The 56,911-nt window shown below is 48.2% G+C and carries 50 protein-coding genes, 1 tRNA gene and 1 pseudogene; 29 read left to right on the top strand and 23 right to left on the bottom strand.

The features are described 5' to 3' along the window. Positions 1–483 precede the first annotated feature (483 nt). The 3 genes from PHH59_RS13020 (at position 484) to PHH59_RS13030 (ending at position 2,761) form a co-directional block, all read left to right on the top strand. Positions 484–1,425: a YfdX family protein gene (locus tag PHH59_RS13020; RefSeq protein WP_300016845.1), complete on the top strand. Its 942-nt coding sequence runs from the start codon at positions 484–486 to the stop codon at positions 1,423–1,425. Positions 1,426–1,711: 286 nt separating this feature from the next. Then, positions 1,712–1,981: a hypothetical protein gene (locus tag PHH59_RS13025; RefSeq protein WP_300016848.1), complete on the top strand. Its 270-nt coding sequence runs from the start codon at positions 1,712–1,714 to the stop codon at positions 1,979–1,981. A gap of 453 nt (positions 1,982–2,434) precedes the next feature. Beyond that, positions 2,435–2,761, top strand: coding sequence for a c-type cytochrome (locus PHH59_RS13030; RefSeq protein WP_300016851.1), 327 nt, complete (start codon positions 2,435–2,437; stop codon positions 2,759–2,761). Between the two features lie 465 nt (positions 2,762–3,226). Here the strand turns inward: PHH59_RS13030 and PHH59_RS13035 are convergent, their stop codons facing one another. The 3 genes from PHH59_RS13035 to queA form a co-directional block, all read right to left on the bottom strand. Then, on the bottom strand, positions 3,227–4,261 hold the full coding sequence (locus PHH59_RS13035; protein WP_300016854.1) for a copper resistance protein B: 1,035 nt from the start codon (positions 4,259–4,261) through the stop codon (positions 3,227–3,229). Beyond that, on the bottom strand, positions 4,258–5,892 hold the full coding sequence (locus PHH59_RS13040) for a copper resistance system multicopper oxidase (protein WP_300016857.1): 1,635 nt from the start codon (positions 5,890–5,892) through the stop codon (positions 4,258–4,260). Before PHH59_RS13040 ends, PHH59_RS13035 begins: the two co-directional genes overlap by 4 nt. Positions 5,893–6,236: 344 nt before the next feature. Further along, positions 6,237–7,259, bottom strand: a complete 1,023-nt coding sequence (gene queA, locus PHH59_RS13045; RefSeq protein WP_300016860.1) for a tRNA preQ1(34) S-adenosylmethionine ribosyltransferase-isomerase QueA — start codon at positions 7,257–7,259, stop codon at positions 6,237–6,239. Between the two features lie 195 nt (positions 7,260–7,454). On the opposite strand from queA, the gene PHH59_RS13050 reads away from it, so the two are divergent. Further along, positions 7,455–7,541 (top strand) — tRNA-Leu (locus PHH59_RS13050). A gap of 416 nt (positions 7,542–7,957) precedes the next feature. Here PHH59_RS13050 and PHH59_RS13055 read toward each other — a convergent pair. Both PHH59_RS13055 and PHH59_RS13060 read right to left on the bottom strand, forming a co-directional pair. Next, a complete protein-coding gene (locus PHH59_RS13055) occupies positions 7,958–8,242 on the bottom strand; it encodes a type II toxin-antitoxin system HicA family toxin (RefSeq protein ID WP_300016863.1) in 285 nt (94 codons plus the stop codon). Further along, a complete protein-coding gene (locus PHH59_RS13060) occupies positions 8,239–8,553 on the bottom strand; it encodes a DUF1902 domain-containing protein (protein WP_300016866.1) in 315 nt (104 codons plus the stop codon). Before PHH59_RS13060 ends, PHH59_RS13055 begins: the two co-directional genes overlap by 4 nt. A gap of 226 nt (positions 8,554–8,779) precedes the next feature. On the opposite strand from PHH59_RS13060, the gene PHH59_RS13065 reads away from it, so the two are divergent. Further along, the gene (locus PHH59_RS13065) at positions 8,780–9,439 is read left to right on the top strand and encodes an O-methyltransferase (RefSeq protein ID WP_300016869.1); all 660 of its coding nucleotides are present in this window, start codon (positions 8,780–8,782) and stop codon (positions 9,437–9,439) included. 186 nt (positions 9,440–9,625) lie between these two features. On the opposite strand, the gene PHH59_RS13070 is transcribed toward PHH59_RS13065, so the two are convergent. Further along, positions 9,626–10,087 (bottom strand): META domain-containing protein, encoded by a 462-nt coding sequence (locus tag PHH59_RS13070; RefSeq protein WP_300016872.1) that lies wholly within the window; start codon positions 10,085–10,087, stop codon positions 9,626–9,628. A 303-nt stretch (positions 10,088–10,390) separates the two neighbouring features. Here PHH59_RS13070 and rmuC point away from each other — a divergent pair, with 303 nt between their 5' ends. Further along, positions 10,391–12,001 (top strand): DNA recombination protein RmuC, encoded by a 1,611-nt coding sequence (gene rmuC, locus PHH59_RS13075; RefSeq protein ID WP_300016874.1) that lies wholly within the window; start codon positions 10,391–10,393, stop codon positions 11,999–12,001. A gap of 344 nt (positions 12,002–12,345) precedes the next feature. Here the strand turns inward: rmuC and PHH59_RS13080 are convergent, their stop codons facing one another. The 6 genes from PHH59_RS13080 to PHH59_RS13100 form a co-directional block, all read right to left on the bottom strand. Then, positions 12,346–14,565: a primosomal protein N' gene (locus tag PHH59_RS13080; RefSeq protein WP_300016876.1), complete on the bottom strand. Its 2,220-nt coding sequence runs from the start codon at positions 14,563–14,565 to the stop codon at positions 12,346–12,348. A 416-nt stretch (positions 14,566–14,981) separates the two neighbouring features. Further along, a complete protein-coding gene (locus PHH59_RS13085; protein WP_300016878.1) occupies positions 14,982–16,010 on the bottom strand; it encodes a class I fructose-bisphosphate aldolase in 1,029 nt (342 codons plus the stop codon). Positions 16,011–16,072: 62 nt separating this feature from the next. After that, a complete protein-coding gene (locus tag PHH59_RS13090) occupies positions 16,073–16,279 on the bottom strand; it encodes a DUF6494 family protein (RefSeq protein ID WP_300016880.1) in 207 nt (68 codons plus the stop codon). A 59-nt stretch (positions 16,280–16,338) separates the two neighbouring features. Continuing rightward, entirely contained in the window at positions 16,339–16,722 is a 384-nt protein-coding gene (locus tag PHH59_RS13095; RefSeq protein ID WP_300016882.1) for a 4a-hydroxytetrahydrobiopterin dehydratase, read from the bottom strand. A gap of 72 nt (positions 16,723–16,794) precedes the next feature. Then, positions 16,795–16,887 carry an IS1-like element transposase gene (locus PHH59_RS16950; RefSeq protein WP_366145446.1) on the bottom strand — a complete coding sequence of 31 codons (93 nt, stop codon included), beginning with the start codon at positions 16,885–16,887 and terminating at the stop codon, positions 16,795–16,797. Positions 16,888–17,071: 184 nt separating this feature from the next. Continuing rightward, positions 17,072–17,578, bottom strand: a complete 507-nt coding sequence (locus tag PHH59_RS13100) for a disulfide bond formation protein B (RefSeq protein WP_300016884.1) — start codon at positions 17,576–17,578, stop codon at positions 17,072–17,074. A gap of 160 nt (positions 17,579–17,738) precedes the next feature. Here PHH59_RS13100 and PHH59_RS13105 point away from each other — a divergent pair, with 160 nt between their 5' ends. From PHH59_RS13105 to PHH59_RS13125, 5 genes are all read left to right on the top strand, one after another. Next, complete coding sequence (locus tag PHH59_RS13105) at positions 17,739–19,103, top strand: sigma 54-interacting transcriptional regulator (protein WP_300016886.1); 1,365 nt, start codon at positions 17,739–17,741, stop codon at positions 19,101–19,103. Positions 19,104–19,601: 498 nt separating this feature from the next. Then, entirely contained in the window at positions 19,602–20,696 is a 1,095-nt protein-coding gene (locus PHH59_RS13110) for an MBL fold metallo-hydrolase (protein ID WP_300016888.1), read from the top strand. Positions 20,697–20,928: 232 nt separating this feature from the next. Beyond that, positions 20,929–22,644, top strand: a complete 1,716-nt coding sequence (gene sulP, locus PHH59_RS13115) for a SulP family inorganic anion transporter (protein WP_300016890.1) — start codon at positions 20,929–20,931, stop codon at positions 22,642–22,644. Positions 22,645–23,013: 369 nt separating this feature from the next. Continuing rightward, positions 23,014–24,600 carry an alkaline phosphatase gene (locus PHH59_RS13120; protein ID WP_300016891.1) on the top strand — a complete coding sequence of 529 codons (1,587 nt, stop codon included), beginning with the start codon at positions 23,014–23,016 and terminating at the stop codon, positions 24,598–24,600. Positions 24,601–24,739: 139 nt separating this feature from the next. Continuing rightward, a complete protein-coding gene (locus PHH59_RS13125) occupies positions 24,740–25,453 on the top strand; it encodes a hypothetical protein (RefSeq protein WP_300016893.1) in 714 nt (237 codons plus the stop codon). 821 nt (positions 25,454–26,274) lie between these two features. Here PHH59_RS13125 and PHH59_RS13130 read toward each other — a convergent pair. Together PHH59_RS13130 and PHH59_RS13135 are read right to left on the bottom strand one after the other, a co-directional pair. Further along, complete coding sequence (locus tag PHH59_RS13130) at positions 26,275–26,724, bottom strand: hypothetical protein (RefSeq protein WP_300016895.1); 450 nt, start codon at positions 26,722–26,724, stop codon at positions 26,275–26,277. 119 nt (positions 26,725–26,843) lie between these two features. Continuing rightward, positions 26,844–27,118, bottom strand: a pseudogene (locus PHH59_RS13135) (IS701 family transposase); the annotation flags it as partial. A 295-nt stretch (positions 27,119–27,413) separates the two neighbouring features. Here PHH59_RS13135 and PHH59_RS13140 point away from each other — a divergent pair. From PHH59_RS13140 to PHH59_RS13160, 5 genes are all read left to right on the top strand, one after another. Next, a complete protein-coding gene (locus PHH59_RS13140; RefSeq protein WP_300016897.1) occupies positions 27,414–27,605 on the top strand; it encodes a transposase in 192 nt (63 codons plus the stop codon). Positions 27,606–28,064: 459 nt separating this feature from the next. Continuing rightward, the gene (gene amoC / locus PHH59_RS13145; protein WP_300016899.1) at positions 28,065–28,817 is read left to right on the top strand and encodes a bacterial ammonia monooxygenase, subunit AmoC; all 753 of its coding nucleotides are present in this window, start codon (positions 28,065–28,067) and stop codon (positions 28,815–28,817) included. A gap of 136 nt (positions 28,818–28,953) precedes the next feature. After that, the gene (amoA, locus tag PHH59_RS13150) at positions 28,954–29,697 is read left to right on the top strand and encodes a bacterial ammonia monooxygenase, subunit AmoA (protein WP_300016901.1); all 744 of its coding nucleotides are present in this window, start codon (positions 28,954–28,956) and stop codon (positions 29,695–29,697) included. 93 nt (positions 29,698–29,790) lie between these two features. Beyond that, a complete protein-coding gene (amoB, locus tag PHH59_RS13155) occupies positions 29,791–31,035 on the top strand; it encodes a bacterial ammonia monooxygenase, subunit AmoB (protein ID WP_300016903.1) in 1,245 nt (414 codons plus the stop codon). Between the two features lie 314 nt (positions 31,036–31,349). Continuing rightward, positions 31,350–33,245: an ATP-binding cassette domain-containing protein gene (locus PHH59_RS13160; protein ID WP_300016905.1), complete on the top strand. Its 1,896-nt coding sequence runs from the start codon at positions 31,350–31,352 to the stop codon at positions 33,243–33,245. Between the two features lie 36 nt (positions 33,246–33,281). Here the strand turns inward: PHH59_RS13160 and PHH59_RS13165 are convergent, their stop codons facing one another. From PHH59_RS13165 to folB, 7 genes are all read right to left on the bottom strand, one after another. Then, a complete protein-coding gene (locus PHH59_RS13165; RefSeq protein WP_300016907.1) occupies positions 33,282–33,689 on the bottom strand; it encodes a biopolymer transporter ExbD in 408 nt (135 codons plus the stop codon). Beyond that, complete coding sequence (locus tag PHH59_RS13170) at positions 33,679–34,353, bottom strand: MotA/TolQ/ExbB proton channel family protein (protein WP_300016909.1); 675 nt, start codon at positions 34,351–34,353, stop codon at positions 33,679–33,681. Before PHH59_RS13170 ends, PHH59_RS13165 begins: the two co-directional genes overlap by 11 nt. Before the next feature lie 10 nt (positions 34,354–34,363). After that, positions 34,364–35,152 (bottom strand): energy transducer TonB, encoded by a 789-nt coding sequence (locus PHH59_RS13175; protein WP_300016911.1) that lies wholly within the window; start codon positions 35,150–35,152, stop codon positions 34,364–34,366. 226 nt (positions 35,153–35,378) lie between these two features. Next, positions 35,379–36,359: an ELM1/GtrOC1 family putative glycosyltransferase gene (locus tag PHH59_RS13180; RefSeq protein ID WP_300016913.1), complete on the bottom strand. Its 981-nt coding sequence runs from the start codon at positions 36,357–36,359 to the stop codon at positions 35,379–35,381. A 4-nt stretch (positions 36,360–36,363) separates the two neighbouring features. Next, a complete protein-coding gene (locus PHH59_RS13185) occupies positions 36,364–37,305 on the bottom strand; it encodes an NAD(P)/FAD-dependent oxidoreductase (RefSeq protein WP_300016915.1) in 942 nt (313 codons plus the stop codon). 265 nt (positions 37,306–37,570) lie between these two features. Next, positions 37,571–38,062 (bottom strand): 2-amino-4-hydroxy-6-hydroxymethyldihydropteridine diphosphokinase, encoded by a 492-nt coding sequence (gene folK, locus PHH59_RS13190; RefSeq protein WP_300016918.1) that lies wholly within the window; start codon positions 38,060–38,062, stop codon positions 37,571–37,573. Next, on the bottom strand, positions 38,059–38,418 hold the full coding sequence (folB, locus tag PHH59_RS13195; RefSeq protein WP_300016921.1) for a dihydroneopterin aldolase: 360 nt from the start codon (positions 38,416–38,418) through the stop codon (positions 38,059–38,061). The genes folK and folB overlap by 4 nt, the downstream gene beginning before the upstream one ends. 197 nt (positions 38,419–38,615) lie before the next feature. Here folB and PHH59_RS13200 point away from each other — a divergent pair, with 197 nt between their 5' ends. The 12 genes from PHH59_RS13200 to PHH59_RS13255 all read left to right on the top strand — a co-directional run bounded on the left by PHH59_RS13200 (position 38,616) and on the right by PHH59_RS13255 (position 49,431). After that, positions 38,616–39,212 carry a DedA family protein gene (locus PHH59_RS13200; RefSeq protein WP_300016924.1) on the top strand — a complete coding sequence of 199 codons (597 nt, stop codon included), beginning with the start codon at positions 38,616–38,618 and terminating at the stop codon, positions 39,210–39,212. A 249-nt stretch (positions 39,213–39,461) separates the two neighbouring features. Continuing rightward, positions 39,462–40,022 carry a Uma2 family endonuclease gene (locus PHH59_RS13205; protein WP_300016927.1) on the top strand — a complete coding sequence of 187 codons (561 nt, stop codon included), beginning with the start codon at positions 39,462–39,464 and terminating at the stop codon, positions 40,020–40,022. Between the two features lie 103 nt (positions 40,023–40,125). Further along, positions 40,126–42,075, top strand: coding sequence for a molecular chaperone HtpG (htpG, locus tag PHH59_RS13210; RefSeq protein ID WP_300016930.1), 1,950 nt, complete (start codon positions 40,126–40,128; stop codon positions 42,073–42,075). A gap of 208 nt (positions 42,076–42,283) precedes the next feature. Continuing rightward, positions 42,284–43,123, top strand: a complete 840-nt coding sequence (locus tag PHH59_RS13215; RefSeq protein ID WP_300016933.1) for a sulfotransferase — start codon at positions 42,284–42,286, stop codon at positions 43,121–43,123. Continuing rightward, the gene (locus PHH59_RS13220) at positions 43,123–44,124 is read left to right on the top strand and encodes a glycosyltransferase family 2 protein (RefSeq protein WP_300016936.1); all 1,002 of its coding nucleotides are present in this window, start codon (positions 43,123–43,125) and stop codon (positions 44,122–44,124) included. The genes PHH59_RS13215 and PHH59_RS13220 overlap by 1 nt, the downstream gene beginning before the upstream one ends. Positions 44,125–44,126: 2 nt before the next feature. Continuing rightward, positions 44,127–45,671, top strand: coding sequence for a beta-1,6-N-acetylglucosaminyltransferase (locus PHH59_RS13225; RefSeq protein WP_300016939.1), 1,545 nt, complete (start codon positions 44,127–44,129; stop codon positions 45,669–45,671). Further along, positions 45,665–46,669, top strand: a complete 1,005-nt coding sequence (locus tag PHH59_RS13230) for a glycosyltransferase family 2 protein (protein ID WP_300016942.1) — start codon at positions 45,665–45,667, stop codon at positions 46,667–46,669. Before PHH59_RS13225 ends, PHH59_RS13230 begins: the two co-directional genes overlap by 7 nt. Before the next feature lie 335 nt (positions 46,670–47,004). Beyond that, positions 47,005–47,499, top strand: a complete 495-nt coding sequence (locus PHH59_RS13235; protein WP_366145444.1) for a TlpA disulfide reductase family protein — start codon at positions 47,005–47,007, stop codon at positions 47,497–47,499. A 2-nt stretch (positions 47,500–47,501) separates the two neighbouring features. Beyond that, positions 47,502–47,927, top strand: coding sequence for a protoporphyrinogen oxidase HemJ (gene hemJ / locus PHH59_RS13240; RefSeq protein WP_300016947.1), 426 nt, complete (start codon positions 47,502–47,504; stop codon positions 47,925–47,927). Positions 47,928–47,968: 41 nt separating this feature from the next. Then, a complete protein-coding gene (locus PHH59_RS13245; protein ID WP_300016949.1) occupies positions 47,969–48,481 on the top strand; it encodes a hypothetical protein in 513 nt (170 codons plus the stop codon). Between the two features lie 12 nt (positions 48,482–48,493). Further along, on the top strand, positions 48,494–48,937 hold the full coding sequence (locus PHH59_RS13250; protein ID WP_300016952.1) for a universal stress protein: 444 nt from the start codon (positions 48,494–48,496) through the stop codon (positions 48,935–48,937). Positions 48,938–49,002: 65 nt separating this feature from the next. Further along, positions 49,003–49,431: a TM2 domain-containing protein gene (locus tag PHH59_RS13255; RefSeq protein WP_300016955.1), complete on the top strand. Its 429-nt coding sequence runs from the start codon at positions 49,003–49,005 to the stop codon at positions 49,429–49,431. A gap of 140 nt (positions 49,432–49,571) precedes the next feature. On the opposite strand, the gene PHH59_RS13260 is transcribed toward PHH59_RS13255, so the two are convergent. Both PHH59_RS13260 and PHH59_RS13265 read right to left on the bottom strand, forming a co-directional pair. Beyond that, positions 49,572–53,555, bottom strand: coding sequence for a translocation/assembly module TamB domain-containing protein (locus tag PHH59_RS13260; protein WP_300016958.1), 3,984 nt, complete (start codon positions 53,553–53,555; stop codon positions 49,572–49,574). After that, entirely contained in the window at positions 53,555–55,336 is a 1,782-nt protein-coding gene (locus tag PHH59_RS13265) for an autotransporter assembly complex family protein (RefSeq protein ID WP_300016961.1), read from the bottom strand. Before PHH59_RS13265 ends, PHH59_RS13260 begins: the two co-directional genes overlap by 1 nt. A gap of 498 nt (positions 55,337–55,834) precedes the next feature. On the opposite strand from PHH59_RS13265, the gene PHH59_RS13270 reads away from it, so the two are divergent. Further along, a partial coding sequence (locus PHH59_RS13270; protein WP_300016964.1) for an ABC transporter substrate-binding protein occupies positions 55,835–56,911 on the top strand: 1,077 nt, incomplete at its 3' end.

A 56,911-nucleotide genomic window follows, 5' to 3' on the forward strand; every position in this document is an offset into this window, starting at 1 on the left:
TGACGACATTCTTGATGTCTGCTGTCAGGCTTGGAATAAATTTGCTTTGCAACCGGACGCCATTCGATCCCTTTGCTCTCGGAGCTGGGCGGTGTTGTCATAGAAACTTATTGGGATTGGTATAACACGGTGGCCTGTTGTAGTACCCCGTTTATCCGCACGGGGTAGGGGTGTAGACGTAGTGGCCAAGTGTTTATGCGGGACGATGTTTAAAGTGATGACGGATTTGTCATATCCTGGATGGCTGGAGATATGACTTGTTATTGGAAAACAGCATTATTGTAAGAGTCTGGTTGAAATCCCCCTTTATATATGGTTTTTTTGAACCAATAATTTTCCATTTAATTTTTATATATTTCTTATCATATTGATTTTATTTACTATTTATTGATGGCATAAAAAAAGCATAGTAGCATTGACACAAGCAATATTGACGCATTTAGTTTTTGCAAAGCCATTTAAATTACGGCATAAAAATTGATTATGAAAAAAACATTACCCAAAATTGCAGTATATACCGCCTCCATCATCATTTCATCATTACCTTTTACGTTAGATATGGCTGAAGCTGAAGCCGATGACAAGGTACAAAAATATCCGGCTTCAGTGTCCAGCAATCCCCATACACCCAAGATCGGCAAACTCAAAGTCCTGGCGGAAAAATCGCAGCAAATAGCGAACGAAGCCGCTGATGTTTTGGATGGGACTGAACAAGCCCTTAGCGCGTTGTTGAAAGACGATGCCAAAAAAGCCACGGGGATTTTGCAGGGGATTTCTGGGAAATTGGACATATTGTTGGCTAAAAATCCCAATCTGGCAATGATCCCGGCGAACGTTTCGGTCAGGGTTGAGGAGTTTGTCGGCGATGAGGCGAAAGTTAAAAAAATCCTGGACACGATTGACGATTTGTTTGAAGACGGCAAAATCCAAGCTGCGAGGGAATTGATCGGTGAATTGGTCAGTGAAATGGACATCACTACCACCAGCATTCCGCTGACATTGTACCCTTCCGGTATCCGTAATGCGGTGGCTTTAGCGAATGCGGGCAAGACCGGAGACGCGGCGGACGCACTTTATACGCTGTTAAGCAGTGTTGAAACGACAACAGAAATCATGCCGTTGCCCGTACTGCGGGCTGAAGAGTTTCTGTCTGTCGCATCGGAACAGGAGCATAAACAAGATTTGTCGAAACAAGCTATCCGGGATCAAATCATCAATCTTACCGATGCTGCAAAAAGTCAGTTGAAGCTAGCGATATTACTGGGTTATGGCAGCAAGGAAGATTACCGGGAGCTGTACCAAGCAATTGATGAAATGAAATCCGCAATCCACACGGCGGGTTCCAGGACGGCGTGGGAAAACATCGAGCGTTCCGTTATGGCGTTAAAAGACAAACTGACACGCTTGAAAAGCAACGGGAAATAAATTTATCGGGGCTGTGCCCCAATAAAACTTCGCAGATAAAGGCGGGGAATGGTTTTAACCCTATTTTGCGTCTGGGAAGGTTATTAACTGATGTTACGCACCGACTACGAACTATCAATAACTTACAGTTATTTTTTGCTTTGTAAGTTATTGATTCTTCGTTTGCCTGCGTAACATCAGTTATTAAAACCACGGCAAGACGTTAGTGGTGGCCAACATCCTAACGGGTTAAACATCGCTTGCCTATCTTCAGAAATAGTATTAACAATAACTTTTAGGTGCACACATGAATTTATCTAAATACACGCTATTTTCCATTATTGGTGCCGGGCTGTTGGTTTCTTCGGTGGTGAAGGCCGCTGAGGATCCTACTAAATTTCAAGCCAGGAAAGACCAAGAAACCGGCAATCTTCAAGAGCGGCTGCAATTGTTGCAAGAACATCTCAGTTGTGTACAGGCGGCAACTGACCATGCCGCACTAAAAACCTGCAATGAAGCCGCCAAAACAAAAGGACAGGCTTTTGAGGCGAAACTAAAAGCCGAACACGGGAAGTGATAACCACCCTGTAGAAGCGGACATGCCTGACTGGACGGCAAGCCGTAAGTGTTAAACAGTTTGAAAACAATCCTAGGGGCGTGAAAATTTTCCGGGCAATTATTTCAGGAAATAACTTTATTAAGAGTCCGTAATATGGAATCTGGTAAAAATAACAGCAATCAGTGGCATATATTGAGTGCCGTTTTTAAACTGTTGCCGTCCCTGCTTATCAGTGTGGATACGGAATAGCCCTCCAATCGCCAGGTGTTTACACGGGATGATTTTTAAATTGTGATGATATATAAGTCATATCCTGGACTGGGATATGACTTATGCGTATACGTTTTCGTCCATTAGGAGTTTAAGTCCCAATTATCCTTTATTTAGAGGATGCCAACCTTATGATTGGTAAGCTTGTAAGATGGTATCTATGAGCTTTTTTTAATGAAACTTTTTAACGAGTACAAATAAATGAAAACAATTGTTTCAGTAGCCGCCTTAACACTTATCAGTTTTGCAAGTTCTAGTATGGCGGCAGATGCAGAGAAAGGAAAAGACGTATTTACCCAAAATTGCACAACCTGTCATTCAGGTGGCAAAAATATCATGGGAGTTGGCAAGTCTTTAAGCAAAGAGGATTTAGAAACCAACAAAATGAACTCAGCCGCAACCATTATTGAGCTAGTCACCAATGGCAAACCGCCTATGCCAGCTTTTGGCAAAACAGGTATTATCAATGCGGGCGATATTGAAAATGTAGCAGCTTATGTATTGAAAAAAGCGGATGCAGGTTGGTGATACTGAATATAAGCGGTTACTTACGAAACCGAAAAATCGTATGTTAATGGGTGCAATTAATTAGATTGTTTCCTTACAATACCTTTGCCAAAAATCATGCTGTTTTCGCATGAATCCTACCGATTTCTGCGGCTTGGAAAATCCTATCGTCAATATAAAACTCCTCTGCATTCAGCTCTTTTTTATCCCTCAAGCAAAACCTGTTTGATATTTTGGCCAATGTCGGCAAGCCTTGCTTCATCGAATTTGTTTGAAGGGATGTCAAAAGACTTTTGGGTGGCTACTTATTCCGGCCTACGCAAATACCCGTCAAAATAAAAATGACTGGGCACTAGGTTTGTACTCCGAAGTAAAGGCGCTTGCCATTTTAGCAACTATCTTTAACAAGACCCTGAAACCCATATTGAGCCATTCCTTTCTACCGGTATTCCAGTTAATCCGATAAACGGTGGGCCTATCCGAAAATCAAAACCAAAAACGTAGCCCCGCCACCCAACGCAAGGCATCGGAGCTACTGTCGGTTGTACTGTTGACATCATGCGAAGTTGACCATTCCAGGCCAATGTACGGCGCAAATTCGCGGCGGATTTCATAACGTAGCCGTAGTCCGCTTTCAAAATCCGACAGCCCGTCACTGACGCCACGGCTTAAATCACGTTGGCTATAAATATTCGCTTCGATGCGCGGCTGTAAAATCAAACGTTGCGTGATCAGAATGTCGTATTCGCTCTCAAAGCGGAAGGCGATACGGCCTTGTTCGCCAATGTAAGCGGTGGCTTCGATATACAGCCAATAGGGGGCCAGCCCTTGGAAACCAAAGGCAAACCAGCCCCGGTCGTCTCCTTGCCCCGTATCATAGCGGACACCGAGTTGGGTATCCCAATACGCGGTCAGGGCGTGTCCCCAAAGCAATTCATTACGCGCTTCGGTGAATTGCCCCGCGTCGATATTGCCTTCCGCCCTGAACACGGCGCGGTCGTAGGTTTTGCCATACCAGGCCTGCCAATCGTAGGTCAGTAAACTTTGCGTATCCGTTCCCAAGCCTTCCAAACGGTCAACCAACAAGGCGGCTAAGTTGTGCTCTTCTTTGTGGCTGTGGACAATGGCGGGATCGAAACCGTAGCCGTCAGAATAGTTGGCTTCCCGGGCAGTTTCAGGTGCTTGGCTGGCAGGGTTGTGTGCGGCAGGGTTGTGTGTAGCATGGTCGTGCTGGTGGACTGGTGTTTCTGGCGCAATCGGGGAGGGAGTTGGAGCGGCGGCATCCTGTGGCCCGCTAGCCATGCTGCCGTGTGACATTTTGCTGTGATCCATGCCTTCCATAGGGTCAGATTCTGCTTGGACCTGCGTGAACGGGGCGGCTAGGCAAACCAGCAGCAAGGGTTTGGCAATGATTTTGAAATCCTGATGCTGGCATATCCACCCACAGATATTGGTTTCCGCGTTCCGGCAATCCCTGCCGGAACGACGGTTTTCCTTGAAATTCCCCGTTATTTTCCTCACGCCACCACCACAACCCGGAACATGCCGCCGTGCATGTGGTAAAACAAATGGCAATGCCAAGGCCAGTAGCCTTTCGCATCGGCGGTGACGCGAAAACTGACGCGCTGTGCGGGCTGCACGACCACGACATGCTTACGCACTTGCACCTGGCCTTCGGCGTTTTCCAAATCGCTCCATAGCCCGTGCAGGTGCATGGGGTGGGTCATCATCGTGTCGTTGACGAAAACCACCCGTAGCCGCTCGCCGTAGCGGAAATGGATAGGCGTGGATTCGCTAAATTCCACGCCGTCTATCGACCAGCTATAGCGTTCCATATTGCCGGTCAAGTGCAGTTCAATGTCGCGTTCTGGCGTGCGGAGGTCGGTGATGATGCCGCCGACGCTGTGCAAATCGGCGTAAGCCAACACACGCCGACCATTGTCCCTAAGGCCTATGCCGGGATCATCGAGGTTGGTGCGCGGGGTGTCCACGCGCATATCGACGCTCGCGCCGTATTCGGTTTTGGCGTGGTGCACGGGGACGTTGCCGTCCATTGCCCCCATCATGTCCATCATCGTCAAGGGTTCGGGTTTGTCAGTAGCAGGAATGTCAGCTTTTAGGCCGGCGCGGGTTGCCAGTGTGCCGCAGGTATAGCCGCTTCTGTCCATAGCTTGGGCGAAAATGGTGTAGGCGTCGTGTCCGGGGGTGACGATGACATCGAAGGTTTCCGCCAAGCCGATACGGAATTCATCGACGGTGACGGGTTCAACCGCTTGTCCGTCGGCGTGGACAACGGTCATTTTTAAGCCGGGGATACGCACATCAAAAAACGTCTGGGCAGCGGAGTTGATAAACCGCAAACGCACCCGTTCACCCGCTTTGAACAAGCCAGTCCAATTGCCGGATGCCGGTGTTCCATTGAGCAGGTAAGTGTAGGTGTAGGCGGAAATATCGGCTAAATCCGTCCTCGACATACGCATTTCGTTCCACATTTTGCGCTGTTCAAAGGCGGCTTTCAGGCCCTGGTTGGCAACATCACGGATAAAATCCAGCGCGGTTGGCTGGTTGAAGTTGTAATAATCGCTTTGCTTTTTGAGTTTGGCGAACACGGCCAACGGATTTTCGTCAGTCCAGTCGGATAATTGGATGATGTAATCACGCTCCGCTTGGAGGGTTTCTTGGGCTGGTGCAATGACAATCGCGCCGTATAGGCCCGTTTGCTCCTGCATACCCGAATGTGAGTGATACCAGTAGGTGCCGGATTGTTGCACTTTGAAACGGTAAGTAAAGCTAGCACCCGGCGCGATACCGTTAAAACTGATGCCGGGTGCGCCGTCCATGTCATAAGGCAAAATCAGGCCATGCCAATGGATGGAGGTGGTTTCTTGGAGCTGGTTGATGACGGTGAGCGTGACGGTGTCGCCTTCGCGCCAATGCAAAGTCGGGGCGGGGATGGAACCGTTGACGGTGGTGGCTGTCCGCGTTACGCCGGTAAAATTGACAGGGGTTTCGGCGATGGTGAGAGTAAATTCGGTGCCGCTGAGGATTTCGACCGGTTTGGCGGATGCTGTTTTACACCACGCCGGTAGCAATGAGGCCACCCCAGTTGCAATGAGCCCTTCAAGAAAACGTCGGCGGGATAATGGGGGCATCAAAGTTCCGCAAAGATAGTTGTCATGTGTTTATTGCCGCGTTTGTAGCCAAACCGTTCATTGGCAAAGCGCCTTCCGGCCGCATGGAGTCCAGCAATTTGTGACAACTCAAACAGCCTCCAATCATAGCTGAGCGTGGGCTGGTCGAATACGCCGGGCTTGACATTAATGTGTTGCACTTGGGTTTGAAACCTCGCCCGTAACGTTTCAAGATACCTACAGGGACTAAAACGGAACGGCCCCCTAATGCGCCAACTGTTGGTACAAACCCGTTTCGGCTTTGGTATTGATTCCTTTCGTGGTGGACATGTTGACCAGTTTAAGCCTGCCGCAATGTCGGTTAATCAACGGCTTAAAAACATCGCATCGCCATAGCTAAAAAAACGGTAGCCTTGTTTTACGGCATGTTGATACGCCGCCATCACCGGCTGATAACCCGCAAACGCGCTGACCAGCATCAACAGCGTCGATTCGGGCAAGTGGAAATTGGTCAACAAGGCATCAACAGTCTTAAACGAGTAGCCAGGCGTGATGAACAATTGCGTATCGCCGCAGGTGGCGGCAAGTTGTCCGGTTTGCGCCGCCGATTCCAATGCCCGCACCGCTGTTGTGCCTATCGCAATCACTCGGCCTGAACGGGCGCGGGTCTGGGCGACCGCCGTGACGGTTTCGGGCGGGACGCTGAAAACTTCCTTGTGCATCACATGTTCATCGAGATTTTCCGCCCTGACGGGTTGGAACGTACCGCTGCCGACATGCAAAGTTACAAACGCCGAACGGATGCCTTTAGTTTGGATGCTGTCCAGCAAAGCTTGGTCAAAATGCAGCCCCGCCGTTGGAGCGGCGATTGCGCCCGCCGTTTTCGCAAACACGGTTTGATAGCGGCTAAAATCCGCTTCGTCATCGGCGCGGTCAATATACGGAGGCAAGGGGATATGCCCGATTTGCATCAGCACTTCCAACACGGTTTGCCCGCCGTCAAACCGCAATTGGAACAAATCCTGTTCGCGGCCTTCGACCGTGCAGGAAAACCCTTCCGGCAAATGGATGGTGCCACCAGCTTTCGGTGCTTTGCTGGCGCGGACATGGGCTATCGCGTGTTGCTCATCAACGATGCGCTCGATCAATATCTCGACCTTGCCGCCACTGGCTTTCTGCCCCAAAAGCCGCGCCGGAATCACACGCGTGTCATTAAACACCAATAAATCATCGGGTTCAAGCAAATCAATAAAATCGCAAAATTGCCGATCAAGCAACGCGCCGGTATCGTGGTCCAGACACAATAAACGGCTGGCGGTGCGCTCGGTTAAAGGATGTTGCGCGATCAACGCGTCCGGCAGGTTGTAATTAAAGTCACTTTTTTTCATAGGCGGGCATGTTATCAGCTTGGGCCGATTCAGCCAAAAAATCCTTGAAGCAGGCGTTTATTGGGATCTGGTTTCCAAACATGGGCTTAAGTGCTCGCTAAAACGATGGATTTCAAAACAAACGCAGTTTAATTACAAAAATATTAAAAAAATGGTTGGCATTTCAAATAGGGTTGCCTATAATGCGCATTCTTTGCCGGGGTGGCGGAACTGGTAGACGCGCCGGATTCAAAATCCGGTGATGGTGACATCGTGCCGGTTCGATTCCGGCCCTCGGTACCAAAGGATAAGTAAAGGCTTTACAAGAAATTGTAAGGCCTTTTTTATTGCCTGTTATATTTAAGGCTGTGATATTTCGGTTTTTTATAAGCTCCCATAGTTCCCACGCTCCGGCGCCACTGCCCACAGTTAAGAGTTTAATTTAATTAAAACAATGTATTACGAATTTGTAGGTCGGGTTAGCGATAGCGTAACCCGACCGAAAAATGTTCCACATAAGCCAATCGTAACCAATTGATTATTAAATACATTCATTTAACTTAATGGCAGTGGCGCCGGAGCGTGGGAACGATATAACGCCAAACGGGTTTATGTTATCGGGGCGGCTAAAGCTGTTTGAATATCCGGTAAAAGTCTTTCTTTTTGGCTATGTCACCGTTAATTGTTGAAAATTTTTTACTTTCGGAGCAAAGCCTTATTTAATGCAGATTGTGGCTTTCGCTCAAAGCCACGTCATTTAGGGCTTCCACAATTAACGGTGACATAGCCTTCTTTTTTAACCCGGCTTGTTCAGCCATACTTTTGATAAGCGTTTGCGAGAAGGGCGATTTTGGGCAATCAACGGTTACTTTATACAGCTTGCCGTTTGCTTCTTTTACCCATTGTTCATGGGACGTACCTTTTTGGGGGCGGGCAACAAAGCCAAGATAGGCGAGAATTTTTTTAATGTCCTTGCAGGTCAGCGGTGGATATTCACCGCTCATGCAGGGATAAGCGGCAGGGTTTCATCGAATACACGTCCCGTTCCATGCAGCAACGTGATTTTCAGCTTGATAAAATAGTATTTAAGCCATGAAGACAACGGGGCGCGTCTTGACAATAATTGCGCGGCGTAAGGCTTGTCTTCACCTGCCAGGGCGTCAAAAACATATTCGGCAATCATGGCTTCGAGCTTGGTTTTCACTTCCTCGAAAGAATCGCCCTGTGCAGCAAGGTTAAAGTCCAAGCATACCGCAACCCAGCAATCAGCCTCTTGTTCGGCGTAACATTTTATTATCAGTTGGTTGGGGGTCATGGGGCTCTTGAATTATCTGGTTTGTTACATTGTATTAGAAACAACTGCAAATAAGTATATTCCAGCGAAATATTGCCATTTAGGATTCGGCCAATATTAACTTCCTGATTTAAGACCTGGCAGGTCTCTACGGTTTCGGCAATGACAGTTCGGGAAGTTATTTTTAGCCAAACCCTAGTATCGCCATTTCCTAGGGCAAACCACCACTCTCTGTTATCATCCCGATATGCCAAATCCAGTCAATCCTATCATCGAAAACTATCTGCTCAATCTGACCCACAACACCGACCACCCCGTGTTGGCAGAAATGGAAGCTCTCGCAGAAAAAAACAATTTCCCTATCGTAGGCCGCTTAGTTGGCGTGTTTTTGGAAAGCATGGCAAAAATGGTCAACGCCCGGCGGGTGTTTGAATTTGGCAGCGGCTATGGTTATTCCGCCTACTGGTTTGCCAAAGCCGTGGGCGCACAAGGCCAGATTATTTGCACCGAAGCCGATTTTCTGAACCAAGAAAAAGCCAAAAACTACCTGGTTGCCGCCGGATTATGGGACAGGGTCGATTTTCAAGTCGGCATGGCGCAGGATGTTTTTGCCCGGACTGACGGCCTGTTTGACATTTGCTACAACGATGCCGACAAAGGCGATTACCCGGAAATTTGGCTTATGGTAAAAACCCGCATCCGCCCTGGCGGGCTTTACATTGCCGACAATGTCTTGTGGCGCGGGCGGGTGGCGATGGAAAAATACACCGATGTTTTTAATGGCTGGACCGAGGCTATAAAAACGCATAACCAACTGATTTTTAACGACCCTGAATTTGATGCCTTTATCAATCCAACGCGTGACGGGGTGATGGTGGCGCGGCGAAAAACGGCGTGGACGCTTTAGGATATGGTGAAAAACAACCACAAAGGGACGGGGGGCAAAACCCGCCCCGTTACTCATGTTAAAAGACTTTTTGCGGCCCTACTTAAGTCTCCATCCGGTTGCCCGAATGGAAGTTTTTTGTTTTTCTTGCCCGGCCTAAAAAAACGAAAATATGACTAATTAAGATTTATGTGCTTTTTTAAGTGATTATTTTTTATCGGGAATGGCAATAAACTTAGCTAAAGGGGCCATCCTTGCCCTGATAAGCTGCAATTCGTTGTGGTTTACATAATAGCTATCAGTCGCTTCGAGAACTTTAAATAACCTGCTTTCCAGGCTCATATCCGGGCAAGCCATTTGTGTGCCTATCAACTGCGAAAAAGTGAGGCGGAAACCATCGCCACTGGTTTTGAATGTGCCGCCAAAACCATTGCAACCGCCGTTGCCGCTTACCCTGCCATCCTCATCCAGTAACATAAAAATTTCCCTTCTTCCGCTTCCCTTGGCATCGGCCACGGATTCGCCATTCAGTTCCGTGAGTTTCCAGTAGATTCCTGTTAGGGCGGCTGATAGTTTAGGGGCGGCAGGGTTTAGGTCGGTGGTTTTGCTTGAGCTACAGCCCACCGAAGTAAAGACAGACGCTAAAAATATAAATTGGAAGATTTTCATGGATGTTGGTTTTATAGGTTGTAGTGTGATTGACAAATGTTACGCAGGCAGACTAAGAATCAATCGGTTATAAAGAGAAATGATTGTAAGTTATTGATTATTTGATTCCACTCCCAAATTCGTCATGGACTATATCCCATCATTTTTTTGTTAGCAAACCTTAATTTACAATTTGATAGCTATAGTGCCAGCAAGTTTTGTGGCCCGCCTATTTGTGCCAATTAAGTCGTTCCATGATCACATTCGGGACTTCCGGGCCATTTTGTGCGATATTCAGAAGCGATTTTAAACTTACTTTTACTCATGATAGAACCCATACAACTTTCTGCCATCGTGCTGTTATCCGGCATCTTCATTTTATTGTTGCTGGTGTTGAGCCGGGTCAATAAACTGCTAAAAATCCAAGCCGACGGTAGTTTCCAAGAATTAAGCCGTTTGCTGCAAAACAACGACGCCAGCCTGACTCTAGGCTTTTCGCAATCCCGGAAAGAACTGCGTGAAGTCAGCGCCGAAAACCGCCGTGAACTCCAGGATGTTTTTAAAAACCTGCAAGACACGCTGCTTAACCGTATTGCCGAAAACAGCACCGTACAAATCCAGCAACTCAATGCCTTCAAAGCGGCGTTAAACGAATTGTCGGAGAAACTCATCAACCATTCCAATGATTTTAAACACAGCGTGGGCTTATCGTTCCAGGCTTCCAGCGATATGCTCAACCACAAGCAGGACGAATTCCGCGAAAAAACCGTGCAGCAACTCGACGCCTTTGCCGCGACCATAAAAACCGATGCACAAACCAACCGCTTGGAATTGAATGCTGGCCTGAAGTCATTCGAGGATAAATTTTCCGAGGGCATCAAAGATTTTAACGGGCAATTGCGGCTGCAATTTGCTGAATTGAACAGGCAACAGACCGAAGCCAATCTGCAAGCAAAAACCAGCATTATGGAAATACGGCAAACGCTTGAAAACCAACTCAAGGCGATACGCGAAGACAACACGTTGCAACTCAACGAAATGCGCCGGACGGTCGATGAAAAATTGCACGACACGCTGGAAAAACGCTTGGGCGAATCGTTCAAGCAGGTCAGCGACCGTTTGGAGCAAGTCCACAAGGGCTTGGGCGATATGCAGAATCTGGCGACAGGCGTGGGCGATTTGAAAAAAGTCCTGTCCAATGTCAAGGCGCGGGGCATTTTGGGCGAGTACCAACTGGGCAATATCCTCGAACAAATCCTCGCGCCCGACCAATACGCCGTCAACGTCGCCACCAAGCACGGCAGCCGCGACCATGTCGAATTTGCGGTGAAATTGCCCGGCAAATCCGATGAAAAAACCGTGTGGTTGCCGATAGATTCCAAGTTTCCGCTGGACAGTTACCAAACCTTGTTGGCGGCATGGGAGGAAGGCAACATCGCCGCCATTGATGCGGCGCAAAAAATCTTGTTGAAAGCGGTGGAAGGCTTCGCCAAAGACATCAGCGGCAAATACATCGACCCGCCGCACACCACCGATTTTGCGATCATGTTCCTGCCGATTGAAAGCCTGTACGGTGAAATCCTGCGCCATCCCGAATTGTTTGAACGTCTACAGCGCACATACCGCATCACCATCACGGGCCCTACGACCTTATCGGCCTTGCTGAACAGCCTGAACATGGGTTTTCGGACTTTAGCCGTGCAAAAACGCAGCAGCGAGGTGTGGAAAGTGTTGGCGGAAGTCAAAACCGAATTCGTCAAATATTCCGAACAACTGGCGGCGGTGCATAAGCATATCAATTCCGCGTCGAATACCTTGGAAACCCTGCAAACCACGCGCACGAAAGCGATGGAACGGAAATTACGCGGAGTTGAGGTGATGGAATTGGAAACGGATTTGGGCTTGAAGCGTTCCGGGGTGTCGGACGAAGATTGATGGTTTCGATGTTGACGCTTGTCCCTAAACCGGAACTTGGGGGAATTGCAAGAGATGGAAAATCAGGAGCTGGAACGGGTTTGTTCCAACAGTAGGCGCATTAGGCGACCCGTTCCATAATGTTTCAATTGCTTAGGAATGGGCATGGAATAGTTTTGGCAATTACCCGCTAGACCTGTCAGGTTTTAATACCCTCTGGGGCACAAGAAACCTGACAGGTCTCAATCCACGAACTTATTCCATGCCCATTCCTCATCAGCCCCTCAAAACGTTAAGGACGGGCTTACAAAACTCCGTCCCGCTGAATTCTGTAGCCAAGGACGGACAAGATGTCCGCGCTCCCCTTAATACAAATCCACCGGATCGACATCTAAAGACCAGCGCACCTTTTGTTTGGTTTTAAGCTTTTCCAGTTGCGGCATCAATTCATCCAGCAAGACATGCAATTCTTGTCGCCGGGTGCTTTGTAGCAACAGTTGGTAGTGATAGCGTCCGCCGCGTTTTGCCATCGGCGCCGATACAGGCCCTAAAATTTGGGTGTGGGGGATGGTTTTGTTTTTCAGTAAATCGACCACGGCATTCAGAAAATTGGCTGGCGCGTTTTCATCAATTGCATAGGCTCGTAACAAAACTTGGTAACTGAATGGCGGTAATAGCGCGGTTTTGCGCTCGTCCAGCACGGTTTGGGCAAAGCGGTGGTAACCTTCGTTGATTAGCGTGGTGAGCAAGGGGTGTTCAGGGCGGCGGGTTTGCATGATGACTTTGCCTGGCTTGTCGGCGCGTCCGGCACGGCCTGAGACTTGGACGACCAACTGCGCGAGTTTTTCAGTGGCATGAAAGTCAATGCTGAATAAACCGCTATCGACATCAATAATTGCCACCAGCGTGACATTGGCGAAATGATGGCCTTTGGCGAGCATTTGTGTGCCGAGGATAATATCGGCGTGGCCCGCATGAATCTGTTCCAGGTACTCCTCTAGCGAGCCTTTGCGTTGCGTGGAATCCCGGTCAAGACGGATCACGGTTTTATCGGGAAAGTGTGCGTTTAATACTTGTTCGATACGTTCCGTGCCTAAGCCTAAGGCGGTTAGCTCGCCAGTTTTACAGGCCGGACACTGGCGCGGCAGGGCTTGTTCGCTGGCGCAATGATGGCAGCGCAAACGTTGTTCCCGCTGGTGCATGACCAGGTTGGCATCGCAGCGTTGGCAGCGCGCCACCCAGCCGCAACTATGGCAAATCAGGGTCGGTGCAAAACCGCGCCGGTTTAAGAACAGCAAGGCTTGTTCGCTTTTTGCCAGCGTGGTTTTTATTTCTGTCAGCAAGGCATCAGACAAGCCTTCCGTCACGCGTTTATTTCTGATGTCGAGCAACTGTAAAACCGGGGGTATCGCCGATCCCGCGCGGTTTGGCAAAGCCAGCCGCTGGTAACGCTTTTGCGTGACGTTGTAGAGGCTTTCCATCGACGGGGTGGCGGAACCTAGCAGCACCGGAATATCCAACAGCTTGCCGCGCATCACGGCGACATCACGGGCGGAAAAACGGAAGCCTTCTTGTTGCTTGAATGACGCATCGTGTTCTTCGTCGAGAATAATCAGCCCCAATTGCTTAAACGGCGTGAACAAGGCCGAGCGGGTCCCCAGCAAAATCGCCGCTTCGCCTTGTTGCACTTGCAGCCAGGCAGTTTGCCGCTGGGTGTCGGTCAAGCCTGAATGCGACAAGGCAATGGGGATAGTGAAGCGTTGCCGGAAACGGTCGGCCAATTGCGGCGTGAGGGTTATTTCCGGCACCAGCACCAACACCTGCAAGCCTTGCGCCAGCACTTCGGCGATCAATTGCATGTACACTTCGGTTTTACCGCTGCCGGTCACACCATCCAGCAAAAATACCCCGAACTTGCCAAGTTGTCCGCCCACTGCGGTGATTGCCGCTTGCTGGTCGGGATTGCACAATAAGCCAACGGGCTTGCCGTATGCTGTTGCTAAAGATGTTCGGGTGGCAACCGTTGCCAGCTCCAGCCATTGCCGCTGGATTAAGCCTTTAATTGTTATCCGCCATTGGCTATGCCACAACGACAGTTCGGTTTCCGACAAAGCCGTTGCCTGCTGCTGGAACAGCTCCAATAGACTTTGTTGGCGTGGGGCGCGTTTTAACTCCGAACTATTGGCCTGTTTGCCGGATTCGGTGAGCGCGTAATATTTTTTCGTGGGTAACACCGCCGCTTTGCCTTGCCGCAAGCCTGCCGGAAACGCGCTGCTGACCACCATGCCTAAGGGATGATGATAATAACGGCTTACCCACTGCAACAAGGCCAGATCCGTCGCCGACAACAAGGGCGGGTCATCGACGAGACGCACAATGGGTTTTAATTTTTCCACCGCCACGGTGCTTTCATCGGCAATTTCTATCAATACCCCGATTTTATTGGCCTTGCCAAACGGTACTTCAATACGGATTCCGGGGCAGGTTGAAACATTATCAACAGCCAAATAATCAAACAGGCTAAAAACAGGCACGGGCAAAGCCACGCGGAAAATCCGTGTAGGCGCGTTGAGGGATGCAGGCATTGACAGAAAACTAAGGATTGGGATGCGGCATTATAGCCATCTGGAAGCTGGGGATGGAAATTGTTCGCAGCAGGGTGTGGATAAGTCTGTGGATAGGGGGTTTATAAGTTATATTCTGAACGGTCACGTTTTCGGTTTTTATTGGAAGGAGCGCGGGCATCCTGCCCGCGTGTGCGGTCAAGATGACCGCGCTCCAAAAACCGAAAACGTGTCCGTTTGAAGTGTATATGCAATACGTTAATGAATTGGAACTTTTTGGAGGTAAGCAAGTGGGCAAATATCTTTACCTTTGTTGCCAGTTTCTAAATTCATGAGCATGGGGATTAAGTTCAAATGGTATCGAACTTCGCCATATCCACAAGGTTTATCATTTAAAAATCAATGTCTTGCCAAACTGTGCATTATGCTCCTAAGCATTACGCTTGAGCTTGTTCCATCTCGGCTGAATATTGGCCGTAACGTGCCGCACCGTTGAGTCTTGCCCGTTTATAAAGTGCCTGTTGTGCGGCAGATACGTTTTCCGGTTTGCCTTGCCAAGCTTCCAGTACGGGTTGTTGCAACGCCCGCCCGTAGGAAAAACTTAATTGCCAAGGTGCGTTACCCGCCATTGCATTGATGGCGTTAAGGTTGGCCGTGGCTTCTTCCGGTGTTTGGCCGCCCGAAAGGAAATTAATACTTGGCACGGCGGCGGGTACTGAACGGCGCATGACGGTCAGGGTTTTTTCGGCGATTTCTTCGGCTCCGGCCCGAAGTTGCGCATCCTTGCCCGGCACGACCATGCTGGGTTTGAGGACGATATATTCCAGCTCTACACGGTGTCTGTGCAAGGCATGGAATACCGCCTGTTGGACTATTTCAACCACTTCAAAGCAACGCCCGATAGCGTGGTCGCCATCCAGCAGCACTTCTGGCTCGACGATAGGCACTAAGCCTAAGGATTGGCACACCGCCGCATAACGGGCCAGCACTTCCGCATTGGTTTCTAGGCCGATTTGTGTCGGATTATGTGGGCTGATGGAATACACTTCGCGCCATTTGGCAAAACGGGCACCTTGCTCCTTATAGCCCGCCAGCCGTTCAGCCAGCCCGTCCAGGCCCTGTGTGACCACATCGCCCGGTGCATTGGTCAGCGGTGTAAAACCTTTATCGACTTTAATGCCTGGTACTATGCCTTGCCCGGCCGCCACCTCAGGCAGGCTTTTGCCGTCGGGTGTGGTTTGTCCCAGCGTTTCTTCAAACAAAATCACGCCGCTGATAAACTCGCCTAAGCCGGGTGTCGCCAGCAGCAATGAGCGCCAGGCGCATCGGTTGGCTTCAGTGGATTCGACATTGATCGCCTTAAAGCGTTTGGCGATGGTCGGCGCACTTTCATCCGCCGCCAATATGCCTTTACCTGCGACCACCAGATCCGTGATTGTGGCTTGTAATTCAGTTTTTATCGTCATCAAAAATCTCCGCTCTTGTTTTATCGACCAAGATCCCAACTGATGGATAGGGTACTGGAATATTACTCCAGCTCTATAGTGCCTTCAATGCAATGGTTCAAACCGATAGCCTGAATCTCCAGCGTCATTTTGATTGCTACAGCCTCGTTGCCTTGCAATGCCTTGGAGTCCACCGCTTTAAACACGGCATGTTCGATTTCACGCTGTGACGTGACACCGACCTGTTTAAGATATTTCCTGATTTCCATATTCAATGTGTCTTCATTCATATTGACCTCGAGGGCGGGATGGTCCGTTAATCGCTAAAACAGCGGTTGTAGGCTTGCAGTCAATCATATTTGATATATTTGAAGCGTGGATCATCGGGTGTGCCGGTTAATGCCCCGCCTTCTTTACCAGGCTGCCACATGACCACGTCTTCAATTTTATGCGCCAGCTCAAAGTCTTTGTTGGTAATGCCTTTGGCCGCATGATTGACCAATTTGACGATAACAAACGCATAGGAGACAGCCAGGTCAGGATGGTGGAACGCCGCCTCGGCGAGATGTCCAACCGTATTGACCACCATCAAGGTCCCTTTCCAGCCGCTGGTTTTGTATTTACGCCGAATCCAGCCATTTTCCAGATACCAGTGCGGCAGCTCTTCTTTCAATCTTTCTTCCACTTCCGCATCGGAATAAGTTTCTTCGTGTTTACGCTCTCTCCAGCCCATAATGTGTCACCTCTTGTTTGTGTATAAAGTCGCTATCCCGTTGCCTAAAAACGGGCATGGCCCGCAGTTTTTTTAACGTGCGGATGGCCTGATCTTGAGCATCCGCGCGGTGTTACGGATTCCGTTACCATTGACCGCCATTTCTACGCCCTGCTTGACGGCCAGGCCAGAAGGCTTTGTAGGGGCAACTGGGCATGGACGTTTTGGTCCCGCTGTCCTGGGGCAACGGTAGTGGGGTGCCCAACGCGTTCTTCCCCGATTTGATTATTTGATTGCTATCGCAGACAGCAGGTGATTTCTTGGCAACAGGCCGTGGATTTTATTTTAAACCCGATACCGCCTAGAGCCATTACCCTTTTTCAGTATTCCACATTTGCAACAAACTTAAAGCAGCCAAAAGCAAAAACGCCACCAAGGTCCACGCCGGCATACTCAAGCCTAAAAACTGCCAATTCACTTCCGCGCAATCGCCTGAGCCATTGAGCATCAATTTTATGGTCGCGGACAGGGGGAAATTCTGGAACACATATTCCAATCCTGGCCCACATTCCGGCACTTTATCCGGCGGTAAATGCTGTATCCAGATATGCCGTGCCGATACCGCGCCGCCAGACAAAGCAAACACCGCACCGGTTATCGAATAAATTTTGATGCCGAGTGTTTGCGGATTGTGGATTGCCGCCGCCAAAAAACATAAGCCGGTCAACAAAATGCCTATGCGTTGGGAAATACACAAAGGGCATGGCTCCAAACCGTCAACAAATTGAAAATACGCGCCCATGCCGAGCAAAAATACACAAGCTAAAAAGCCCAAAAAAAACCAAATTCGGGGATTAAACTTTATTGATTCTAACATTTCACGCTACCTTTTGATTTCAGATTAAACCCACGTTGACAAAAATAAATAGTGTAACATCGACCGGAAAACGGCACATCGCCAGATTATGCCAGTCCGTCCGATTTTGACATTACAATAAAAAGCATTTTTCCACAATGCCAGACTCTGAACATTTTAAATGAAACAAATTCCCCTGCTCGAACCCTTATTAAGCCAATTGGACCAGCATGAATTATTGGCTTCGTTGCTGGTTTTATTTGCCGATACCCCGGTTTATTGCGTCGATAATCGGCAACGCATACTTTATTGGAGCGCGGCAATGGAGCGCATGACGGGGTTGCCAGCAAAGGATGTTGTTGGTAAGCCGTGTTTGCCAGATTATGAGATTACGATTGACGGCGTTGATGATGGCAACCCTGATGATAACCATCAGGTTGTCAACCTGATTTGCAAGGATGGCGACCATGTCTGCATGAAAAAAACAGTGCAGATGTTGCGTGGCCCGCACGGTGAAATTATTGGCGGTATCGGTTTGTTGGCTGCTTGTGGTGAGATTGGACGCAAGGAAAATCTGGCGAAAATCGAGAAAAATTCCACGCAGAATTTTTACGGCATAATCAGCCGTTCACCTGCGATGCAGGCCGTGTTCCAGATTATCGAAAACGCCGCCGAAACGACGGCAACGGTATTGGTCAGGGGCGAAAGCGGTTCCGGCAAAGAACTGGTCGCCAGGGCGATCCATCAACTGAGTGCCCGTAGCAAGGCTCCGTTTTTGGCGATCAATTGTGCCGCCCTCTCGAGTAGTTTGTTGGAGAGCGAGTTGTTCGGGCATGTGCGCGGCGCCTTTACCGGGGCGATTAAAGACCATAGCGGTTTGTTCCAACGGGCGCATGGCGGCACCTTGTTCCTCGATGAAGTCGCCGAATTGCCATTGGATTTGCAGGCGAAACTGTTGCGGGTGATACAGGAGCGCAATTTTATCCCAGTCGGCGGTGACCGTTCAGTCAGCGTCGATGTGCGCTTGGTTGCCGCTTCGCACCGCTCCTTGCGTGAACAAGTCAAAAAAGGTGAATTCCGCGAGGATTTAATGTACCGGCTACGAGTCGTGCCAATTTTTCTACCGCCCTTGCGCGAACGCCGCGAGGACATCAGTCTGTTGCTATGGCATTTTATCCAACTCCATAACGCCGAGAATTTCCGCAAAATTGATAGGATCGACCCGCTGGCGATGCGTCTGTTGCTGGATTATCAATGGCCAGGTAATGTACGGGAACTGCATAATGTCATCGAATACGCCTTTGCGGTCGGACGTGGCACGGTTTTGCGGCTGCCAGAATTGCCGCCTGAATTTCGCGAACCTGCCACTCCTGCCCCTATTGAGGCTCCGGCAGTGGTGGCCAAATTGCGTTTTTCCGCCGAAGACGAAGCCTCTGCAATACGTCAAGCTTTGCAACAAAGTAATGGCTCGGTTCGTCACGCGGGAAATTTGCTGGGCATGAGCCGCGCTACGTTTTGGCGCAAACGCAAGCAGTATGGGGTGTGATGTTTTGCCCGCACGGTATTCTTCAATGCTGTTAATGCCGTTTGGGTAACGATAATAAGCTTTGGGCAAAATTTGCAGGTGCTCAACGATGGCCTATGTGGGTAATATTTGTAAAAGCTATAAATGTTTCGTTTTTTGTTTCACGCTTTCTTTATTGAATCATTTATATGTTTCAATAAAGAAAGCGTGAAACGTTTTTATCGTCGTTTGCAATGTTTAGCCAAAAATAAAAACAATTTATTTCTTGTCGGTCTAAACATCCTGTCTTGTCAATTCCAGTCTATGCTAGAGGATAATGCCTTTTTTGCTAGGTGCTGGATGCCTCGGCGCTCATCAAAAACAATGCTTTCCACATCAACAATCCTTCCTGATTTGGGTTTAACCGGTTTGTGGCATAGGCTTTGCTTCAATGCTGGAAAACCATGCACAAAAAAAGATAAGACAGGCCAAGCCTGATTTCAAAACTAATGCCACCAAATAACCAACCGAGGCAATGCCATGTTATTTAAACAATTATTCGATGCCGAAACCTGGACATACACTTATCTGATTGCTGATCTGTCCACTAAAGAAGCCATATTAATTGATCCGGTCAACACCCACATCGATGACTATATCGCTTTGCTGGAAGAGCAGGGTTTGCAACTGAAATATACCCTGGAAACCCATGTCCACGCTGACCATATTACTGCGGGTGGCTTGTTACGCCAGCGTCTAGGGGCGCAAACGGCGGTCAGCGAATTGTGTGGGGCCAAAACGGCGGACATCCAAATTCAGGACGGTGATGTTTTTAGCTTTGGCGATGGTGAGCAGATTAAAGTGATAGCAACGCCTGGGCATACCCCCGGCAGCTTATCGTTTTTGTGGCGTGACCGTGTGTTTACCGGCGACTCCTTATTTATAGGTGGTTGCGGGCGCACCGATTTTCAAGGCGGTGATGCCGGGGCCTTGTACGATTGCATTACCCGGCGGCTGTTTACGTTGCCTGATGAAACGTTGGTCTATCCGGGCCATGATTATCAAGGCCGCTGGGTTAGCAGCATCATTCAGGAGCGCATCACGAATCCGCGTCTGGCTGGTAAATCCCGCGGGCAATTCATCGAAATTATGGCTAATCTTAATTTGCCTAAACCGCGCTTGATTGACGAAGCCGTCCCAGCCAACCGCTATTGCGGATTGGACGAAAATGAACGTCAGGATGCGGTTGCTCCGCGCGACGCCAGTGTACCAGTCAGACAAGAGTTGACGGCACAAGATTTGGTGTCACAGGCCAAGCAACATATTGCCGAAGTGACGGTAGATACTGCCAAGCAACTGATTAATGAAGGTAATCTGGTCGTTGTCGATACCCGTGAAGAAAGCGAATATGCGGCAGGCCATTTGGATGAGGCGGTATTGCTGCCGCGCGGCGTATTGGAATTTAAGATAGGCGCCGTTCCCGAATTGGCTGACAAGTCCAAGGCTGTGCTGATTTATTGCCGTAGTGGCGGGCGTTCTGCCTTGGCGGCGCAAACTATGCAGCAACTGGGTTATAAGAACGTTTTGTCGATGGCGGGTGGATTTGAGGCTTGGCAAAAAAGCTTGGGGCAATAAGATTTGTCCATTCCGGGTGCAATGATTTTGTCGTTTGAAGAAAAAGCCAGGAGGGATGAGGAGGCGCGGAATATTTTAGCGCGGAATATTTTAGATTGATGGCTTCCCAAGTTTTTCTATCCCAGATGGTCGATTACCAACCCTATTTTTCCGTAAACAAGATACGAAAACTATGACAATGCCGCCGTATTTATCTTTTCTTAATCCAAAGCCAAATCATAGGAATACGGACATGATCCCTGACAAATCATCGTTGGCTGGTTTTTTGCCCATTATCGGTTGGCTGAAAACGTATCATCGCAAAGATTTTAGTGATGATTTGTTTGCGGGCATCATTACCGCCATTTTATTGGTTCCCCAGAGTATTGCTTACGCGATTCTTGCAGGATTGCCGCCACAACTGGGTTTGTATGCCAGTGTTCTGCCGCCAGCCATCTATGCTTTGCTGGGAACCAGCCGCACCTTGTCAGTTGGGCCGGTTTCGATAGCCGCGATTATGGTCGCCAGTGCGCTGACTGCGCCCGAAATTAGTGTGTTGGGCAATCCTGCACAAAGCGCTTTGATTCTGTCGGCAGAAAGTGGCGTGATTATGTTGCTGATGGCGGTTTTGCGTATGGGCGGGCTGGTCAATTTTATCAGCCATCCCGTACTGGCGGGTTTTACCAGCGGGGCTGCTTTATTGATTATCGGTAGCCAGTTGCCACAAGTGTTAGGGATAAAAATACCGTCATGCGCATGGGATTTGAGCTGTTACGCACAAGCCATGCAACGTTTTTCTCCAGCGACTCCGATTATCGGTGCCAGCGCGTTAATGTTGTTAATATTTTTTGGTTCGCCACTGACCGGTTTGCTGAAAAAACTGCATGTTAATCTGTCGGTGGTTACAGCCATTAGTAAATGCGGACCGCTATTGACCGTTCTCCTCGCTACAGCAGCCGTGGGTTATTTTCAATTGACCGATAATGCCGTTGCAGTCGTCGGTTCCATACCGTCCGGTTTTCCGTCACCCAAAGCGGACTTCATCAATGTTGAAAAATGGCGGTTATTATTGCCCTACGCTGGTTTTATCGCCCTGATAGCTTATGTCGAAAGTGTCGCCATTGCCAAGGTGACGGCTAATCTTAGGGGTGAAAAAATTGTTCCCAATCAAGAGCTGATTGGCTTGGGTTGTGCCAATTTAATGGCGGCGATTTTCGGCGGTATGCCTGTTGCCGGAGGTTTTAGCCGGACGATGGTCAATTTTTCGGCTGGGGCGCGAACCCAGATGGCGATGTTGATTGCCGCGCTCATTCTCGCGTTAGCGGTCATTTTCTTAAGCACCTGGTTTGAGAATATCCCCAAAGCCGCGCTGGCGGCGATTATCCTGGTCGCTATTTTCCGGTTAGTGCGGATTAAACATATTTTCCATACTTGGCAATATGACCGTGGTGACGGCATGGCTGAGCTGGCGACCTTGCTCGGCGTGTTGGTATTGGGTATCGAACAGGGAATAACCCTGGGCATTGTCCTGACTATTGCCAGTCACTTGCGCAAAACCAGCCAGCCTCATATCGCCGTGGTCGGTCGCGTACCGGACACTGAGCATTTCCGTAACATCAAGCGCCATAGCGTCGAAACCTGGCATCATCTGCTGCTAGTGCGTATAGACGAAAGTATTACCTACGCCAATATTAGTTACATTGAGGACTATCTTGCCGGGGAATTAAGGCGGCAACCTAATACCAAACATGTCGTATTGATTTTAAATTCCGTCAATGACATTGATGCCACGGCATTGGAGTCGTTGGAAATTTTCAACCAAACTTTACAGGCATCTGGGAGGACCCTCAATTTATCAGAAACCAAAGGCCCTGTATTTGATAAGTTACAAAAAACCGATTTTCTTGAGCAAATTAAACCTGGCAAAGTATTTTTCAGGACGGAAGATGCCGTTAAGGCTTTGGGATAAATATAAGCGCGACTTTAAATCCATTGCAAAACTTGATAATAGCTTGAAAATCCAAAACGGATGCGGCAGCCACCATATCTCTAATCTACAAACAAAATCACAACGATTGATGTTGATTTTATAAAGCTTGAAGCCCGATCCTGAAATCGCTATTGCCGGAATAGCGGTGAAATTTTCCAAGCAATTCCTTCAGCCATACTTCACTAAATTGTAACGTAATTTTAACAATTTCTTAATCTAGTCTACTTTTTAGGTCTTTAGAATGGTGAATGGAAGGTTGAAGCTTCCTTGTCATCATGCGACGCGCTCGCTAGATCCAGGCGAATCTAGCATCTTAAGGCACTAAATAAACTAACCGGAGATCTAATTATGAAATTGAAACTTACTACAATCGCAGTTGCGGCTGTTTTATCAGCCAGCACAGCAATGGTTAGCCATGCTAGCCAAGACTCTTTTCCTGCCCCGGCTTCAGACCGTAATACTTGGTTTGCTGCGGGTAAAGCGGCTGTTCTTAAAAATATTGCTTTGAAACCTATAGTTGGCCCTGCGAAAAACGTCATCCTATTTATTGGTGACGGCATGGGTATTTCCACAGTCACAGCAGCGCGTATTTTGGCGGGCCAACAACCTGGCATTATCGATGCCAGCAACACCACGCCAGGCAGCAGTGGGGAAGAAAATTCTTTGAGTTTCGAAATGTTTCCTTATCTGGCCCTGTCAAAAACCTACAGTGCCAATCAGCAAACTCCTGACTCTGCACCGACTATGACTGCAATGGTCACTGGCGTAAAAACGCTTGATGGTGTGTTGTCGGTTGACCAAGGTGTCACCCGTGCCGACTGCGCGACTAACCTGAAAACCCACAAATTGAAAACTATTTTGGAACAGGCTGAAATCGCTGGCAAATCGACTGGCTTGGTTTCTACTGCCCGTATCACCCACGCAACGCCTGCCGCCAACTATGCCCACACACCAGAACGTGACTGGGAATCTGATGCTAACCAACCTGCAGGCTGTGCGGTTCCTGACATTGCCCGTCAATTGATTGAATTCCCTTATGGCAATGGCATTGAAGTCGCTCTAGGTGGTGGCCGCGAGTATTTCCGCAACACAACTCAAGCGGATCCAGAAGATGCAGGCAAATTCGGCAAACGTAATGACGGCCGTGATTTGACCGCTGAATGGGTGACCAGAAATGGCGCCGGCAGTGCTTTCATTTATAAACAAAGTGAGTTCGATGCCATCGACCCTTCAACTACAACTCATCTTTTGGGTTTGTTTGAACGTTCACACATGGAATATGAAGCTGACCGTTTAGCCGATACTGCCGGTGAACCAAGCTTGGCTGCGTTGACTGAAAAGTCCATCAAAATCTTATCCAATAACCCAAAAGGCTTTTATCTTCATGTTGAAGCGGGCCGTGTTGACCACGGTCACCATGCCGGTAACGCATACCGTGCCTTGACAGACGCCATCGCACTGTCTGATGCGGTAAAAAAAGCGGTTGACACTTTGACTGCTATGGGCGAACTGGAAAATACCTTGATTATCGTCTCTGCTGACCATAGCCATGTGTTTACGATTGCAGGTTACCCACAACGCGGTAACAACATTTTGGGTAAAGTTATCAACCCAGGCAGCACTGCTTACGCCAGCGCGGATGATAAGGCCCCTTACACTACCTTGACTTATGCTAATGGCCGGGGTTATCACACAGGCGTGAAAGGCGACGATGTTTATGGAACTCCGATTCAAATTGGCCGTTTCGCCGACATGACCGCTGTAGACACCACTGATGCTGATTTCCATCAAGAAGCGGCTGTACCATTGAGTGCTGAGACTCATGCGGGTGAAGATGTGGCAATTTACGCTAGAGGCCCTGGCGCACATCTGTTCCAAGGCACCATGGAACAAAACGCAATTTACCATGTTATGAACAGAAAAATGTCCAAATAATTAAAGGTCTTACCTTTAAGTACCGGTGATTCTGCTTTTTACGGAAATATTATTGGCTGGATGCTCAACAAGGGTGCGCAATGCACCCTTGTTTGTTTCTAGTATCAGATAACTACATGCCTTATCAGGAATTGTTTTAATGAAAACCACATTTGCTTTCTCGCTTTTTCTCATTTTGACCGCGTGTGCTGGTTCAGCAACAAAATCGTATATTCTGCCTGAAGGTCTGGCTGGTTTTGCCAAAGAAACCCTGCTTGCTTGCCGTTTTGAGAAACAGACCGGTGGCGAAAATAATACGCAAAAATCGAACTGGTATTTTTGGCGGCAAAAACAACGCACCGAAACGCACGATGAGCGTTCTCAGCAAGGTGAAATCTGGGAGCGTAACGAAGCCGGACAATTATTTTATACCCGGCTATTTTATAACGAGCATGTCGCTCTGGAATTTGTGCCCGGAGACTTGGCGGCAACTGGAGCTACCCCCTCATGGCAACAGCTAACGTCCTTAATAGATCCAAAGACTTTAGGTAAAGAATTGGTTTTCGTCGGAAAGGAAAATTTGGATGGCGTATTGGTCGAATATTATAAAGGAACAGTAAATAACGTCGAGACCGAAGTCGATTGGCTTCCGGTTTTACAGTTGCCCGCGCGTTTAATAAAGAAACAACCAGAAGGGAGTGTTTCCCTTGCTATTTCTGATTGCGGAAATGAGGCAAAATTTACAGTAAAACCTATTACCAAAGCTCAATATGATAATTTGCGTCATCTGGATTACACTGATTTGGGGGATTTGGAAAATGACCCGATGGTGCAGCATCTTGAGCAAGTTATGGGGACGCAACACCACGAATAACCTAATGTTCAGTATAACTGCAAATTTTGGTTTAACTAACTGATGTTACGCAGGTGTTTTCTGCGATGTGAAAATAAATAATGATGAGTCGCTATTTCGGGCTGTTCCCGACAAATACCCACAGGGCACATGACCTGCGGTGCTCGGCGAGGTAAACGGGAGTAAAACACGTTACTGCGTAACGTCAGTAACTAAATACCGATATTAGGTTGTCAATGCCTTTGTGTGGAAAGTACAAATTGTAGGGCATATTAAGCAGCATAAAAAGTTTAGGCTCTATATGGGTTTCAGGGTCTTTTACTAAAGATATACGGCAAGCCGTTAATAAGCTAGCAACATTAAAAATACCCGTCATTCCGGCAGGGATTGCCGGAATCCAGATGCCAGGATGGCATCTGCCAACTTCGTACAGTTAAAAATAATCGAATGGTTCGATTTCCGTCATTTTTGCGTGATTATTAACGTTCACATCCCTGTGAACTGGATTCCGGCAATCCCTGCCGGAATGACGGGTAGATTTATGGTCGCTATATTTATTAACAATAAAAAGACCCCAAAACCCATATAGAGCCAAAGTTTAATCTGTTTACTGCTGAGTAACAACTGGTGTTATACATTACTGCAATTATCAATAACTCTGCGTTATTGATTTTTGGGTTGCCTGCATAACATCAGCTATTTTTTAACTCAAACATAGCTGATATTCAATTGCTAACAAAATGTTAATTCTTAGAGTATGTCATCGACCTATGAGCAAATTAGGTGCATGGGTTAGGCGGACTGCAGATCCGCTTTATGAAAAATTGGTGTTGGACCGTAACTTAAATTTCATCCAAGCCTGATAAACCATCAATGGTCCAGTTATCGAAGTCTGAAACGCCATCTTGATTATCGCCGTTATTATAAGTGATTCTGCAGGCGTATTTTTTTGTGCTAGATTTTGATGGCTCTGAGGATATGGTTATTTCGGCGTTAATGACATATTGATAATTACCCAGGCTCCAAGCATTAATCGGTTTTTCAGGATAGGTAATTGCAAGATTAGGATCGAGTTTTGATTTTATATATTGATTGCAATGGGTGAATGCTATTTCCGTTAAATGAGTGGAAATGGGTAATTGGCTTGCTTTATCATTGCTATCAACCAGAAACATATCTGACTTTATTACTTCATAAACTAATGGCATTACTACTTTTTGTTGGATCAACAAAAGAGCAGCAAGCCCAATAATAAGTTTGAGTATTGGGTGATTTTTGATGAAGTTTTTCATAATATTGAGGATCGAAGCCAGTGAATATTTTTATTCCATTGGTTGAATTTTAACAGACATCAACATCTTAAGAGCAAGTATATTTTTAGCAAATGTTTTTGTTATGTTAAAAACTGATGTTACGCAGCCCGTAATTTCTGCAGCTCATCATACGCCATCTGGTTCGCTTTTATATACAGCTTGGCCCGTATGGCGAAATGGTTGGTTTTATGTTTGATCTTCAAACATTCCAGCTTGCACCCACAGGGCATCTACGAAACACGGCATAGATGGACATGAAGAGGTGGTTGTTTTGTGTGGTGACAGTGCGGGTGGGCGACTTCGCCAGCCCCGCGTTGGATTTCAATGATTTATGGAACTCTTCGACCTTCCACCGTTTTTGGTAGAGGGTTGAGGCTTGCCCACCGTCGCACGCCCAATCGCTGTATACCCGCTTCAACAAACCCGTGCTGCCGTCTTTGTTTGTCTTGTGCCCTGTGGGTAAAAAACCCGCCGGACGAACAGCGCTTCATGATCGAAGCCTTTCATCCAGCCGCGCACCGCTTGTTGATCCGCCAATTCTAACTGGCTGACACTCTTATATCTTGATTCTGACTCCCCCAAGAGCCAGAATCCCCGACCGATCATCGGTAGGATGGCGGAGGAAGTCGCGTTTACCCTGAGGCTTAAAGCCTGTCCCAGAGCAGGTGGTGGCCTTTGCGGGCCTTGCGCCCGCCCTGCGCGAATCGGGGCAATGGACAGTCAAACCCCGTATTTCCACACCCACGGGGCTAGGGAAAAACGGCGGCCCGATCTTGCGCAAGATCCTGTACATGCCCGCCTTATCCGCTTGGAGACATAACCCGCCCCGTCCGCACGTTCTGCGAACGGCTCAAGGCTAATGGCAAAAATGGCAAGGCCATTGCCCGCTGCTATGCGCAAATTAATCCATATCGCTTTTGGCGTCCTCAAATCCGGTGAACCTTTTGACCCTCTCTGGGCATACTCAAAATAACACTTGATCTTTGGATTTTAAGACGGTATCTGGGGAATAAATGGCTGGCTTCGCCGTCGCCAAGCCTTGGTGCAGATCAGGTAGTCTGTGTAGATGTAGAGTTCGGTTTTTTCTTTATCCATCCTCAAATGATACGCTTTTGGGGAGCGGGGTGCGTAACATTAATTACAAACAAGTTTCTGGCAATGATTGGGCTTGACAAGGATAATTGAACTGGTAGACTGATTACTCACCAAATAGAGTTGGTGTCTTTCTTATTAGTAGCACTAAAAAGAATGGGAAAAAAGGAATTGTTACTATCGTTTCTTGGGTAATACCAAGATTATAATATTTTTAGGAGATAGAAATGGCAGCTACAACTGAATCAGTGAAAGCTGATGCTGCGGAAGCACCGCTGTTAAATAAAAGAAACATGTTTCTAGGCGTATTGCTATATGTAGTATTTTATGGCTGGGTACGTTGGTACGAAGGTGTTTATGGCTGGTCTGCTGGTCTTGACTCTTTCGCGCCAGAATTCGAAACTTACTGGATGAACTTCCTGTATATCGAGTTCGTATTAGAAGTTACTACTGCAGGTATCCTGTGGGGTTATATCTGGAAAACACGTGACCGTAAAGTTATGTCGATTACTCCAAGAGAAGAATTGAGAAGACATTTTACTCATTGGACTTGGTTGGTAATGTACGCAACTGCTATCTATTACGGTGCAAGCTACTTCACCGAACAAGATGGTACTTGGCATCAAACTATCGTTCGTGATACTGACTTCACTCCAAGTCATATCATTGAATTCTATTTGAGCTACCCAATCTACATCATTACTGGTGTTGCGTCATTCTTGTACGCAAAAACTAGATTGCCTGCTTATCAACAAGGTTTGTCATTGCAATACATGGTATCTGTAATTGGACCTTTCATGATTTTGCCAAACGTTGGTTTGAACGAATGGGGCCACACTTTCTGGTTCATGGAAGAGTTGTTTGTTGCTCCTTTGCACTACGGTTTCGTATTCTTCGGATGGGCAGCTTTAGGCGTAATGGGCGTTGTAAATACAGAAGTTGCTTCAATATCGAAACTTCTGAAAAAAGACTTGGCGTAATACTCCCCCTGTCTAAAATAAGTAAACAAATCTATCTCCTGAATGATCGCCGTTTTTTAACAGCTATTAATAAAGCGGCGATAATAAGAAGATGGTATTTATAAAAATAATTTAAATCCTTTTAGGAGGTAAGCTAATGAGCGCATCTCAATCAGCTGTACGTTCACGCGCTGAAGCAGTAAAAGCTTCACGTACGTTCGACTGGCTAATCTGTTTTACATTGTTCTTCGTTGTTCTTGGTGGTTATCATATCCATTATATGTTGACTGGTGGTGACTGGGATTTCTGGACTGACTGGAAAGATAGACGTCTATGGGTAACTGTAGCTCCTATCGTATCGATCACATTCCCTGCTGCAGTTCAATCAATGTTGTGGTGGCGTTACCGTTTACCGTTTGGTGCAGTGCTTTGTGTTTTGGGTCTGCTTTTAGGTGAATGGATCAACAGATATTTGAACTTTTGGGGATGGACTTATTTCCCAGTAAATTTCTGCTTCCCTTCAAATCTGATGCCAGGTGCTATAGTTCTTGATGTTATCTTGATGACAACAGGAAGTATGACTGCTACTGCGGTAATCGGTGGTATGGCATGGGGACTGTTGTTTTATCCAGGTAACTGGCCAATCATTGCTCCATTACATGTTCCTGTTGAATACAACGGCATGATGATGACTTTGGCTGACTTACAAGGTTACCACTACGTTAGAACCGGTACTCCTGAGTACATCAGAATGGTTGAAAAAGGTACACTAAGAACTTTCGGTAAAGACGTTGCTCCAGTATCGGCATTCTTCTCTGCTTTCGTTAGTATCTTGATTTACTTCTTGTGGCATTTCTTTGGTCAATGGTTCAATAAAACTGACTTTGTTAAAGCTGCATAAAGAACCCAAAAATAATGACCTAGTTGCTAAATTAAAAATTCTATAGCACTAGATACTCGAAAACTATAGATTCTCTATTATAGAGGAGGATATATGAAAATATTAAAAGACAAGGTTGCAAAATTGTCCTTTGTCGCATTGCTGGCTACTGTAACAGCATCGATGTTTTACACGCCAACTGTCGCTGCACACGGTGAAAAATCCCAAGCTGCGTTCATGCGTATGCGTACTATCCACTGGTTCGATTTGAACTGGTCAAAAGAAGAAGTTGCTGTTAACGATACAATGACTATCTCTGGAAAATTCTTTGTTTTCAGCGGATGGCCAGAAACTGTTGACAAACCAGAAATTTCTTTCTTGAACATTGGTATCCCTGGTCCAGTATTTATCCGTGCTGGATCTTGGATTGGCGGTCAATTGGTTCCACGTTCAGTTTCTTTAGAGCTGGGTGAAACTTATGACTTCAAAGTTCTGTTAAAAGCTCGTCGTCCAGGTGACTGGCACGTTCACACAATGTTGAACGTAAAAGGTGGTGGTCCAATCATCGGGCCAGGTAAATGGGTGACTGTAACAGGATCAATGAGTGATTTCGTAAATCCAGTCACTACTTTAACAGGCGAAACCATTAATCTTGAAACATACAATCTAGAAAACACCTATTTCTGGCATGCTTTCTGGTATGCTTTAGGTTTAGCTTGGATGGTATATTGGATGCGTAAGCCAATGTTCATCCCAAGATCAATCGCTGTTGAAGCCGGCAAAGCTGATTCTTTAATCAGTGGAACAGACAGAAAAGTTGCTCTAGGTTTTGCAGCAGGTACTATCGCAATCGTTGCCATGTCAATGGGAAACACAAACGAACAGTATCCTGTTACTACTCCTTTGCAAGCTGGTTTGTTGCGTGGTATTAAATCAATCGAAATGCCAGTGCCAACTGTAGCAGTTAAAGTTGAAGACGCTACTTATCGTGTACCAGGTCGTGCAATGCAAATGACTTTGACTATTACAAATAACGGCGATTCCGCTATTCGTTTAGGCGAGTTCAACACTGCAGGTGTTCGCTTCATGGACGCTAACGTTGCTCAAGATGAAACAGGTTATCCTGATGACTTGTTGGCTGAAGAAGGGTTAACTGTTAGCGATAACAGTCCTTTAGCTCCCGGCCAATCAAGAACAGTTCAAGTAACTGCTTCTGACGCTGCATGGGAAGTTTACCGTTTAGCTGACTTGATCTACGACCCAGATAGCCGTTTTGCTGGTTTGTTGTTCTTCTGGGATGAAGCTGGAAAACGTCAAATGATTACAATTGACGCTCCATTGATTCCAACATTTATTTAATTTTTTAAATATTTGATTAATTATAAATAAGTTTTAGTAATACAATTAAAACCGTTCCCTATTTTTATGGGGGGCGGTTTTTTTTTGCATGTATGAACCATGAATAATTAAAAATAATTTCATTTTTTATTAAATAAAAACGAAATATTTTTCATATCGATATGTATTTTTATAGAATGAAGAAGTGCAGATTGTGACTACCAGTTTTAGGCGAGTTCGAATGTTGCATTACAAGCACATATTCAAAAATTATAATTACTCAATAAAGGCATCTGACAGGGAAAGTTATTGCCCTGTTTTACTTAATTTCGCCCATGTTAAATTTTAAAAATATTACGTTGCGTCGTGGCGTACACATATTATTTGCCAATTCCTCTTTTACAATTCACAAGAGTTATAAAGTTGGCTTTACTGGAGCGAACGGAGCCGGCAAATCCAGTTTTTTTTCTATGGTATTGAATGAGCTTCAACCTGATCAAGGCGAGTTCTCAATGCGGCCTAATTTGGAAATCGCTCATGTAGCGCAAGAAACACCGGCGGTAGCCCGGTCAGCGATTGATTATGTTATTGATGGCGATGTTGGATTGAGGCAATTGGAACTTCAAATATCCGCAAATGTACTTGCAAATGATGGCCTAAAGTTGGGGGATAATTACACAACGATGGAAAGCATCGATGGATATACAGCACAAGCTCGCGCCTCACGATTAATGAATGGTTTAGGTTTCAAAGCGGACCAAGAACAAAATCTTGTTAGCTCGTTTTCCGGCGGTTGGCGGATGAGGCTTAATCTGGCGCAAGCGTTGATGTGCCGTTCAGATGTTTTGCTGTTGGACGAACCGACTAACCACCTAGATTTAGATGCGGTTATTTGGCTGCAAGATTGGCTATGTAAATATCCGGGTACCCTATTGCTGATTTCTCATGACCGAGATTTTCTGGACATAATAACGGATCATATAGTGCACATCGAACAGAATAAAGCCGAAATGTATACGGGAAATTATTCGGCTTTTGAGAAAATGCGTACAGAAAAATTAGCCCAGCAACAATCTGCGTATTTAAAACAACAACGCGAAATCGCCCATATCCAGAGTTTCGTCGACCGCTTTAAAGCCCAGGCGACCAAAGCCCGGCAAGCACAAAGCAGGATTAAGGCGTTAGAGCGGATGGAGATTATTGCCCAAGCACATGTCGATTCACCATTTGATTTTAGTTTTCCCAAAGTCGGTAGGATGCCAAATCCTTTGCTTAAATTGGATAAAGCAAACATAGGTTATGGTGAATCTACCGTAATAAAACAAGCTGGATTGTCAATCGTCCCAGGCGATAGGATTGGTTTGTTAGGGCCGAACGGAGCTGGAAAATCCAGTTTAATTAAAGTATTGTCAGGTGATTTACAACTACAATCGGGGGTTCGCCTAGAAGCAGATGCTTTAAAAATCGGTTATTTTGCCCAGCATCAACTTGAGCAATTGCGTCTTGATGAAAGTCCGTTATGGCATCTTCAGCAACTTAATAAACAAGCGACCGAAAAAGACTTGCGTAATTTTCTGGGGGGATTTGATTTTAGGGGCGATAAAGTCCTGGAGTCCGTGAAACCTTTTTCAGGAGGAGAAAAGGCGCGTTTGGTGCTAGCCTTGTTGGTCTATCAAAATCCAAACTTATTATTGCTGGATGAGCCGACTAACCATCTTGATTTGGAAATGCGCCATGCTTTATGTGTCGCTTTGCAAGATTTTGAAGGTGCGATTGTGGTTGTTTCGCATGACCGTCATTTATTGCGCTCAGTGACAGATCAATTATTGTTGGTCGCGGACGGAAAAGTTCAAAGCTTTGATGGCGACCTCGATGATTATCGGAATTGGTTAAGCGAGCAGAAAAAAAATGATGAGAAAACAGTATCTGTTGAAATTGCCAGCGTGTCACGCAAAGATCAACGAAAATTAGAGGCTGAACGTCGGCAACGCCATAAGCCATTATACGATGCATTAAAAAAAGCTGAATTAGCAGTAGAAAAATATCATCAGGAACAACAACAATTAGAGCGGCTACTTACTGACCCGTTGCTTTATGATGAATCAAAAAAAACATGCTTGAAAGAACTGTTGGAACGTAAAATACAGGTTGACAAAGCCTTGGACGCCGCTGAATCAGTTTGGTTGGAGGCAGAAGAAAAAATAGAGTCGTTAAATAACAGTGATCGGTAAGTATCATAAGAAAGTACATAACTTTTAATGACTCAATTATTCCCGTGTAATAAAAGCTAACTTATTAATCCCGGCTTTGTGGGCAACCGCCATCGTTTCTGCGACTTTGCCATAAGGCACGGCGGTGTCTGCTTGTAATTGCACAGTCAGTTCAGGGTCGGCAGTATGCAAATCCTGCAATTGTTGCTCAAGAGCAGTGATAACTTGCGGTTTGTCATTGACCGTAATATTGCCTTGCGCATCAATGGCGATGCTTGCCAAATGGCCTTCAGGTGCCGGGTCGGTTTTTTCTGTTTTCGGTAAGTCCACATGGACTGCCTGGGTCAACAAAGGTGCTGTGACGATAAACACCACCAATAGCACCAGCATTACATCGACTAAAGGTGTAACATTAATTTCGCTCATGGCCTCACGGTCTGAAGACGAATCAGTTTTAAACGCCATAGTTATTCTCCTGAGTGGTTTTCAAGCCGGCTTTAACCGCTAGATTGAGAAAATCGGTTGCGAAATATTCCAGTTCCGCTTCAGACAACTTAATCGTCCTGATAAAAAAATTATACGCCAGAACTGCAGGAATAGCCGCCGCAATACCGATGGCGGTTGTTATTAATGCTTCACCAATGGGGCCGGCCACGACATCCAAACTGGCCGATTTGGCTTGGCTGATTGATTGCAGCGCGTGCATGATCCCCCAAACTGTCCCGAATAATCCGACAAAAGGCGATGTGCTGCCAATACTGGCAAGTATCGACAACCATTGCTCCAGTGTTTTGCGCTCCTTGCTGATTTGTTGGCGCAAGGAACGTTCCAACACCAATTGAATATCGCCACTCAGTTCAAGCGTGGACGATACATTATTATGGACGTCACTAAGCGCATGAAAACCAGCACCTGCAATGCGCCCTAACGCACTATTATGATAATCCAGCTTTGCGGCAGCCATCAAGTTACCGGCATTCCAAAATTGTTGGGCATAAGCGCGGTTGCTCCGGTTAATTGTCCAGATCATCCAGCTTTTTAAAAAGATAATCGTCCAGGTGATGATCGAAAATCCGATCAGTATCCACAAAGTCAATTGGACGATATTAGCGGAAGAAATATTTATCATGACGTTTCCTTTAATGTTTAAATTTGAATGAAATTGGCACTCTGACCCAATCATTTACTGTCATATTGCCCCTGTGGGCCGGGATAAATCGCCAAGATTTAACTTGTTCGACAGCCGATTCATCAAGAATTTCGTGACCACTTCCGCGAACAATTTTAACTTCTCCGGCAGAACCATTTGCCAACACGCGGATATCTAAGACCACAGTGCCTTCCCATTGACGCATTTGGGCGATACGTGGATAACGGGTAGGTGGATTGTTTAGTCCTGGGGCAGAATAAGCGGCTTTGACCAAGGGTTCCGATACCGCCGATGTTTCGGAATTTGGATTGCTTTTAGCCGTGGTATGGGAGCTTATTGGTTGTGGACTTTGCACAGTCGAAACCGTTTCAGTGACCGGAGTTGGCAGCGATTTTTGCTCTGTCGGTGCGGGGGCTTTTAGGGGTTCCGTCGGTTTATCCACAGGCTTGGGCTTGGGCTTGGCGGGCATTTTCGGTTTTACTTTCGGCTTATCTAGTTTCTTGGGAGGCGGTTTGGCTGCGGCAGGTGCCGGGGCAGATTGTTGAGGCGTTGGTTTGGCAACAAGCTGTGGTGACACTGGCTGGCTACTTGGTGCCGTAGTAAGGGCAACTTCAACAACCAGGGGTGGTTTTTCCTTTGGTAGCGGTTCGGTTGCCATGCCTTGCCATAAAGACCAAGTTCCGGTGTGCAGGGCAATTGAAATGAGGCAGGCGATAAACGTGGCCTTGACTGGAAAGTGTCTAGTTAGGTTTGAAGATGCAATAATTATCGGGGGCATCAGTGTATTATTAAAATTTGACCATAACAGCGGTTATGCTTAATCCCCCAGCATCTGTAGTGTAAAACATCTTAGTTTAGTGGGCGGGGATGGTTTTATTAAGCAATGACCTTAACTAGCCGCGAATTTTATCACAGTCACTTGAACGGAAAATGAGATTTGCTTGAAAACGAAAAAGTTTATCGTGAAGTTTATGAAAAACGGATAATAATTGATAGATGGCTGTTCAGCTTTGGCAAATGTTCCCAAAGTGCTTTTGTATAACGTCGACTAGTTTTCCGGTAGGGTCAGGAGGGATATACGACCAAGGTTCAAACTTGTCAGTGAGTAACCTTGCGGCACCGTAATCAATCAATCTACCGACAATATCCCGATGATAACATTCGGTAGCGGAGCTGCTCAGGTCAACCAATAAGGGTTTGCCTGTAAATGCAGCTTCCGAGCACATCGATAATGAATCGCCAGAGACCACAAAAACATCGGCATGGGCGAGCAGGGCGTGGTAAAAGTGGCTTTCTATTTGTTGCCAGTCGAAAAAATAATGTGTTAAGCCAGCAAGTCCGGTCAGCAGGGCGGTGAGCGCGTCTGGCGGAGTCCGGCGGCTGTTGGAAACCAGCACGCACCCACCTAATGTCGTGCTGATTTTGTAGACCCGTCCGGCAAATTGCCGCGCATGGTCTTCGGTAAAACCATTGCAATAACGGGTGTTGCCTCCGACCAACAAGGCGATGATAGGTTTTGGCAAAGCGTTGAAATAGTTTTCATATTGTTGATACGCGGCTGCTAAGCCTTCGCGGGTCAATTGATGCGGCACACCAGGTATGGTGACGATATTGCCGCCGGACAATTGTGGCGAGGCGACCAGGTCATATTCGGCAAGGCGCGGATGGCGTTCATCTGGTAAAATCGAGGCGAGATAGACATTGAACAACTGCCCATTAAACAGTTCGCGCAAGTCGGCAATTTCAGCCGTGGTTTCCTCGCCCGTGCCGCTAATGACCAACAGTGGCGGTTGGTTTTCCCCTTGTTGCCTGTAGCGTGTTTGCAGGTTTTTTTGGTAGCGTTGGGTATCGCCGTCAGGTATTGGAATCAATTCATAACCATAACCTAAACGTTCCGCCAAACCGATACGCGCATGCAGTTCGCCAGTATATTCACTGTCCACCACCCAAACCAAGGGTGGTATTTTATTAGGAGTTGCTGTCATTCGTTTACACCCGTTCACTCAAATCCTGCGCGGCAATTGCCCCTTCGGCGATGGCGTTGACGACTGACTGGTGTTTGGCATTCGCCACATCGCCAATCGCATAGACCCAAGGGATAGAGGTGCGTTTGGAGGCATCCGTCTTGATATATCCCGCTTCTTTAGCCATGCCGTTAAAAACGGCAAAGGAATCAAGAAATTCAGTATTGGCAGCAAAGCCTAAACGGGCAAAAACCCTGTCGGCATAAACTTTGCCGTTGTCCTGTAACAGGATCTCGATGCCGCCTTGGTGTTGCCGGAATGCGCTGGCCTGTGCGCCAACATGTTCGATGATGCGGCCTTGGGCGACCAGGCCCAAAACTTCTCTGTGAACAACCGGGCGGGCTTTGGGGCGGCTGCGTATCAACAGATGGACTTGCGCCCCCGCCAGTGCCGCATCTTTTGCGGTGAAATATGCATTATCTCCGCCGCCGATTACCGCCACAGATTTGCCCGCCAACTCTGGTAGCTGTCCTACATGTGCGGTTGGAAAAAAAGAAATGCCACCTGCTTGGTAACACGATGAAAATCCAGGTAAATCGGCGAAGATTTCTGGTCCCAAAACCCTGGTGCCGGTGGCAATCACCAACGCCCGCATTGAAAAATAAAGGCGGGTTCCGGCCTGTTCGACCTCTACCGCAAATCCTGTCGCTGTAGTGGCGGCGGCGAGCAGACGGGCTTGGAAAATAATATCAACAGCAACTTGCCGGATATGCTCGGCGTAAGTTTCAGCAAGCTGCACACTGGTTTGTCCGGGCGAGCCCAACACCCATCTGTTAATCCGGTTCAATTGCAATAATTGTCCGCCCGGCTTGGTGTTCTGTTCAAGAATAATCGGTGTGCAGCCCAGTTGTTTTAGCCACAACGCACACGCCATGCCCGCTACGCCGCCGCCGATAATTCCGATCATATATGGCTTGCCGGAAGAATTGCCCATAAAGGTTAGGTTATTTTGTTGGCGTATGGGATAGTTCTGAATTCATCAGTCCCAAAAGACCAGGGCTGATAGCTTGTTAAAACCGATTGCCCAGCCTCCATGCTGGAACCAGCCAAAACACTTTACCTTAAATTTACCGGTATGCAAATGAAACCGCTTGCCTGCGCCGGACATTAGGCGGTACAGCAAACGCATTCGCAAATGATGTGCTTTTTGCTTTAATGCCACGGTTGCTTATCTACATGGGAGATAAGCTAATCCGCCGTTGCCGAATTCCAGCTTTCGGCATTGCTTCCCATAATTGGGCATAACTTTTGTGCGAGACCGGGTGTTTTAGCAACGGTGCGATTTCAGCCAAAGGCTCCAGCACAAAGGCGTATTTTTCAATATCTACGCGGGGGATTTGCAAGCCGCCGTCATCGACAATCTCATCACCAAATAACAGCAAATCCAGGTCCAAGGTGCGTGCGGTAAATTTTTTGCTGTCCGGTGGACGGCCTTGGGAAAATTCTATTTGCCGCAATTGTTGAGCGACGGTTTTGGCATTTAGCGCAGAATCAAACCCCACCACTAGGTTATAAAACGTATCACCGGAAAAACCTACGGGTTCCGCTTCATAAACACTGGAGACGAGCAACCCGCCAAACGTCTGTTGTAATGCCGCCAAGCCGGCGGCAATATTTTTTTTCCGGTCTATATTGCTGCCAATGCTGATAAATCCACGGGTCACGCGCTTTTATCCCCGCGTTCGATGGTGATGCCGACATCAATCCCGCTGCCTATTGCACCTTTTTTGTTCAACGTGATTTTCACCCAAGGCACGTTAAATTCATTGCGGATAAGCTCGGCAATCTCAGAGATTAACCGCTCCACCAAAAAAAACTCGCTGGCTTTAACAAAGCCGATGATGCGGTCAGAGACGGTTTTATAATCCAGCGCGTAGTGAATATCGTCCGTTTCCGCCGCCTTTTGGATGTCAAACGCCATTTCAATATCTAAAATAACGGTTTGCCGTTGCTGGCGTTCCCAATCGTAAATGCCGATCAAGGTGTCTATCTCAAGTCCGCCTAAAAAAATAATGTCCATGTAACTTCCGCTGCTTTGCGTTTAAAAGTGGTAAGTATCGGGGAAATGCAAAAGGCTTACAAGGTTTCCGTTGTGGGCGGGGAGTTAAGCGATAAATATTTAATACTCTGGCCTGTTTCTCTGATATGGTTTATTCGTATCAGGGCAAGCCGAATCCACAAGCTTGCCAATTTACCCCTAACAAATGAGAAAACAATATGTTACACGAAATCATCAACTGGCTGGTCGAGACTATCGGTGCTATGGGCTATCTCGGCATTTTTCTGCTGATGGCGATGGAAAGCTCGATTATCCCCATTCCCAGCGAAATCATCATGCCACCCGCCGGTTATTTGGTGCATGAGGGCAAGATGAACATGGCCTTGGTGATTTTAAGCGGAACCTTGGGCAGCTTGTTTGGCGCGTATGTCAATTATTTTGCCGCGCATTATCTGGGCAGGCCATTTTTGCTGAAATACGGGCATTATGTTTTGATTGGCGAAACTACATTTCTGCGAGTGGAAAAATACTTTGCCGAGCATGGCGAAATTTCCACGTTCATAGGCCGTTTGTTGCCGGTCATCCGCCATTTGATTTCCATACCCGCCGGATTGGCGGGCATGAATCATGTCAAATTTTCCCTCTATACCTTGTTCGGTGCCTTTTTCTGGGTGTCCATCTTGACGTTGATCGGCTATTTTCTGGGTCAAAACAAAGCGTTGATTGCAGAATATTCGCATCAATTGGTGATAGGTTTAGTCGTTTTTAGTGTAGTGTTGGTGGCGGTTTATGTGAAGCTTAAGCCGAAATTGTGAGTGGAAATGGTGTGTGGACAACGCGGCTCTATCGTTGCGGGACGGAGTTTGAACCAACAGTAGGCGCATTAGGCGTGCCCGTTCTTAACTTTTATTGCGTCTAACGGCATTAAAACGTTACGGAACGGGTTGCAAACCCGTTCCGGCACAAGCACTTTGTCTGTTCCCAAAATCATCTATTGCCACAGCGTGAAGGTTGTGGAACATTAATCCTCGCTGGCTGCCATCTGTCAACAACAGGAGAACCCAATGAACGCTATTTTAAAACCTAGCCTTTACGAACAACTTATGAATTTGCCGGAGCATGTCACCGGGGAGATTTTGAATGGCGGACTGTATGCGATGCCGCGTCCGTCTGGAAAGCATGGATTAGCGGAGGGCGCACTTAACATACGGATTGGCACGCCATTTGGATTTGGCGAAGGCGGACCAGGCGGCTGGCGTATTATCGTTGAACCCGAAGTGCATTTTATCCGTGATGTGGAAGTGGCTGTGCCGGATTTGGCGGGTTGGCGGCGGGAGCGGATGCCTAGCGTCCCCGAAGGCCATCGGTTTGAGATTGTCCCCGATTGGGTGTGTGAAATCTTGTCACCGTCCACCGCCAAGAAAGACCGTGTGGTGAAGCTGCCGATTTATGCGCGGTATGGTGTGCCATTCGTGTGGATAGTCGATCCGGTGGCGCAGACTTTGGAGGCGTTTGAATTGCAACAAGGCCGTTGGACGTTGATTGCCACGCTCAAGGATGATGATGCGGTTGCGGTGCCGCCGTTTGATGCCGTGACGTTTTCGTTGGCGGATTTGTGGGGGTAAGGCACCTACTGTTGCCCACCCTGCAAAACTCCCGTCACTTGAAAAAAATTCCCATTGCCCCCACATTTGTGTTGTTCACATTTACCATCGGGAATTATCAAACATGACTGTTGAAACTAAAAAAGAAACCCTGGGCTTCCAAACTGAAGTCAAGCACCTGTTACATTTAATGATCCACTCCTTGTACAGCAACAAGGAAATTTTCTTGCGCGAGTTGGTTTCCAACGCCTCCGATGCCGCCGATAAATTGCGTTTTTTGGCTTTGTCCGATGAAAGCCTGTACGAAGGCGACAGCGAGCTGAAAATCCGCTTGGAATTTGATAAAGAGAAAGGCACGATCACCATTATCGACAACGGTGTCGGCATGACCCGTGAAGAAGTGCAGGAGCATATCGGCACGATTGCCAAATCCGGCACGAAACAATTTTTTGAAGCCTTGACTGGCGACCAGGCCAAAGACAGCGAATTGATCGGTCAATTTGGCGTGGGTTTTTACTCCGCATTTATCGTTGCCGACAAAGTGACACTGATCACCCGCAAAGCCGGACAAGCAGCCGACCAAGCGACCCGTTGGGAATCCGCTGGCGAAGGCGATTACACCATCGAAACGGTGGAAAAAGCCGGGCGCGGCACCGAAATCGTGCTGCATTTGAAAGAAGCGGAAAGCGAGTTTTTGGACGGCTACCGCATCCGCTCCATCATCCGTAAATTCTCCGACCATATTTCTTTGCCTATCGTCATGGACAAGGAAGCAGCACCTAGTTACGACGAGGAACCGGAAGAAGGCGAAGAGCCACAAGAAAAAGTGGTGCCGGAAATTGTTGAAGAGACCATCAACAGCGCGTCGGCCTTATGGACTAAATCGCGTTCAGAAATTTCTGATAACGATTACAACGAGTTCTACAAGCACGTCGGCCATGATTATCAAGACCCGCTGACCCACGTCCACAGCAAAGTCGAGGGCACGAACGAATACACCTTGTTGTTGTACGTCCCCGCCCGTGCGCCGTTTGATTTGTGGGACAGGGATGCCAAACACGGCGTGAAGCTGTACATCCGCAAAGTCTTTATCACTGACGATGCCGAGCAGTTGATGCCGCGTTATTTGCGTTTTATCCGGGGGATTATTGACGCGAATTCCTTGCCGCTGAACGTGTCGCGCGAAATTCTGCAACAAAGCAAGCAAATCAGCACCATCAAATCCGGTGCGGTGAAAAAAGTGCTGGGCATGTTGGAAGGTCTGGCGAAAAACGACGCGGAAAAATACGCCAAGTTCTGGGAAGATTTCGGTCCGGTCATGAAGGAAGGTGTTATCGAAGACCACGCCAACAAAGAGCGTATCGCCAAATTGTTGCGTTTTGCCTCCACCCACAATGACACTAACGAGCAAAATGTCACGCTGGAAGATTACGTCAGCCGCATGAAAGAAGGCCAGGATAAAATCTATTACGTCACTGCCGACAGTTTCGCTGCGGCAAAAAACAGCCCGCATCTGGAAATTTTCCGCAAAAAAGGTATTGAAGTCCTGTTGTTGTCTGATCGTATCGACGAATGGCTGATCAGTAACTTAAGTGATTTTGACGACAAACACCTGCAATCCGTTGCCAAAGGCGATTTGGATTTGGGCACGTTGGATACTGAAGAAGAGAAAAAAGCCCAGGAAGAAGTCAGCCATGATTTTGAGTCGGTCTTGAAACAAATCAAAGACGTGTTGGGCGAGAAAGTCAGCGAAGTGCGCTTGAGCCACCGTCTGACCGAATCCCCCGCGTGTTTGGTGGCGGATGTTTACGGCATGAGCCTGAACATGGAGCGCATCATGAAAGACGCGGGCCAGTTGATGGGCGGTATGGGCATGGGCCGCAAACCTATCCTTGAAATCAATCCTGACCATGCCTTGATTGCGCGGTTGAAAAACGAGCAGGACGACAGCCGTTTTGGCGATTTGACACACATCCTGTTTGACCAGGCGATTTTGAGCGAAGGCGGGCAATTGGATGACCCGGCGGCGTTTGTGCATAAGTTGAACGGCTTGTTGCAAGGTTTGCTGCATTAAAGGCTGCTTGTATTAAGCATGGGTGATGATAAAAAAGGCTGGATGATCTCCAGCCTTTTTTATGTAGTGAATTTTACTTATCCGCTTTTTTTATATTCATTGCTTGTCAGGATTAAGCCAATGCTGAGAGTGCTATTTGTTAAGTTGTCATCGAAAAGGGTATAAAATATCGGGCAAATGTGTAAGATATTTCACAAAAACACTTTTCATGAATCAATTACCTTCCTTTCTTTGCATCGGCATGCAAAAAGCCGGTACGTCTTGGCTTTATGAAATGCTGCTTCAACATCCTGATATTTGGTTGCCGCCGATAAAAGAGCTGCATTATTTCGACCATTTGTATTGCCCGGACAACCGCTCATGGACCCAATGGCATATCCAACATGCCGCCAAGAACCTTATTAAAGATCAGCTTGAACAGGCCAAAGCGGTTGATTTTTCTTTCATCCGCTATCTTGCCACCATGGCTATGAGACCATTGTTTACGGAAATCTGGTACCGGCGGGCCTTTAACCGCCAAGCCGCCAACGGTAAGATTTTGGGCGACATTACACCGGAATACTGCGCCATTGGCGATGAAGGGGTTGCTTACGTTAAACACTTGCTGGGCGAGGTGAAAATTATCTGGATTGTCCGTGATCCGGTGGAGCGGGCCTTGTCGCAGTTGCGTATGAATATCGAGCGGCGTGGCCTTGACAGTGGTATGACGCTTTCCGAATGGCTGAAATTGGCAAATGCCACAGAAGTGCTTAACCGTGGCAATTATGCGGATTATATTCCCCGTTGGGAACGGCAGTTTGGTCGCGAGGGCATATTGTTCATGCCTTTTCAGCACATTGGCCGGCAGCCGTACAAGGTATTGCAGCAAATAGAAAGTTTTATCGGTGTTGGGCAATGGGATGCTTATACAGGGCTAGACAAAAAAATTCATGCGACACAAGCCTATACCGTGCCAAAAGAAGTCAGTGTTTATTTTTCCGAATTATTCCAGCCGCAATACCGGTTTTTGGAAAGTTATTTTACGGCTGATTTTGTCAGCGCGATTTGATGCAAAAAATCCTCCGTTTTCTTAAAAAAGCCATCCCACTTTATCTGAAGGCCCGCCGTCATGGCGGTGACCTGGTGTTAGTGAATGACCGTACAACGCACATAAAAGCCGATGATGTGCTGGCGTTTGTCGTGCTGCGTAATGAAGCCGTGCGGATTCCCTACTTTTTGGATTATTACCGCAAATTAGGGGTGAATCATTTTTTGTTTGTAGATAATGATTCCAACGACGGTTTCCTCGATGTCATCGGGGCGGCGTCGGATTGTTCTGTCTGGCATACCTGCGCCAGTTATAAAGAGGCTAAATACGGCGTCTATTGGCTAAATTATTTGCTTCGGCGATACGGGTCAGGGCATTGGTGCCTGACCTTGGATCCTGACGAATTTCTGGTGTATCCGTATTGCCATAGCCGTTCTGTGCGGGAACTGGCCCAATACCTTGAACAGGAAGGCAAGCCGTCTTTTTTTACCGTGATGCTGGATATGTATGGCGAAGGGCTTGTGGATGAAGCTTTGTATAAGCCAGGACAGGACCCGCTGGAGGTCTGCCCGTGGTTTGATGCGTCCGGTTATTTTCAGGATAGACGCCCCAATTACGGCGAATGGTGGATACGCGGCGGTGTGCGGCGGCGGGTGTTTTTTGCCGACCAGCCGGATTTGTCACCCGCGTTGAACAAAACCGTGCTGGTGAAATGGCGATGGTATTATGCTTACATTGCTTCCACGCATATTGTTTGGCCGAAGCGGCTGAATAATCCGCATTTTTCCGATACCCTGGCACCCACCGGTTGTTTGCTGCATTTTAAATATTTGGCGGCATTTCGGGAAAAGGCCGAAGAAGAATTGGAGCGTAAACAGCATTACGCCGGTTCGCTTGAATATGACCGCTACCTGACTGGTTTGAATGACAATCTGTGCTTATGGACATCGGCATCGGTGCGTTTTCAAAGTTGGCAACACTGTGTTGATTTAGGGCTTATGAATATCGGGCGTTGGTTTTGAGCATGAAATTGGCATTTATTATTTTGGCGCATGATGATGCCGAAAACCTGTTCCGCTTAATCAAGCGTCTGCTTTCAAAGGATGATTTGGTGGTCGTCCATTGGGATAAAAAAAATCCCTACGATATATTGGCTGCCGCCCATGAAAAATTCGAGGCCAAAACTCGCTCGCGCCTACGTTTTGCCCGCCCTGTCGCGGTGGAGTGGGGGCGCTGGTCGATGGTGGAAGCTACGTTGTCGTGTCTGGAAGAACTGGAACAATCAGTCGAAGTGTTTGATTATGTGGTGTTGCTGAGCGGTGTGGATTATCCTGTCAAACCCATCAGCGCATTAAAGGCTTTTCTGGCTCAACAGGGTGACAAGGAATACATCGAATGTGTTGACCCGGAACACAGTGCCTGGGTGGTGGACGGACTGGTGCAGGAACGTTATCAGCAGTATCACTGGATTAACTGGCGTGACCATCCCAAGCTGTTCAGCTTTATCGTGTCTTTGCAGAAAAAATTGGGGATTAAACGCAAGCTCCCTGGGCAGCTTAAGGCCCATTTGGGTTCGCAGTGGTGGGCATTGACCTGGCCCACTTTACAAAAGATTTTACAAATGGGCCGACGTCGGAAAATCCGTGCTTTTTTTTCCCGCACCTGGGTGCCGGATGAGCTATTTTTCCCCACGCTGGTTGCCGCCTTAGTCCCCCGTAAACGCATAGTCTCCAGCGGGCTTACTTTCTACCATTTCTCCCATCAGGGCAGGCCTTTGGTGTTTTACAACGACCATTTCGATTTTCTTGTCAAACAAGAGGCGTTTTTTGCACGCAAATTATCCCCGCAGGCAACTGATTTACGGGATCGCTTGGACTATTTTATTGACAATGTTGCGCTAGCCCTTCAACCGATCAACGCATTATCGAAACAATTGGCCGATTATGAACATTTTATTGCGGTACAGTGGCGCGGCCTTCCGGGGCGTCGTATCATCGGTCGGCAAGTGGATGCGTGGTATGGTGATTTGGAATGGAACAAGCTGCCTTATTTTGTCATTCTTTGTTATCCGGGTGCGCGGCTTGAGCCATTAAGGGAGGCGCTGAACGCTATGCCGAATATTTGTTGTTACGGCGAAATTTTTCGCGGCGGCCACATAGATTATGGATTGCCCGGTCGGGAACATCCCCTGTATCCAGAAAACAAACCGGCTTTACGGGATATGAAACGCCCTAATTTCTTAGGTGATCTGCTACATGCCAATCATGGGCGTTTAGTGGGTTTTATTCTGCGCCTACCGTGCGGCAATGAAATGGAGAAAATGGTGATTTATGACCCACAGGCCACGCTTATTTTTGTTTTTCCTGATGATCGTTATTTGGCCGCCAATGCCATCAATTGGCAGTGTGCTTTTGAAAGCATGATCATGCACGATAACCTGGCCGAAGCACGTCGGGTCGGAAAACAGAGCGTGATGTTGGTGGCCCTGGATGATGATTCCCTTTCGTTGGCGTCTATTGCCCAAGCAACCGCACATATCGGTTGTTTACCGGCGGGGATTGCATGTTAAGTTTTTGGGGCATATTAGGCCAGGTTGCCGTAAACAGCCATGAGCGGCTCCTTTCTTTGGACATGTCCGGTTATCCTGGCAACTCCCTTGGCAGTAAGCGCTTGGTGATGACTTTATTGGTCAGGAATGAAGCCGATGTCATCGAAGGCAACCTACGTTTCCATCTCGACCACGGTGTCGATTTCATCGTCGTGACGGATAACGGGTCCAGTGACGGCACGACGGAAATATTGGAAGAATATGCCAAAAAAGGCGTGGTGCATCTGATCCATGAATCCAGCCGGATATTCCAGCAATGCACCTGGGTGAACAATATGGGCGCATTGGCTTATTCGGCGTTTGCGGCGGACATGATTTTTCATGCGGATGCCGATGAACTCTGGCATCCTGCTAGCGGTTCGTTAAAAACCGAGCTGTATCTCAATAGCCAGGTTGATGTTTTGTCGGTGCCGGTCAGAAATATGTTGACTGCCAACAAAGGCGGCAATGAACGCTTTCCTGAGGATGTGGTTTATGAAGTCGCCAATCCGATCATCAAATCCGTGCATAAGGTGATGAATGAGGTGGGTTGGCGTTCGTTTTTGTTATACCGCTATCCGAATAAAGTGATTTATAAAACTCGCCAGGGTTACTTGGAAGTCGTGCAGGGCAATCATGACATTCAGCCGCGCTATTGGCAAAAATATAATAAAAAATCGTCCTGTGATATTGAGATCCTGCATTTTCCGGTGCGTGGCTTTGAGCAGTTTTGCCGGAAAATCATCAATAATGGTGAGGGCTTGGAAAATCTGGAACAACGTTTTGGTAGCAAGCCGATACATGCCTGGCATGTCAAGCGTTGGTACGCTTTGTATAAATCCGGTGGGCTTGATGAAGAATATCAACGATTGCTGAATTTGGAGGCTTATTTGGACAAAGGCGTATTGTCGCCGCTCAGCCAGCAACGCTTGCAGGTGTTGAGCTACTTTGAGAATTTTGCCGACGTGCTGGCTGAGTGACGTAAGGCGATTTCCAAGAATGAATGTACCCAAATCGCGCAGGATTTTTGCTCATTTTCAAGGCGTAAAAATAGGCGGATAGTTGATGTAGGCCGGAATAAGGCCGCCCGTGCGAAGCACATGGTGGGTGTTTCCGGCAATGGGAAAGGATGTTTGCCGGAAACAACCGTTCTCGCTATCGCCCGAACGGTCTTATTCCGGCCTACGCAAATCCCCGTCAAACTAAAAACCTGATTAGCTGAAGCATCTTGCTAATCAGGACTAAAAATGACTGAGTACTAGTTTTGTATAGCAGCAATCACTGAATAAATTTGAATACTATTAAGATAATGGCAATGGCACAAAAACTGACGGGATTATGTTTGGCGATAGCCGTAATCCTGCTTCTGGCAATGAATAGGCCGCAAACTTTAGCCACCGTGCCTGAGTTGACCGTGACCACCATCACCGGCCAGCGGATTGACTTGAAAACCTTGCGTGGCAAACCCGTCATCGTGACGTTTTGGGCGACCGATTGCCCTGGCTGCATCAAAGAAATCCCGCATTTGCTTGAGTTGTATCAGGCTTACCAAGCCCGTGGCTTGGAACTGCTGGCGATAGCCATGTACTATGACCCGCCTAGCCATGTGCTTGCCATGAGCGAAGCCCGGCATTTGCCTTATCCGGTGGTGTTGGACTTAAAAGCCGACTATGCAAAGGCTTTTGGACAAGTGGCATTGACGCCGACCACCTTCTTAATCGCCCCTGATGGCCGCATTGCCTTGCAATACATCGGCTTGTTCGATACCCAAGCCATGCGCACCGCCATTGAAACATTTTTGAAAGGATAATTATGCTTTGGTTAAAAGCCCTGCATTTGATTTTTATGGTGACCTGGTTTGCGGGCCTGTTTTATTTGCCGCGTTTGTTCGTTTACCATGCGATGAGCAGCGATGCCATCAGCATTGAGCGTTTTAAGGTGATGGAGCGTAAATTATATTTTGGCATTATGACGCCGGGTATGGTGGCGACCTGGATTTTTGGACTCTGGATGTTGCACAGCTATGCCTGGGAGCTTTACTCTGGCGGTGGTTGGCTACACGCCAAACTGACGCTGTTGGTCTTATTGGTGGTTTACCACGTTTTTTGCGGCGTGTGGCTGTTGGATTTTCAACATGACCGCAATCGCCATTCCCATGTCTATTATCGTTGGATGAACGAAGTGCCGGTGTTATTTTTGTTGGGCATAGTGATTTTGGCAGTCGTCAAACCGTTTTAGTGGTAACAAAGCAGGGCAAGCAAACGCCCAAGGAACCCCTTATGTTCGACCTGATAAAGCGATTGTTCGATATTTGCCTGTTCAGAAAAGGCCCGCAAGACTTGCCCTATCAGGCTGTCTTGCTGTACTTGTTAATTAGCATCAATGCGCTGGTCAGCTTTTTAATGCTGTTTATGGAACATGGCGGTTTAAGCGCCGTGTTGCAAGCCATCACCGGCATTGTTTTGGAAATGGTGCTTAGCACCTTCATTTTGTATGGTTTTGGCAAACTGGCACGGTTTCAACAAACGGCTTCTGCCTTGTTAGGTACCGGCGCCTTGCTTAGTTTTTTTGCCCTGCCGGTAATGGCGACCATGATCCTGGGGCAGGGGGGGATAGCCGTGTTTTTCCTGATGGTGGCGATACTGATCTGGCATTGGGGTGTTGTCGGACACATCATGCACCACGCCTTGGATAAGCCTATTAGTTTTAGTTTGGGTTTGGCGTTGTTATATTTGCTGGCATCTTATAAAGTAATGGCCTTGCTTTTTCCTGAACTATCAAACGCTAATTAAAGAGAGGTGATTATGTCAAAATACCAGCATATTTTATTGGCGGTAGATTTTTTTGAGCACGACGATGTTGTCATTGCAAGGGCGCAGGACTTGGCGGTCACCTATCAAGCCAAATTAAGCATCATCCATATCGTGGACAGTTTGCCAATTGTTGATGCGGGTTATGGTGGGGAATTGCCATATCAGGTTGATTTGGCTAATGAATTGATGGAAATAGCCAAGACTAAATTGATCAAGCTGGCAGAAAAGCTTGGCGTTGCCGAGGATAGCGTTTGGCTGGAAATGGGCAGTGCCAAATTGGAAATTATCCGTGTTGCCGAAGAGCAAAACGTCGATTTGATTGTGGTCGGTTCACACGGACGCCACGGATTGGCCCTGTTGCTGGGTTCAACGGCCAACAGCATACTGCATCATGCCAAATGTGACGTGTTGGCGGTGCGCTTGCCTATTGAATAAGCCACATAATTCAATAATATCGGGCGTGTGTTCTAAGTAATCAATAATAAAGGGGGGATTAAGAAATGATTGGTCATATTGAGAGTTATGATCCAGACAACCAAACTGGTGTCATAAAAAGCGATGAAAAATTTTTTGCTTTTCATATTGATGATTGGGTGGCGCAAGAGCAGCCGGAACAGGGCGATGACATCAAGTTTGATGCAGACGGCACTGCTGCAAAAAATATTGATCTGGTCGGCGCGTATCTGGAAAAGCCGAAACCTGTCAAATACAAATATGTGGCGGCGGCATTGGCGATTTTATTGGGGTCATTAGGATTACATCGGCTTTATCTGGGGCAATACCTATTGGTTTTGCGCCAAATCATCATCACCGTGGCATTAGGCTATGCCGGTTTTTTGGCGTTCGCCGTGGCATGGGGATTCATTGATGGCTTTTTGATTATTGCCGGACACATTAACAAAGATGCCAAAGGCCGGCCTTTTAAATAGATGCTGGCTACTAATAAAATGATTATTTGGCATGGTTTTGATTAAGCCCCGCCTGTTCCCCATTCCAGCTCAAAATTAATCAGATGTTAAATTGATGTGTTGTTTTTCGTGGACGGAACGTAACGGCAGTTAAAATCGCCTTAATATTCATACTGATAAATCACGCCCAAGCTATTGGGGTTGGCATTTTTGTTAGACGTGGAACTTGCACCTACGGCGGCTTCCAGTTTGATATGCTTGGTCAAATCAATTTGGATGGTCGCTTGCGGGCCGCCGCTGAGTCCTTGGCGGGTTCCCAGATAAATGCCAGGCGCCACGTAACTTCCCGCTTCCACCGACGTGTTTTTACCGCCGACAGTCAGGCGGTCAAGCCCCAAGGTCTGCCGGACGCTATCCAGCGGGTCGCCAAAACCGGAGGTCGCCCCCGACAGCGTGGCGACGGCGGAACCGATTTGCACAATTTCCAGGACGCTCAAACTGCTGGCACTACGGCTGAACAGCAAGCGGGCGAGAATTTCATCTTGAGGCAGGTCGGGGACGCTGCTTAAGCTGATTTTGGGTTTATTCGCAGTCCCGCTGATGGTCAGCGTTGCCGTGATATTGTCGCTGCTGGTATTGGCGACGAAATTGAGCGACGGGTCAGTCAAACGTCCGCTGTCAAACCCCACTTTGCCTTGGGAAAAAGTCAGCGTTTTTCCGCCTAGCGTAAACTGACCACGGCGCAATTTAAAACCGCCATCAGGCCTTGGATTGCTCACCGTTCCGCGTACTCCCACCGTACCGTTCAGTTCGGCATCGACACCGCGCCCCCGCACAAAAATCTCATCAGCGGCAGAAATAATCAGGTTCAGTTTGATAACGGAATTGGCGGTGGCAGGCGGTGGTGCTTGGTTTTCTGGCGTTTGCAATTTAAGCACGGCGATGTTGGCGGGCAGGTATTCAGGTATGCGGATGTCGGCGCGGTTGATTTTGATGGCGCCTAGCACTAGCAGTTCTTCTGCTGCCAAACCGCGCACGCTCAGGTCGGCATCGAGGTTTACGGTCAAGCGGTCACTTGCCAATGGCTTTGCCTCTTTTGCGGTTAGGGTCAGATTGACCGGCACACCGGTTTTGAGCAAGTCGATGCTGCCTTTGACATCAATCGTGCCTTTTCCTGCCTGCGCTTGCAGTTTGTCTACCAGCAATTGCCCGCCTTTTGCCGTGATCAGCCCATTGATGGCGGTCAAATTGGCACCGATGGCATAATCACGTATTTCAACCTTGGTCAGCCTGGCGGTTCCGGTCACTTGCGGTTCTGCCAGCGTACCGACCAAGCCGCCGTCGATGGCAATCTGTCCGCGTACCCGACGGCCATTGGCGGTGAGCAAGGGATCGAATAGTTTCAACTCGATAGTGCCGGTGGTTTTTAAGTCGAACAGGCCATCCGCATTGAGCGGGGCTAGGCCGGACAGGGTCAGTTCCGCATTTTCCCCGGCTTTGAGCTTGGCCTGTATTTGTGCATTGCTGCCGTCCAGTTCTGCCGTGGCGTCAAATTGGGCGGCGGGCAGGGCATCCCCATTGCCCGACAGCAACCGCATATCGCTTCCGTTTATCGCCAGTGTGCCGATAGGCTGCGCGATAGAACCCTGCAATTTAGCATCTGCCGAGACAGTACCGGACGCTTTAAGATCCGGTTTTAATAATTTCAGCAAAGCTAGGGAAACTTTCTGCAAACTTGCGGTGATGTCCAGCTTAGGGCTGATTTGTCCATCGGCTTGCACTATCGCATCGTCCAAACCTAGGCGTAACTGTTTGATTGCCAAGCCATTGGACAAGGCGATGCTGGCAGGTGCCAACAGCCGCAGGGATTGTTTTTTCCAAACGGCATGTAAGTCATTGATTTCAATTTCTTTGTTGGCTGCCGAGAACCGGGCCTTGCTGCTGGCTTCAAGTGGTGCGCCTGCCAAGTTGTCTAGGCAGGCGGACAATTGCAAACCCAGCTCATTGGGTGTGCCATTGAAATCCAATTGCGTAACGCCGCTTAACTCGCCGATTGCCAAACCCTCAAGCTTAAGCTGCCCGTCCAGGTGCGGTTTGTTGATCGGGTCACGGATGGTCAATTTCAGGGTGGAACCGGCAATCATCAGGTCTTCCGATAATCCGGTATTGCGGGCGGCAACGTTTAGGTAAGCATGGGTTTGTTGGCCTTGCCGGGCGGTTTTTAGCGTCGCGGTCAGCGCACCGGATAAAGGCTGCCCAAGCAAGATGCGGAAATCTTCCAGACGTTTTACCGTGATAGCCAGGTTTCCAATCGGCAATACACTTTGTTTTGCCAGATTCATCGACCCTTGCGTATGCAGGCTTTTCCAGTCGGCGCGGTTTATGTTGAACTGCAAGGACTGGTTGTTTTGGGGTTTGACATCCATCGCCAATTCCAAAGGCGAACCTGCCAAGACGGTGTGGGCGTTGAGCTGACCGATGGCCTGGTTAGGCAAATGTTCAACTTTAACTTTCGCCGCCACAGGTTGGCGAGGAAATGAATGCGTTGCCATGTCGCCGGAAACATCGGCAAGCGCGGTGAAATCGTCCAGCGGGCCGCTGACTAGGCCACGGGCCACCAGTTTGCCGCTGATTTTTTCGGCGATTGCGCCCAGGTCATTCAGGCCAACTTGCCAGTTAAATTGGGCAAGCTGGTTTTTAAGGCCGCCGTCGGCTTGCACAGTGATTGCCTTGCCGTTCAATTGGAAACACGACAAGTCCATATCCGCCCCGCTTATCGACATTGCGGCGGCTATGCTGGTTTGCTTGCCTAGCAGTTTCACCAGCACCGGATCACCGCCAGTGATTGCCAAACCCCCATCTAGCGTGATTTCACTGGCTTGGTCCAGTTGCCGTGCTTTCAGGCCCACTTTGCTGTTGCCTGCCAAATCTAATCCCGACAAAGCCGCCAGCGGTTTCAAATTGGGCAAGTCCAGCAGCAATTGGGCTTGGACTTGGCCTGATGTGAGGGCATCACCGGAAACCGTGAACAAAGGATGCTGGAGTTTGAGCGTCACCGGGCGTTGTGCCTGGTCGAGCCGGATGCCCGCTTGCAAGTTTAGGGTTTGTGCTTGCAAGAGATCGTTTGTTGTCCCTGCCAGCGTCAGTTTGTCCACTGCGCCGGTCAATTCAAGCTGGCCGGTATTGCCTTGTAAGGACAGGTTGACGTGTCCGATACCCATGTCGCTGGAACGTAGCCCTTTCATATCGACATTGGCGTGGATGCTAGGCTTGCTTAATTCCCCTTGCAATGTACCCAGTATGCTCAGGCTTTGCCATCCGAGATGGGCGTGGGCTTGCATTGCGGGTGCTGTGGTGGAAATTTGCCAATCGGCTTGCTGGTTTTGGGCATTGAGCGTGCCCCGTAATTCGGAATTGAGCTTACCCCAAGCCAGATAAGCATGGGTTCGTAACGCCGATAAGGGGCCATCGACACTTGCGGTCAAGGACAATGGCTGGGAATCTTTCAGTCCTGTAAATGCCGCCAGTAGTCCTTGCGCTGGTTCTTCAAAAGACGCATGGAGGCTGATATGGGTGTTGTCAAACTGACCGTTCAAGGTGTAGTTGCCCGTATTTTGCCAATCCCGGACTGACAGTCCGAAGCTGCCCTCGGTCAACGAGGCCACATTCGCATAAGCGTCGAGTTTCAAAATGATGGCTTGCCCGGCCATCGCTGATAAATCTAGCTGTTCGATATGGAGATAGTGCAAATTAATTGCGAAAGGCAATGACCAGTGGGTGGATGCGGCCTGCTCTTTTTGGGGCAGGGATGACGGGACAAATTCGATACGTTCGGCCAGTAATCGCTCGATGTTGGCGACGCGGGACAATAACTGCCACGGATGCCAATCCAGCACCAGTTTGTCTAGGGTCAGCACACCGTTGTCGTCCCGCCAAACGACACGGCCAATCTCTAGCTGCCCAGGAAAATGTCCGCCCAGTCCGGTCACGGTCAATTGCTTGCCGGTCAGTGACGACAAGCTGTCGGTAATGAACATGCGCCCCTTGGCGGTGTTTGCGGCGATGCCCAGCAACAGGCCAGATAGCAACAGTAATCCGCACAGTAAAATCAGCCCTAGCATCAACCCGCGTAGTGTTTTGTGCATCAGAAAGCCTGCCCGAGACCGATGTAAATCTCAAATGAACCGCTATTGGATTGCTGGTTGACCGGCAACGCAAAATCCAAACGCAAAGGCCCGAAACCGGTGTAATAACGTGCGCCGATTCCGGCGCCGACACGCCAGTCACCTGAAGCCAAGAGCGTGTCAGGGCTGACTTGCCCGGCATCGGTAAAGGCGACGATGCCGTAATGTTCGAATAGGCGTTGGCGGAATTCAATCGTAGCCGTGGCAATTGCTTTACCGCCTTGGGGATTGCCATCGCTAAACTGCGGGCCTATGGATTGATAGCGGTAGCCGCGCACGGTATTGCTGCCGCCGCCATAAAAACGTTTGTCAGGCGGCAAGTCAAAACGCCCCGCACCGACAATATCGCCCAGCAAACCCCGCAATGCCAAGACGCTACGGCCTTGGCTATGCCAATCCAGATAGGTCGAAGCGGACAATTGCATTATCACGAACGTGTTGGTTTCGGATCCGGTCAAGGCGACTACGGGTGTGACTGATGGCGTGACGATACTGCCGCTAGTCGGGTCTAATAAGCTGTTGGTGCTGTCATATTTCAAGCTGACGGGCAAGCTGACCAAGGTGTAGTCGTGGGTTTCGCCCGCTTGGGTGATGGTCGATTGCTCAGGGCTTATGCCAATGCCGCCCGTCCAAAACGGCGTCAATTTGCGGCTTAACAGCACTTCGCCCAACACGGCATCTTGGTCATAAGTGCTCAGGCTTTGTTTGATCGCCGCCAGACTGACATGTAGCGTTTGGTCAAGTTGTAGAAAATCCGGTTTGATAAAGTTCAGCCCCACATTATAGCCAATGCCCGTCGTGCTATTGCCACCAATCTGAGTGATGCCGGCAGTGAAATTGAGCTGTTCGCCAAAACCCAAGAGATTGCGGTTCTGCCAGAAACTGGAAAAACTGGCCCCCAAATCGGTGGAATAAGCGGCACCCAGTTGGGTCGTGTGGCGTAAACGTTCGCTTACGATAAACGTGACCGGCAATTGTTGTTGGCTATCCAAGCTTTTGCCAATACGGGTGCGGACAGACGAAAATACGCCGGTGGCCTGTAAATCCTGACGGTTTTTTTCAATATCGGAGAGTTTAAACGGCTCGCCTTTGGCAATTCGCAAATGTCGATCCACAAGATCTGGCTTGACTTGGTTTAGCCCCTTGACGGTAATTTTGCCCAAGGCGACGCGCTTGCCGGACTCTACATGATAGCTGACATCCAACTCATCGGTGTCGGGCAGCAAATGTCCGACGGGTTCATCGACTTTTGCCAGGGCGTAGCCGTGTTCCTGTAAAGCGGTTTGTAATTTTTCCCTTGCTTGTTGGATAGCCGCGGCGCGGGCCGGGGCTTGGTCTTTCAGCGCTAGCCATTGCTTGGCGTCTACCGGCACTTTGCCGTCGATGGACAGGGTGCGTATGTGGTATAAAGCTCCGGGTTCGACGGTAATTTGTATTGATATGGGGGGGCTGGCGGGGGAATAATCAATCGTGTCGTACAGCCCTCGGTCATCCAACGGCCTGTTGGCAATGTGCACCTGGGCTTTACCTTCATAATAGCCCAGGCTGTGCAGCGCCGTCATAAAGCGTTCTTCATCGGCGCGGGCGCGGGCCACCATTGCGAAGGAGCCGACCGGAGCGGCGTCTTTCAAGCTGATTAGCGTACAGGAATCCTTAAGCATTTGATCCAGTTCGGCATCCCCTGTTTGGGCAATCGTGACCGTGTAGGCTTGGGGATCAGCGGCATAAGCTGGTATAACCATCATCAATGCCAAGCGTAAAACCCAGGGGCGCAGCCTCCAAAAGCAATCCATTGGTAAAGCGGAGCTTATCTTCATTGCAGAATCATGCGGTTGATTAATGATGGCATGGTACATCATAGTACTTTTTTGGGATGTTGTTGACTGGAACGACAAATTTCGGGCAGTGCCGCTAAGCCGGCCCAGGATCATCAGTTATCCACATATTCTGTGGATAACGTTGTTGAAAATTACCTAAACAGTATCATAATCGCTTGAATTTGTTGGCTAAGCTTTAGATTGTCCAAATTATTACCAAAAGGTGAATCGGGTCACTATCTTAGGATTTGGCTAAAAATAACATCCCGAACTGCCATTGCCGAAACCATAGAGACCTGGCAGGTTTTTGAAACCTGCCAGGTCTTAAATCAGGAAGTTAATATTGGCCGAATCCTTAGCTGTGCTGGAAATAGTTGTGTACGCTGTTGGCTTGTCTGACTGGTTTTTATTGAAATATTGCTTATGACCGAATCTCTAAAACGCCTGGCCTTTTCCGTGTCGCTAGTGGTGCTTGCCGCCGCCGTGTTGCTGTGGTCTGACCGCCACAACCGCCAGGACGGGCAACCCGCACGCGATCCAGCCCAGCGTATCCCGATAGCCATTTTGCAGCACAGCTCCAACCCGATGATGGATGAAATCAGCCAAGGCGTGTTGGATGGCTTGCACAGCCAAGCTTATGTGGATGGGCATAAACTGGCGATCAGTTTTTACAACGCTGAAAATGACTTGTCCACAGGCAATGCCAATCGCGGTGCGCATATCCCGCATGTGTTCGGCGCGATCACGTCGCCCGTGACCTCCGGGGTCGGCATCAAGGCCCTGGACAGCCTTGATAAGCCGGAGTACATGACCGGCATAGGCACACCGCAACCGGTGGCCGAGATTTTCCGTTTGGCGAAACACATCAATCCGGCCTTAAAAACCGTGGGCGTGGTCTGGAACCCTGCCGAAACCAATTCCGAATACTGCACAAAACTCGCCCGCGCCATTTCCGAAAAACTCGGCATCACCTTGCTGGAAGCGTCGATTGAGCAAAGCAAAGATGTGCGCGAAGCCGCCGAATCGCTAGTGGCGAGGGGTGTGCAAGCGTTTTGGACGGGCGGCGATTCGTCCGTGGACGCCACGGTGGAAAGTTTGACCCAAGTCGCCAAAGCGGCAAGAATTCCCGTGTTTTCCAATATCACCCGACACACCCGGCGCGGCTCGCTGTTTGATTTTGGCGCGGATTATCACGAAGTCGGTGCCGAAATCGGGCGAATTGCGGGCACGGTGTTGGCTGGGGCTGATCCGGCGCAAATGCCTGTGCAAGCCTTTGTCCCCAAACGCATCCAATCGAATGAGAAAGTCCGCAACAGTTTGCGTGATACCTGGATATTTGGCGACGATTTATATCGGGAAGCGAGTATGATTATTTGTTTAGTCCCGCATTTAAATGGTTTACTATATCCTAAACTCAAGGAGCAAAAGCTATGGGGCAACTACTACACGGAACAGCCACGACCACGCACGCCGTCCGAGAAAAAATACAAAACGCTGAAG

It is taken from the genome of Methylovulum sp. (assembly GCF_028687615.1).
Taxonomy (GTDB): Bacteria; Pseudomonadota; Gammaproteobacteria; order Methylococcales; family Methylomonadaceae; genus Methylovulum.

What these genes read in the sequence shown, in the direction of transcription:
- PHH59_RS13030 (WP_300016851.1), top strand. Translation starts at nt 2,435, where the DNA reads ATGAAAACAATTGTTTCAGTAGCCGCCTTAACACTTATCAGTTTTGCA.
- PHH59_RS13090 (WP_300016880.1), bottom strand. Translation starts at nt 16,279, where the DNA reads ATGAATGAAGACACATTGAATATGGAAATCAGGAAATATCTTAAACAG.
- amoB (WP_300016903.1), top strand. Translation starts at nt 29,791, where the DNA reads ATGAAAATATTAAAAGACAAGGTTGCAAAATTGTCCTTTGTCGCATTG.
- PHH59_RS13130 (WP_300016895.1), bottom strand. Translation starts at nt 26,724, where the DNA reads ATGAAAAACTTCATCAAAAATCACCCAATACTCAAACTTATTATTGGG.
- PHH59_RS13100 (WP_300016884.1), bottom strand. Translation starts at nt 17,578, where the DNA reads ATGTTAGAATCAATAAAGTTTAATCCCCGAATTTGGTTTTTTTTGGGC.
- htpG (WP_300016930.1), top strand. Translation starts at nt 40,126, where the DNA reads ATGACTGTTGAAACTAAAAAAGAAACCCTGGGCTTCCAAACTGAAGTC.
- PHH59_RS13020 (WP_300016845.1), top strand. Translation starts at nt 484, where the DNA reads ATGAAAAAAACATTACCCAAAATTGCAGTATATACCGCCTCCATCATC.
- PHH59_RS13160 (WP_300016905.1), top strand. Translation starts at nt 31,350, where the DNA reads ATGTTAAATTTTAAAAATATTACGTTGCGTCGTGGCGTACACATATTA.
- PHH59_RS13070 (WP_300016872.1), bottom strand. Translation starts at nt 10,087, where the DNA reads ATGAAAATCTTCCAATTTATATTTTTAGCGTCTGTCTTTACTTCGGTG.
- amoC (WP_300016899.1), top strand. Translation starts at nt 28,065, where the DNA reads ATGGCAGCTACAACTGAATCAGTGAAAGCTGATGCTGCGGAAGCACCG.
- PHH59_RS13095 (WP_300016882.1), bottom strand. Translation starts at nt 16,722, where the DNA reads ATGGGCTGGAGAGAGCGTAAACACGAAGAAACTTATTCCGATGCGGAA.
- PHH59_RS13110 (WP_300016888.1), top strand. Translation starts at nt 19,602, where the DNA reads ATGTTATTTAAACAATTATTCGATGCCGAAACCTGGACATACACTTAT.
- PHH59_RS13235 (WP_366145444.1), top strand. Translation starts at nt 47,005, where the DNA reads ATGGCACAAAAACTGACGGGATTATGTTTGGCGATAGCCGTAATCCTG.
- PHH59_RS13080 (WP_300016876.1), bottom strand. Translation starts at nt 14,565, where the DNA reads ATGCCTGCATCCCTCAACGCGCCTACACGGATTTTCCGCGTGGCTTTG.
- PHH59_RS13175 (WP_300016911.1), bottom strand. Translation starts at nt 35,152, where the DNA reads ATGCCCCCGATAATTATTGCATCTTCAAACCTAACTAGACACTTTCCA.
- PHH59_RS13180 (WP_300016913.1), bottom strand. Translation starts at nt 36,359, where the DNA reads ATGACAGCAACTCCTAATAAAATACCACCCTTGGTTTGGGTGGTGGAC.
- PHH59_RS13200 (WP_300016924.1), top strand. Translation starts at nt 38,616, where the DNA reads ATGTTACACGAAATCATCAACTGGCTGGTCGAGACTATCGGTGCTATG.
- sulP (WP_300016890.1), top strand. Translation starts at nt 20,929, where the DNA reads ATGATCCCTGACAAATCATCGTTGGCTGGTTTTTTGCCCATTATCGGT.
- queA (WP_300016860.1), bottom strand. Translation starts at nt 7,259, where the DNA reads ATGAAAAAAAGTGACTTTAATTACAACCTGCCGGACGCGTTGATCGCG.
- amoA (WP_300016901.1), top strand. Translation starts at nt 28,954, where the DNA reads ATGAGCGCATCTCAATCAGCTGTACGTTCACGCGCTGAAGCAGTAAAA.
- PHH59_RS13265 (WP_300016961.1), bottom strand. Translation starts at nt 55,336, where the DNA reads ATGGTTATACCAGCTTATGCCGCTGATCCCCAAGCCTACACGGTCACG.
- hemJ (WP_300016947.1), top strand. Translation starts at nt 47,502, where the DNA reads ATGCTTTGGTTAAAAGCCCTGCATTTGATTTTTATGGTGACCTGGTTT.
- PHH59_RS13230 (WP_300016942.1), top strand. Translation starts at nt 45,665, where the DNA reads ATGTTAAGTTTTTGGGGCATATTAGGCCAGGTTGCCGTAAACAGCCAT.
- PHH59_RS13260 (WP_300016958.1), bottom strand. Translation starts at nt 53,555, where the DNA reads ATGCACAAAACACTACGCGGGTTGATGCTAGGGCTGATTTTACTGTGC.
- PHH59_RS13220 (WP_300016936.1), top strand. Translation starts at nt 43,123, where the DNA reads ATGCAAAAAATCCTCCGTTTTCTTAAAAAAGCCATCCCACTTTATCTG.
- PHH59_RS13255 (WP_300016955.1), top strand. Translation starts at nt 49,003, where the DNA reads ATGATTGGTCATATTGAGAGTTATGATCCAGACAACCAAACTGGTGTC.
- PHH59_RS13205 (WP_300016927.1), top strand. Translation starts at nt 39,462, where the DNA reads ATGAACGCTATTTTAAAACCTAGCCTTTACGAACAACTTATGAATTTG.
- PHH59_RS13250 (WP_300016952.1), top strand. Translation starts at nt 48,494, where the DNA reads ATGTCAAAATACCAGCATATTTTATTGGCGGTAGATTTTTTTGAGCAC.
- PHH59_RS13105 (WP_300016886.1), top strand. Translation starts at nt 17,739, where the DNA reads ATGAAACAAATTCCCCTGCTCGAACCCTTATTAAGCCAATTGGACCAG.
- PHH59_RS13245 (WP_300016949.1), top strand. Translation starts at nt 47,969, where the DNA reads ATGTTCGACCTGATAAAGCGATTGTTCGATATTTGCCTGTTCAGAAAA.
- rmuC (WP_300016874.1), top strand. Translation starts at nt 10,391, where the DNA reads ATGATAGAACCCATACAACTTTCTGCCATCGTGCTGTTATCCGGCATC.
- folB (WP_300016921.1), bottom strand. Translation starts at nt 38,418, where the DNA reads ATGGACATTATTTTTTTAGGCGGACTTGAGATAGACACCTTGATCGGC.
- PHH59_RS13185 (WP_300016915.1), bottom strand. Translation starts at nt 37,305, where the DNA reads ATGATCGGAATTATCGGCGGCGGCGTAGCGGGCATGGCGTGTGCGTTG.
- PHH59_RS13055 (WP_300016863.1), bottom strand. Translation starts at nt 8,242, where the DNA reads ATGAGCGGTGAATATCCACCGCTGACCTGCAAGGACATTAAAAAAATT.
- PHH59_RS13170 (WP_300016909.1), bottom strand. Translation starts at nt 34,353, where the DNA reads ATGATAAATATTTCTTCCGCTAATATCGTCCAATTGACTTTGTGGATA.
- PHH59_RS13025 (WP_300016848.1), top strand. Translation starts at nt 1,712, where the DNA reads ATGAATTTATCTAAATACACGCTATTTTCCATTATTGGTGCCGGGCTG.
- PHH59_RS13060 (WP_300016866.1), bottom strand. Translation starts at nt 8,553, where the DNA reads ATGACCCCCAACCAACTGATAATAAAATGTTACGCCGAACAAGAGGCT.
- PHH59_RS13215 (WP_300016933.1), top strand. Translation starts at nt 42,284, where the DNA reads ATGAATCAATTACCTTCCTTTCTTTGCATCGGCATGCAAAAAGCCGGT.
- PHH59_RS13125 (WP_300016893.1), top strand. Translation starts at nt 24,740, where the DNA reads ATGAAAACCACATTTGCTTTCTCGCTTTTTCTCATTTTGACCGCGTGT.
- PHH59_RS13065 (WP_300016869.1), top strand. Translation starts at nt 8,780, where the DNA reads ATGCCAAATCCAGTCAATCCTATCATCGAAAACTATCTGCTCAATCTG.
- PHH59_RS13165 (WP_300016907.1), bottom strand. Translation starts at nt 33,689, where the DNA reads ATGGCGTTTAAAACTGATTCGTCTTCAGACCGTGAGGCCATGAGCGAA.
- PHH59_RS13085 (WP_300016878.1), bottom strand. Translation starts at nt 16,010, where the DNA reads ATGACGATAAAAACTGAATTACAAGCCACAATCACGGATCTGGTGGTC.
- PHH59_RS13120 (WP_300016891.1), top strand. Translation starts at nt 23,014, where the DNA reads ATGAAATTGAAACTTACTACAATCGCAGTTGCGGCTGTTTTATCAGCC.
- PHH59_RS13040 (WP_300016857.1), bottom strand. Translation starts at nt 5,892, where the DNA reads ATGCCCCCATTATCCCGCCGACGTTTTCTTGAAGGGCTCATTGCAACT.
- PHH59_RS13225 (WP_300016939.1), top strand. Translation starts at nt 44,127, where the DNA reads ATGAAATTGGCATTTATTATTTTGGCGCATGATGATGCCGAAAACCTG.